The organism is Streptomyces cellostaticus (assembly GCF_023630175.1).
In the GTDB taxonomy this organism is placed as follows: Bacteria; Actinomycetota; Actinomycetes; order Streptomycetales; family Streptomycetaceae; genus Streptomyces; species Streptomyces cellostaticus_A.
The window spans coordinates 1-40,807 of the sequence record NZ_JALLIN010000057.1; the positions used below are offsets into that span (position 1 = coordinate 1).

33 protein-coding genes and 1 pseudogene are annotated in these 40,807 nt (G+C 72.6%); 11 read left to right on the forward strand and 23 right to left on the reverse strand.

From position 1 onward, the window contains the following. Positions 1-575, forward strand: a pseudogene (locus MXD57_RS27875) (hypothetical protein); the annotation flags it as partial. A gap of 782 nt (positions 576-1,357) precedes the next feature. Next, complete coding sequence (ileS, locus tag MXD57_RS27880; protein WP_250404881.1) at positions 1,358-4,501, forward strand: isoleucine--tRNA ligase; 3,144 nt, start codon at positions 1,358-1,360, stop codon at positions 4,499-4,501. A 246-nt stretch (positions 4,502-4,747) separates the two neighbouring features. On the opposite strand, the gene MXD57_RS27885 is transcribed toward ileS, so the two are convergent. The 16 genes from MXD57_RS27885 to rsmH all read right to left on the reverse strand — a co-directional run bounded on the left by MXD57_RS27885 (position 4,748) and on the right by rsmH (position 22,619). Continuing rightward, on the reverse strand, positions 4,748-5,926 hold the full coding sequence (locus tag MXD57_RS27885; protein WP_250404882.1) for a DivIVA domain-containing protein: 1,179 nt from the start codon (positions 5,924-5,926) through the stop codon (positions 4,748-4,750). 55 nt (positions 5,927-5,981) lie between these two features. Further along, positions 5,982-6,269 (reverse strand): YggT family protein, encoded by a 288-nt coding sequence (locus MXD57_RS27890; protein WP_143636437.1) that lies wholly within the window; start codon positions 6,267-6,269, stop codon positions 5,982-5,984. 49 nt (positions 6,270-6,318) lie between these two features. After that, positions 6,319-6,960, reverse strand: coding sequence for a cell division protein SepF (locus tag MXD57_RS27895; protein ID WP_250404885.1), 642 nt, complete (start codon positions 6,958-6,960; stop codon positions 6,319-6,321). 127 nt (positions 6,961-7,087) lie between these two features. Next, complete coding sequence (locus tag MXD57_RS27900) at positions 7,088-7,855, reverse strand: YggS family pyridoxal phosphate enzyme (protein ID WP_250404887.1); 768 nt, start codon at positions 7,853-7,855, stop codon at positions 7,088-7,090. A 6-nt stretch (positions 7,856-7,861) separates the two neighbouring features. Next, complete coding sequence (gene pgeF / locus MXD57_RS27905) at positions 7,862-8,590, reverse strand: peptidoglycan editing factor PgeF (RefSeq protein ID WP_250404888.1); 729 nt, start codon at positions 8,588-8,590, stop codon at positions 7,862-7,864. After that, a complete protein-coding gene (ftsZ, locus tag MXD57_RS27910) occupies positions 8,587-9,804 on the reverse strand; it encodes a cell division protein FtsZ (protein WP_250404890.1) in 1,218 nt (405 codons plus the stop codon). Before ftsZ ends, pgeF begins: the two co-directional genes overlap by 4 nt. A gap of 280 nt (positions 9,805-10,084) precedes the next feature. Further along, on the reverse strand, positions 10,085-10,879 hold the full coding sequence (locus tag MXD57_RS27915; RefSeq protein WP_250404891.1) for a cell division protein FtsQ/DivIB: 795 nt from the start codon (positions 10,877-10,879) through the stop codon (positions 10,085-10,087). A gap of 26 nt (positions 10,880-10,905) precedes the next feature. Then, positions 10,906-11,994, reverse strand: coding sequence for an undecaprenyldiphospho-muramoylpentapeptide beta-N-acetylglucosaminyltransferase (gene murG / locus MXD57_RS27920; RefSeq protein ID WP_250404892.1), 1,089 nt, complete (start codon positions 11,992-11,994; stop codon positions 10,906-10,908). Positions 11,995-12,000: 6 nt separating this feature from the next. After that, positions 12,001-13,362, reverse strand: a complete 1,362-nt coding sequence (gene ftsW, locus MXD57_RS27925; RefSeq protein ID WP_250404893.1) for a putative lipid II flippase FtsW — start codon at positions 13,360-13,362, stop codon at positions 12,001-12,003. Between the two features lie 67 nt (positions 13,363-13,429). Further along, the gene (gene murD / locus MXD57_RS27930; RefSeq protein WP_250404895.1) at positions 13,430-14,863 is read right to left on the reverse strand and encodes a UDP-N-acetylmuramoyl-L-alanine--D-glutamate ligase; all 1,434 of its coding nucleotides are present in this window, start codon (positions 14,861-14,863) and stop codon (positions 13,430-13,432) included. Then, complete coding sequence (mraY, locus tag MXD57_RS27935; RefSeq protein ID WP_250404933.1) at positions 14,845-15,915, reverse strand: phospho-N-acetylmuramoyl-pentapeptide-transferase; 1,071 nt, start codon at positions 15,913-15,915, stop codon at positions 14,845-14,847. Before mraY ends, murD begins: the two co-directional genes overlap by 19 nt. Beyond that, a complete protein-coding gene (locus MXD57_RS27940) occupies positions 15,915-17,321 on the reverse strand; it encodes a UDP-N-acetylmuramoyl-tripeptide--D-alanyl-D-alanine ligase (protein ID WP_250404897.1) in 1,407 nt (468 codons plus the stop codon). The genes mraY and MXD57_RS27940 overlap by 1 nt, the downstream gene beginning before the upstream one ends. 4 nt (positions 17,322-17,325) lie before the next feature. Beyond that, positions 17,326-18,978: a UDP-N-acetylmuramoyl-L-alanyl-D-glutamate--2,6-diaminopimelate ligase gene (locus tag MXD57_RS27945; RefSeq protein WP_250404899.1), complete on the reverse strand. Its 1,653-nt coding sequence runs from the start codon at positions 18,976-18,978 to the stop codon at positions 17,326-17,328. Between the two features lie 30 nt (positions 18,979-19,008). Next, a complete protein-coding gene (locus tag MXD57_RS27950) occupies positions 19,009-21,012 on the reverse strand; it encodes a peptidoglycan D,D-transpeptidase FtsI family protein (protein WP_308290937.1) in 2,004 nt (667 codons plus the stop codon). Positions 21,013-21,017: 5 nt separating this feature from the next. Then, a complete protein-coding gene (locus MXD57_RS27955; protein ID WP_250404901.1) occupies positions 21,018-21,599 on the reverse strand; it encodes a septum formation initiator family protein in 582 nt (193 codons plus the stop codon). Positions 21,600-21,662: 63 nt separating this feature from the next. Beyond that, positions 21,663-22,619: a 16S rRNA (cytosine(1402)-N(4))-methyltransferase RsmH gene (rsmH, locus tag MXD57_RS27960; RefSeq protein ID WP_250404902.1), complete on the reverse strand. Its 957-nt coding sequence runs from the start codon at positions 22,617-22,619 to the stop codon at positions 21,663-21,665. 384 nt (positions 22,620-23,003) lie between these two features. Here rsmH and MXD57_RS27965 point away from each other — a divergent pair, with 384 nt between their 5' ends. From MXD57_RS27965 to MXD57_RS27980, 4 genes are all read left to right on the forward strand, one after another. Then, positions 23,004-23,552 (forward strand): beta-class carbonic anhydrase, encoded by a 549-nt coding sequence (locus tag MXD57_RS27965; protein WP_250404903.1) that lies wholly within the window; start codon positions 23,004-23,006, stop codon positions 23,550-23,552. Positions 23,553-23,817: 265 nt separating this feature from the next. After that, the gene (locus MXD57_RS27970) at positions 23,818-24,858 is read left to right on the forward strand and encodes an AAA family ATPase (protein WP_250404905.1); all 1,041 of its coding nucleotides are present in this window, start codon (positions 23,818-23,820) and stop codon (positions 24,856-24,858) included. Then, the gene (locus MXD57_RS27975; protein WP_250404907.1) at positions 24,858-26,207 is read left to right on the forward strand and encodes a DUF58 domain-containing protein; all 1,350 of its coding nucleotides are present in this window, start codon (positions 24,858-24,860) and stop codon (positions 26,205-26,207) included. The genes MXD57_RS27970 and MXD57_RS27975 overlap by 1 nt, the downstream gene beginning before the upstream one ends. Continuing rightward, positions 26,207-28,594, forward strand: a complete 2,388-nt coding sequence (locus MXD57_RS27980; RefSeq protein WP_250404909.1) for a transglutaminase TgpA family protein — start codon at positions 26,207-26,209, stop codon at positions 28,592-28,594. The genes MXD57_RS27975 and MXD57_RS27980 overlap by 1 nt, the downstream gene beginning before the upstream one ends. A gap of 400 nt (positions 28,595-28,994) precedes the next feature. On the opposite strand, the gene MXD57_RS27985 is transcribed toward MXD57_RS27980, so the two are convergent. The 3 genes from MXD57_RS27985 to MXD57_RS27995 form a co-directional block, all read right to left on the reverse strand. Then, complete coding sequence (locus MXD57_RS27985) at positions 28,995-29,384, reverse strand: DUF3040 domain-containing protein (RefSeq protein WP_250404910.1); 390 nt, start codon at positions 29,382-29,384, stop codon at positions 28,995-28,997. 277 nt (positions 29,385-29,661) lie between these two features. Beyond that, a complete protein-coding gene (locus MXD57_RS27990; RefSeq protein ID WP_250404912.1) occupies positions 29,662-30,432 on the reverse strand; it encodes a methyltransferase in 771 nt (256 codons plus the stop codon). 179 nt (positions 30,433-30,611) lie between these two features. Continuing rightward, entirely contained in the window at positions 30,612-31,172 is a 561-nt protein-coding gene (locus MXD57_RS27995; RefSeq protein ID WP_250404914.1) for an SAV_6107 family HEPN domain-containing protein, read from the reverse strand. 166 nt (positions 31,173-31,338) lie between these two features. Between MXD57_RS27995 and MXD57_RS28000 the strand changes: the two genes are divergently transcribed. The 5 genes from MXD57_RS28000 (at position 31,339) to MXD57_RS28020 (ending at position 37,463) form a co-directional block, all read left to right on the forward strand. Beyond that, positions 31,339-32,229 (forward strand): ATP-binding cassette domain-containing protein, encoded by an 891-nt coding sequence (locus MXD57_RS28000; RefSeq protein ID WP_250404916.1) that lies wholly within the window; start codon positions 31,339-31,341, stop codon positions 32,227-32,229. After that, positions 32,201-34,285 carry a YhgE/Pip domain-containing protein gene (locus tag MXD57_RS28005; protein ID WP_250404918.1) on the forward strand — a complete coding sequence of 695 codons (2,085 nt, stop codon included), beginning with the start codon at positions 32,201-32,203 and terminating at the stop codon, positions 34,283-34,285. The genes MXD57_RS28000 and MXD57_RS28005 overlap by 29 nt, the downstream gene beginning before the upstream one ends. Before the next feature lie 47 nt (positions 34,286-34,332). Continuing rightward, entirely contained in the window at positions 34,333-34,962 is a 630-nt protein-coding gene (locus tag MXD57_RS28010) for a TetR/AcrR family transcriptional regulator (RefSeq protein ID WP_250404919.1), read from the forward strand. A 323-nt stretch (positions 34,963-35,285) separates the two neighbouring features. Further along, positions 35,286-35,897, forward strand: coding sequence for a DUF4126 domain-containing protein (locus MXD57_RS28015; protein WP_250404920.1), 612 nt, complete (start codon positions 35,286-35,288; stop codon positions 35,895-35,897). A gap of 57 nt (positions 35,898-35,954) precedes the next feature. Beyond that, positions 35,955-37,463 carry a phytoene desaturase family protein gene (locus tag MXD57_RS28020; protein ID WP_250404922.1) on the forward strand — a complete coding sequence of 503 codons (1,509 nt, stop codon included), beginning with the start codon at positions 35,955-35,957 and terminating at the stop codon, positions 37,461-37,463. A gap of 13 nt (positions 37,464-37,476) precedes the next feature. On the opposite strand, the gene MXD57_RS28025 is transcribed toward MXD57_RS28020, so the two are convergent. The 4 genes from MXD57_RS28025 to MXD57_RS28040 all read right to left on the reverse strand — a co-directional run bounded on the left by MXD57_RS28025 (position 37,477) and on the right by MXD57_RS28040 (position 40,668). After that, positions 37,477-38,406, reverse strand: a complete 930-nt coding sequence (locus tag MXD57_RS28025; RefSeq protein WP_250404923.1) for an SCO2102 family sporulation regulator — start codon at positions 38,404-38,406, stop codon at positions 37,477-37,479. Between the two features lie 56 nt (positions 38,407-38,462). Beyond that, complete coding sequence (gene metF, locus MXD57_RS28030; RefSeq protein WP_250404926.1) at positions 38,463-39,386, reverse strand: methylenetetrahydrofolate reductase [NAD(P)H]; 924 nt, start codon at positions 39,384-39,386, stop codon at positions 38,463-38,465. A 179-nt stretch (positions 39,387-39,565) separates the two neighbouring features. Next, positions 39,566-40,213 (reverse strand): thiamine phosphate synthase, encoded by a 648-nt coding sequence (thiE, locus tag MXD57_RS28035; RefSeq protein WP_250404928.1) that lies wholly within the window; start codon positions 40,211-40,213, stop codon positions 39,566-39,568. Between the two features lie 89 nt (positions 40,214-40,302). Then, entirely contained in the window at positions 40,303-40,668 is a 366-nt protein-coding gene (locus tag MXD57_RS28040) for an Rv2175c family DNA-binding protein (RefSeq protein ID WP_250404930.1), read from the reverse strand. Positions 40,669-40,807 lie beyond the last annotated feature (139 nt).

Sequence of the window (40,807 nt, forward strand, 5' to 3'; positions counted from 1 at the left end):
CCTCGGCCCCGGCGCCGGCCGCGGGCCCGGTCGCCGCCGCTGACCGGGTCCGCCGCTCGGCGCTCGCGCTCCGGGCGGCCGTCCTCGCACTCGCCTTCTTCGCGCCCGCCTTCTTCGCGCCCGCCTTCCCCACGGCCGCCTTCCCCACGGCCGCCTTGCCGCCGGCGGGACCCTCGGCGGCGCCGGCACGCACACCCGCCGCGGCCCTCCTCCCGACGGCCGCCTCCGGACCGGCCTCCTCCTCGGCGGCCGTCCCCGGGGCGGCCGAACCCTCGGCCGTGGCCGCCGCGGGGGAGGTGCCGTCCCGGGCGGCCCCCGCCCTCGCCGCCGTCCTCCTGGCCGACGTCGTCGCCGCGCCGTGCTCGGCGGCGACGCGCCCGGACGCCGCGCTCCTGTCCACCGCCGTCCCGGCGGACGCCTTCCGCGCCGCCCCACGGGCGGCGGACACCCTGGCCGGGGCCTCCCCGCCCGATGCCCGCCTCCTGGTGGACGCGGCGGGCTTCGCGCGGCCGGCAGGCTCCGGGCCGCCGCCCGGCTCCGTGGACGCGGGCGTCCCGGCGGTCGCCTCCGCGTGATGCCTCTTCGCGCCCGCCGCCGGGGCACGCGCCGTCTTCACCGGCCGCGCCCGCCCGGCCGGGGCGGCGTCCGCCCGCGTGGTCCTGCTGCCGCCGGCTCCCTCGGCCTCGCCGCCGGATGCGGCCGCGCCACTGGAGCGGCCGGACACCGGCTGCTGTACGGCGGTCTTCTTCGCCACCATGGCCGCGGCCCCTTCACATATTGTGATCTTGCTCGCGAATCGTGCTGGGACGATAAATCGACCCGGGTCCCGCGGCAACGGGGCGCACCGCCCGATTCGCCCGCCCGTATCCCCCGAACAGCGGACCTGCAACCGTTGTGCCCAGCTCCCCGCCCGGTAATCCGCGAAGCGGAGCGCGCCGCGGCGCGAGCGCCTCCCCCTCGCCATTCGGGTCATCCCACCGGCTCGCCGCCCCGCCCCCCACGCGCGGGGGAAAACCGGTCGGCCGCTGTCCGCCGGGCGCCGTACACTGGGCGGAGCGAGAAGCATGGATGGGGACGAGTAGCGGCGTACGCAGCGCAGAGCGACCCGGGGACGGTGTGAGCCCGGGGGCGAGCGCGACGTGAAGATCACCCCGGAGCCGCCGGAAGAAAGGCGTGGCAGCCGCCACGGCGATTAGAACCGGCTTCGCGACCCCAATGAGGGGGCTCACCGGCGCGGACGGCGCGGCGGGGGGCCAAGGAGGGTGGTACCGCGGGAGCGCGCCGCACACGGCGTGGACAGGAATGAGCTCTCGTCCCTCCGACGGAAGGCAGCAAGTCCGTTGGAGGATGCTCGCAGATGACAGCGCCGACGTACCGCCAGGTGCCCGCCCAGGTCGACCTGCCCGCGCTTGAGCACGCCGTGCTCGACTTCTGGCGCGAGCAGAAGATCTTCGCCAAGAGCCTGGAGCAGTCCGAGGGACGCCCCGAGTGGGTGTTCTACGAGGGCCCGCCCACCGCGAACGGCATGCCCGGCGCCCACCACATCGAGGCCCGCGTCTTCAAGGACGTCTTCCCGCGCTTCCGCACCATGCGCGGCTACCACGTGGCCCGCAAGGCCGGCTGGGACTGCCACGGCCTCCCGGTGGAGCTGGCCGTGGAGAAGGAGCTCGGCTTCTCCGGCAAGCAGGACATCGAGGCGTACGGCATCGCCGAGTTCAACGCCCGGTGCCGTGAGTCGGTGACCCGGCACACCGACGCCTTCGAGGAGCTCACCACCCGCATGGGTTACTGGGCCGACCTCCAGGACCCGTACCGCACGATGGACCCCGAGTACATCGAGTCCGTCTGGTGGTCGCTGAAGGAGATCTTCGGCAAGGGCCTGCTGGTCCAGGACCACCGGGTCGCCCCCTGGTGCCCGCGCTGCGGCACCGGCCTGTCCGACCACGAGCTGGCGCAGGGCTACGAGACGGTCGTGGACCCGTCCGTGTACGTCCGCTTCCCCCTCACCTCCGGGCCGCTGGCCGGCGAGGCCGCGCTCCTGGTGTGGACGACGACCCCGTGGACCCTGGTGTCCAACACCGCGGTCGCCGCGCACCCCGAGGTCACCTACGTCGTCGCCACCGACGGCCAGGAGAAGATCGTCGTCGCCGAGCCGCTCGTCGCCAAGGCGCTCGGCGAGGGCTGGGAGACCACCGGCCAGTCCTTCACCGGCGCCGAGATGGAGCGCTGGACGTACCGGCGCCCCTTCGAGCTGGTCGAGTTCACCGAGCCCGCGCACTACGTGGTGAACGCCGACTACGTGACCACCGGGGACGGTACGGGCCTGGTCCACCAGTCCCCCGCGTTCGGTGAGGACGACCTGAGGGTCTGCCGCTCCTACGGCCTGCCCGTGGTCAACCCGGTCCGCCCGGACGGCACCTTCGAGGAGGACGTCCCGCTGGTCGGCGGCGTCTTCTTCAAGAAGGCCGACGAGCGGCTCACCGAGGACCTCCAGCAGCGCGGCCTGCTCTTCCGCCACCTGCCGTACGAGCACAGCTACCCGCACTGCTGGCGCTGCCACACCGCGCTGCTGTACTACGCGCAGCCGTCCTGGTACATCCGCACCACCGCGATCAAGGACCGGCTGCTCCAGGAGAACGAGAGGACGAACTGGTTCCCGGACACGGTCAAGCACGGCCGGTACGGTGACTGGCTCAACAACAACATCGACTGGGCGCTGTCCCGCAACCGCTACTGGGGCACCCCGCTGCCCATCTGGCGCTGCGAGGAGGGCCACCTCACCTGCGTCGGCTCGCGCGCGGAGCTGTCCGAGCTGACCGGGACCGACCAGTCGAACCTCGACCCGCACCGGCCGTACATCGACGACGTCACCTTCGGCTGCCGCCACGAGGACTGCGGCCGGACGGCCACGCGTGTGCCGGAGGTCATCGACGCCTGGTACGACTCGGGTTCGATGCCGTTCGCGCAGTGGGGCTACCCATACAAGAACAAGGAACTGTTCGAGGCCCGCTACCCGGCGCAGTTCATCTGCGAGGCCATCGACCAGACCCGCGGCTGGTTCTACACACTGATGGCCGTCGGAACGCTGGTGTTCGACCGGTCGTCGTACGAGAACGTCGTCTGCCTGGGCCACATCCTCGCCGAGGACGGCCGCAAGATGTCCAAGCACCTGGGCAACATCCTGCAGCCGATCCCGCTCATGGACCAGCACGGCGCCGACGCGGTGCGCTGGTTCATGGCGGCCGGCGGCTCTCCGTGGGCGGCCCGTCGCGTCGGCCACGGCACCATCCAGGAGGTGGTCCGCAAGACGCTGCTGACGTACTGGAACACGGTCGCCTTCCAGGCCCTGTACGCCCGCACGTCCGACTGGGCGCCGTCCGCCGCCGACCCGGCACCGGCCGAGCGCCCCCTGCTGGACCGCTGGCTGCTGTCCGAACTGCACGCGCTCACCGACCAGGTGACGCAGTCCCTCGAGGCCTACGACACCCAGCGCGCCGGCAAGCTGCTGTCCGCGTTCGTGGACGACCTGTCGAACTGGTACGTCCGCCGCTCGCGCCGCCGCTTCTGGCAGGGCGACAAGGCGGCGCTGCGCACGCTGCACGAGGTGCTGGAGACGGTCACCAAGCTGATGGCGCCGATCACCCCGTTCATCACCGAACGGGTGTGGCAGGACCTGGTGGTGCCGGTGAGCCCGGGCGCCCCCGAGTCGGTGCACCTGGCGACCTGGCCCGAGGCGGACCTGTCCGCGATCGACCCGGAGCTGTCGAGGCAGATGGTTCTGGTCCGCCGTCTGGTGGAGCTGGGCCGTGCCACGCGCGCCGAGTCCGGTGTGAAGACCCGTCAGCCGCTGTCCCGGGCGCTGATCGCCGCCGCCGGCTTCGAGGCCCTGGCCCCGGAGCTGCACGCGCAGATCACGGAGGAGCTGAACGTCTCCTCGCTGGCGTCCCTCTCCGAGGTCGGCGGTTCGCTGGTCGACACGACGGCCAAGGCCAACTTCCGTGCCCTGGGCAAGCGGTTCGGCAAGCGGGTGCAGGACGTCGCCAAGGCGGTCGCGAACACCGACGCGGCGGCGCTCTCCCTCGCCCTGCGCGCGGGCACGGCCTCGGTGGAGGTCGACGGGGAGACGGTCACCCTGGCCCCCGACGAGGTGATCATCACGGAGACCCCGCGCGAGGGCTGGTCGGTGGCCTCCGACTCCGGTGCCACGGTGGCGCTGGACCTGGAGATCACCGAAGAGCTGCGGCGGGCGGGTCTGGCCCGTGACGCGATCCGGCTGATCCAGGAGGCCCGCAAGAACAGTGGCCTGGACGTCGCCGACCGCATCGCGCTGTGCTGGACCTCCACGGACCCGGCGGTCGTCGCGGCCCTCTCGGAGCACGCCGGCCTGATCGCCGAGGAGGTTCTGGCGCCCGACTTCGCCCAGGGCGAGGCCGACGCCGGCTACGGCGAGCCGTTCACGGACGAGGGGCTGTCCCTCACGTTCCGGCTCCGCAAGGCGTAGGCGCCCGAGCGTACGAAGGCCCGGCCCCCCCGGCATGCGCCGAGCGGGGGGGTCGGGCCTTCGTACACCCTGGCGGGCCGGAAGGGCGGAACGGCGAAAGGGAAGGGCGGGACGCAGGGGCGGGTCCGCTCTCGATACCGACCCACGTGCGTCAACACGCGTAAAAAGGGCGGGCCCCCGGACCGAAGTCCGGGGGCCCGCCCTGAACGCTGCCGACGCCGTTGTCGTACTAGTGTCCGCGGCCCGTCAGTTGTCGTCCTCGTCGATCAGGAACCCGCGCATCGGCGAGGGCGCCTGGCCCATCGAGGACGGACCCTGCGGGCGGACCGGAGCCATGGGCTGGGTCATCGCGGGGGTCATCTGCTGCTGACCGCCGTAGGACGGGGCGGACGGCGCCGGAGCACCGCCCATGCCCTGGTTGCCCCCGTAGGACGGAGCGCTCGCGCCGGCCGGGGCCATGGAGGGCGCCGGGGACGGCGGAAGCGAGGCGGTGGCCGGGGTGCGCGGCGGCGCCAGGGAGTCGTCGGCCTGGGTCTCCAGCTGACGAAGCTGGGACTCGAGGTACGACTTCAGACGCGTGCGGTACTCGCGCTCGAAGCCGCGCAGGTCCTCGACCTTGCGCTCCAGCGTGGCGCGGGCGGACTCCAGGGAGCCCATCGCGACGCGGTGCTTCTCCTGCGCGTCCCGCTCCAGCGCGTCGGCCTTGGCACGGGCGTCGCGCTCCAGACCCTCGGCGCGGCTGCGGGCCTCGCCGACGATCTTGTTGGCCTCGGAACGAGCCTCGGCGATCGCCTGGTCGGCGGTCTGCTGGGCCAGCGAGAGGACACGGGCGGCGCTGTCGCCACCGGGGCCCTGACCGGGGCCGCCCATCGGACCGCCCATGGGGCCGCCCATCGGGCCACCCATCTGCTGCTGCATGGGCGGCTGACCGCCCATGGGGCCCTGACCCATCGGACCCTGGCCCATCGGACCGGGACCCTGCGGGCCGCCCTGACCACCGGGACCGGCGGGCAGCTGCGGGGCACCGCTCGGCAGCTGGGGCGGACCACCCATGGGGCCACCCATCTGCTGCTGCGGCGGGCCCGATATGCCGGCGGGTACCGGCGCGCCGGGACCTCGCATCCCCTGCTGAGGCATGCCGCCCTGCTGGGGCATGCCACCCTGCTGAGGCATGCCACCCTGCTGAGGCATGCCGCCCTGCTGCTGGTCCTGCTCCGGGGGCTTGCGCATGTTCTGCTGGTTCTGAGCAGCGGCACGGGTGGCCGCGGCCAGCTTGGCACGCAGGTCCTCGTTCTCGCGGAGCAGGCGCGTCAGTTCGGCTTCGACCTCATCGAGGAAGGCATCGACCTCGTCCTCGTCATAGCCTTCTCGGAGGCGGACGGTCGTGAACTGCTTGTTCCGCACGTCCTCGGGGGTCAACGGCATCTCTTCACCTCAACGTAGTCATCGGCAGTCGGCAAGACCGTATCGTCCATCCTCATCACACAAATCTTTGTGCGACGGAGATGAGGATCCAGACGATGATCATCAGTACGAAGAAGGACAGGTCGAGCGCCACGCCCCCGAGACGCAGCGGCGGGATGAACCGCCGCAGAAGCTTCAGCGGTGGATCGGTGACAGTGTAGGTGGCCTCAAGCACGACCACCATCGCCTTGCCGGGTTGCCACGAGCGGGCGAACTGGAAGACATAGTCCATGACCAGCCGGAAGATCAGCACGACGAGGAACACCATCAGCGCGATGTAGATCACCTGCGCGAACACGCTCATGGCCTGACTTTCCCTCTCCCCTGTTCCGTGCTTTTCCCGGTGGTACTTCTCAGCTCTGGTTGAAGAACCCGCCCTCTGCGATGCGGGCCTTGTCCTCCGCCGTGACATCGACGTTAGCAGGAGACAACAGGAACACCTTCTGCGTCACCCGCTCGATGCTGCCGTGAAGACCAAACACCAAACCGGCCGCAAAGTCGACAAGTCGCTTCGCGTCTGTGTCATCCATCTCAGTCAGATTCATGATCACCGGAGTGCCCTCACGGAAGTGTTCCCCGATGGTACGGGCTTCGTTGTACGTCCGCGGGTGCAGCGTGGTGATCCGGTAGGGCTCCCGCTCGGACACGACCTTGGGCATGATCACCGGTGCGTTCTTCTCCAGGGAGTGGCGTTCTTGTGTGATGGATGCCACGGGCGCGATACGCGCCGGGCGCCCGGATTCCGCGGCGAGCGAAGCCGAGCGGGCCACCGGCTCGCGCGGCGCGGGCGGTTGCACGATACGCACCTCTTCGTCCCTTTGGGACTGATGTGCGCCGTGTGACTGGTGTGACACCTCATGCCGTCGGTGGTCCCGGTCGAGTTCCGGGTCCAGCTCGGGCTCGAAGTCGTCGTCGGGGTCGAATCCGCGGCCGTCGTACCCATCGTCCTCCACGAGGCCGAGGTAGACCGCCATCTTGCGCATCGCGCCGGCCATTCTCTGAGTCCTCCGCTCTGTGGTGGATCGACTGCGACTGCCAAGTGCCCGCGATCCACGTGGTCTTTGTGCCAGCTTTCGCAGACATTGACCATATTTTCTGCTGTGGTCCGACTTCTTGGCGACGTTACCCGAGCCTGGGGCGGACTCCGAGTACCGCAGTGCCGACGCGCACATGTGTCGCTCCGGCCGCCACGGCCCGCTCGAGGTCCGCACTCATCCCTGCCGACACCATGGTTGCAGCCGGATGGGCCCGGCGCAGGTCGGTCGACAAATCCATGAGCCGGTCGAACGCCGCCCGTTCGCGTCCCGCATACTCCCCGGTGAGCGGTGCGACGGTCATCAGGCCGTCGAGCCGCAGTCCCGGTGACGCGGCCACGAGGCCGGCCAGTTCCTCGATCCCGCCCGGCGCCACTCCGCCGCGCGAACCGGTCTCCCCCGGCCGCCCGTCCGGCGTGTCGCCCGCACCCGTGGAATCCGGGCCGCCCTCGCCCGCGTCCAGCGCGACCTGGATGAGGCATCCGACCTCGCGCCCCGCGCGGGTCGCCTCCTTCGACAGCGCGGCGACGAGCCGACCCCGGTCGATGGACTGCACGAAATCGGCATAACCGACCACGGAACGGACCTTGTTGGTCTGCAACTGGCCGACGAAATGCCATTTCAGCGGCAGGTCCGCGCAGGCGGCCGCCTTCGGCGCCGCGTCCTGGTCCCGGTTCTCGGCGACGTGACGCACACCGAGTTCCGACAGGATGCGCACATCGCTCGCCGGGTAGGTCTTGGTGACCACGATCAGGGTCACCTCCTCCCGCTCACGCCCGGCCGCGGCGCACGCGTCGCTGATCCGCCGCTCCACGTTCGCCAGGTTCGCGGCGAGTTCGGTCTTACGGTCCGTCATGCCCCATCAGTCCAGCCAGACATAGCCCGCGAGCCGCCCGGTGGTGCGGTCGCGGCGGTACGAGTAGTGGTCGCCCGACTCCATGGTGCACACCGGAGAGTGCGCGCGGTCGCGCACCCCGAGCCGCTCGAGCTGGGCGTGCACTCCGGCGCTCACGTCCACCGCCGGAGTGCCCCAGGCGGTTTCGGCGTGCGCCGCCGGCTCGACCGCGGACACCTCGGCGCGCATCGCCTCCGGCACCTCGTAGCACCGGCCGCAGACGGCCGGTCCGGTACGTGCGGTGATCCGCTCGGCCTCGGCACCGAGTTCGGTCATCGCCCGTACGGCGGCCAGAACGACCCCCTTGGCCATTCCCGGGCGGCCGGCGTGGGCGGCGGCCACGATGCCGGCGACCGGGTCGGCCAGCAGCACCGGCACGCAGTCGGCGGTGAGGACAGCGAGCGCGAGCCCCCGGCGCGCGGTGACGAGCGCGTCGACCTCCGGCACGGGCGACTCGCCCCAGGGCGCGTCCACGACGGCCACGTCGGCCCCGTGCACCTGGTTCATCCAGACGACGGCGTCGGGTCCGAAGCCGAGCGACTTCGCCGCCAGCTCCCGGTTGGCCCGGACCGATCCGGGGTCGTCACCGACCGCGCCGCCGAGATTGAGCTCCTCATACGGAGCGGCGCTCACCCCGCCCCACCGGTCGGTGAAGGCGAAGTGCGCGCCGCCCGCGCTCTCGCGCCGTCCTATCACTTCAGGAAGTCCGGGACGTCCAGCTCCTCGGCCGCGCTGTCCGCGTAGGTGCGCGGCGCGGGCGGGACCGACGGGGTCACGGGGAGCTCGGCCACCGGCTCGGGCGCCGGCTCCGGCTCCTCCTTCGGCGTCACGCTGCCGAGCGAGCCGAAGGACGGGCGGCTCTCCGGCTGCCGCGCCGGAGCGGGCTCCTCGCGCCGGGGCGCGGACGCCCCGGAGGCGGAGGTGGAGGCGGAGCCGAGGACGTTGTCCCGGCGCGCCGGCGGCTGACCGCCGTCGAAGCCGGCCGCGATCACGGTGACCCGCACCTCGTCGCCGAGGGCGTCGTCGATGACGGCGCCGAAGATGATGTTGGCCTCCGGGTGGGCGGCCTCGCTGACGAGCTGGGCGGCCTCGTTGATCTCGAACAGACCGAGGTCGGAGCCACCGGAGATGGAGAGCAGCACGCCGCGGGCGCCGTCGATGGACGCCTCCAGCAGCGGCGAGGAGATCGCCATCTCGGCCGCGGCCACCGCGCGGTCGTCGCCGCGGGCCGATCCGATGCCCATCAGGGCGGAACCGGCCTCGGACATGACCGACTTGACGTCGGCGAAGTCCAGGTTGATCAGACCGGGCGTGGTGATGAGGTCGGTGATGCCCTGCACACCGGAGAGCAGGACCTGGTCGGCCGACTTGAAGGCGTCCAGGACCGAGACCTGCCGGTCCGAGATGGACAGCAGCCGGTCGTTGGGGATGACGATGAGGGTGTCGACCTCTTCGCGCAGCTCGGCGATGCCGTCCTCGGCCTGGTTCGCGCGGCGCCGTCCCTCGAAGGTGAACGGGCGCGTGACCACGCCGATGGTGAGGGCGCCGAGCGAGCGCGCGATGTTGGCCACGACGGGCGCGCCGCCGGTTCCGGTGCCGCCGCCCTCACCGGCCGTCACGAAGACCATGTCGGCCCCCTTGAGGACCTCCTCGATCTCCTCGCGGTGGTCCTCGGCGGCCTTGCGGCCGACGGCCGGGTTGGCCCCGGCACCGAGTCCGCGGGTGAGTTCGCGGCCGACGTCGAGCTTCACGTCGGCGTCGCTCATCAACAGCGCCTGTGCGTCGGTGTTGATGGCGATGAACTCGACGCCCTTGAGACCGACCTCGATCATCCGGTTGATGGCATTGACACCACCGCCGCCGACACCGATGACCTTGATGACTGCGAGGTAGTTCTGCGGTGCTGCCACGTCGAAGGCCTCTCGCCTCGAATTACGTTGTCGCCGCCGGGCGGTTTCCCCGCACCGGGACGACGGATGCCGAATGGGACGGTCCGTAACGCCGACCCGAACCCTAACCCTGAAGTTTAGGGTTACCAGTGTGCCTGTTCCCTGAAGTCTTCTGAACAGGACACTAAGTCGACAAGCGGCGCCCGTTCAACGAACACGCCGAACCTCCCGTTTTTCTTTTCACCCTATGTGATCAGCCGTAGCAGTGCCCAACCAGGGGGCTGGCCTGCGCCGATACCCGTCAACTCCCCGATGACGCAGGCGCGGTGGGCACGCTGACGTCGAAGTGCCGGGCTCCGGGAGCTGCTTTCATGAGTGCTGTGAGGGCCCGTGCCTTGGCACGGCCGTTCTCGCCGCTTCCCCAGACGACCGTGCGGCCGCCGCCCAGCTCCACCGAGATGTCGTCGTAGGACCGCACTTGGACGGTCCGGGTGTCCCGCGCCACGGCGGCCGGAAGGGCCGCCGCCACCCCCACCGCCTCGCGCACCAGGCGGTCGGCGCCGAAGCGCCGGAGGCTCGCGGCGGTCGGACCCGACCGGGACACCTTCAGGTCCAGCAGCGGAACGCCCTTCGGCGCCTGCGAAACGGTGGCGAAACGGACGCCGTCGTCGTCGACTTCGACGAAGTTCCCCGCCTTGGGGACGAGCAGCACCGGGGTGCGCTCGGTCACCTTCAGGCCGATTCCGTGAGGCCAGGCGCGAACGACCGAAACGGTGTCGATCCTGCGCAGTTTCCGGCGGAGCCGTGCTTCCACGGCGTCCGTGTCGACGGACGCCAGGGGTGCCCCGAGCGGCACGGAGGCGACCTCCCGCACATCGGCGGGGGTCAGCATCCGGGTGCCGGAGACCGAGACGTGCCGTACCCGCAGCCACGAGGAGCCGTACAACACCCAGGTGGAGCCCGCCCCGAGAAGCACCAGGGCGGCAGCGAGAATGACGATCATACGAAGACGCGCCCGCCCGAGCCGCCGCACGGACGGCGGGCCGGACGACTCCTGCTGGCGTTCACCGCGCTCCGCGGTAGTCGATCCGGCCACCCTCACTACCCCTTCGTCATATGGTCCTATCGGCGTGAGGCGATCGCCTCGTGCACCATGCCGGCGAGCAGTTCGTCGGCGTCCCGGCGCCCGAACTCGCTTGCCGCGCGGGACATCTCGTAGAGCCGGTGCGGGTCCGCCAGCACGGGCAGGACGTGCTGCTGCACCCACTCGGGGGTGAGTTCCGCGTCGTCGACGAGAAGTCCGCCGCCCGCCTTCACCACCGGCTGCGCGTTCAGCCGCTGTTCGCCGTTGCCGATGGGCAGCGGGACGTAGGCGGCCGGGAGTCCGACGGCGGAGAGTTCGGCGACGGTCATCGCGCCCGCGCGGCAGAGCATCAGGTCGGCCGCGGCGTACGCGAGGTCCATCCGGTCCAGGTAACTTACCGGGATGTAGGGCGGCATTCCCGGCATCTGCTGCACCTGCGGCAGTTCGTTCTTCGGGCCGACCGCGTGCAGGATCTGGATGCCGGCCTGCTGCAGCCACGGGGCGACCTGCTGGATCACCTCGTTGAGGCGCCGGGCGCCCTGGGAGCCGCCGGAGACGAGCAGGGTGGGCAGGTTCGGGTCCAGGCCGAAGCGGGCGCGCGCCTCCGGGCGTGCGGCGGCCCGGTCCAGGGTGGCGATGGTGCGGCGCAGCGGGATGCCGATGTAGCGGGCGTCGCGCAGCTTGCTGTCCGGAGTGGAGACGGCGACCCGGGCGGCGTACCGGCTTCCGATCTTGTTGGCCAGGCCCGGGCGGGCGTTGGCCTCGTGGATCACGATGGGCACACCGAGGCGCTTGGCGGCCAGGTAGGCGGGCAGGGCGACGTAACCGCCGAAGCCGACCACGGCGTCCGCCTTGGTGCGTTCGAGAACCTGCTCGGCGGCCTTGATCGTGCCGCGCAGCCGGCCCGGGACGGTGATCAGCTCGGGAGTGGGTTTGCGGGGCAGCGGCACCGCGGGGATCAGCGCCAGCTCGTAGCCGCGCTCCGGGACGAGCCTGGTCTCCAGGCCGCGCTCCGTGCCCAGGGCCGTGATCCCCACGGTCGGGTCCTGCCTGCGCAGGGCGTCCGCGAGGGCGAGCGCGGGCTCGATGTGGCCCGCGGTACCTCCGCCGGCGAGTACGACATGCACCGAAATTCACCGCTCTCCGGACGAACGCGCCGCCGAGGCGCGCCGTCGCATCGTGTTCCATCTGCGAGGCCCCCGCTCGGCACCGGAGCCTCCTGCCCGCTTTCTACCAAAGCGAGATTGCCGCATCGCAAGCGCCGCCCGCGCAGCGGGGTCCTCGCGCGCGAAGGCGATCAGCAACCCGATGGCGAACATGGTCGGCAGCAGGGCGGACCCTCCGTAGGAGAACAGCGGGAGGGGGACGCCGGCGATCGGCAGCAGGCCGAGCACCGCACCGATGTTGATCACCGCCTGGGCGGTGATCCAGGTGGTCACGCCTCCCGCGGCGTACCTCACGAAGGGGTCCTCCGTGCGTCCGGCCACGCGGATACCCGCATAGCCTAGAGCCGCGAACAGGGCGAGCACCGACAGCGTTCCCGCCAGGCCCAGTTCCTCACCGGTGACGGCGAAGATGAAGTCGGTGTGGGCTTCGGGTAGTTGGCCCCATTTCTCCACACTCGCGCCGAGGCCGGAACCGAACAGTCCGCCGGAGGCGAGGGCGTAGATCCCGTGCACGGCCTGCCAGCAGTCGGCCACTCCGGACCGGGGCTCGGTGGCGCCGATGCAGGCCAGCCGGGCCATCCGGTTGGGGCTGGTCCTGATGAGCACGACACCGATCAGGCCGGCGACCGAGAGCACCCCGGCGAACAGCCGGGTCGGTGCCCCCGCGAGCCACAGCAGGCCGAACAGGATCGCTGTGAGAATGATCGCGGTGCCCATGTCGCCGCCGAGCATGATGAGGCCCAGCAGCATGAAGGAGGCCGGCACCAGCGGCACGAGCATGTGCTTCCACTGGGTCAGCAGCTTGCGCTCCTGCTTGCGCGCGATCAGGTCCGCGCCCCACAGCACCAGGGCGAGCTTGCCGAACTCGCTGGGCTGGATCTGGAAGGAACCGCCCAGGGAGATCCAGTTCTGGTTGCCGTTGACCGCCATCCCTATCCCGGGCACCTGCACCAGGACCATCAGGAAGACGGCGCCGGCCAGGATCGGGTAGGCCAGTGCCCGGTGCAGTTTCACCGGCATGCGCGCGGCGAGGAACATCAGCGCGCCGCCGATGGCCGCCGCGAGGAACTGCTTGCGGAAGAAGTACGAGCCCGGCAGCGAGAGCTGCAGCGCGGTGATCTGGGAGGCCGAGTAGACCATCACCAGGCCCAGCACGGTGATCAGCAGGCTGCCGCCGAGGATCAGGTAGTACGCGGTCAGCGGCCGGTCCCAGGCCTTCCGGGCGCGCGTGTAGAGGCGCCGCACGGCGTTCTCGCGCGATGGGCCGGGGGGCACGGGACGCCGGGGCGCCCGCTGTACGGGCGGGCGGCCGGTACGGCTACCGGGCATGGGCGCCTCCACTGAACGTCGACCGTCCCACGCGTCCCTCCCAAGATCCGCCCGGCGGGCGGCCGGGTCAGGCGCCGAGTTCGCGGACCGCCGCCGCGAACGCGTCGCCGCGCTGGTTGTAGTTGGTGAACATGTCCATGGAGGCGCAGGCCGGGGCCAGCAGCACGGTGTCGCCGGGCCGGGCCAGCCGCTTCGCCTCCGTCACCGCCTGGAGCATCGCCCCAGTGTCGGTCCGTTCGAGGTCGACGACGGGTACTTCCGGGGCGTGTCGCGCCAGGGCCTCGCGGATCAGGGCACGATCGGCGCCGATCAGGACCGCCCCGCGCAGCCGCTTGGCCGACCTGGCGACCAGCTCGTCGAAGGTGGCGCCCTTCGCCAGACCGCCCGCGATCCACACGATGGACTCGTAGGACGCCAACGAGGCTTCCGCGGCGTGGGTGTTGGTGGCCTTGGAGTCGTCCACGTACGCCACCGCGTCGATGTCCGCGACGTGCTCGATGCGGTGGGCGTCCGGGCGGAAGGCCCGCAGGCCGTCGCGTACGGCGGTGGCGGGCACGCCGTACGCGCGCGCGAGGGCGGCGGCGGCGAGGGCGTTGGCGATGTTGTGCGGGGCCGGCGGGTGGACGTCGGAGACCTCGGCCAGTTCCTGCGCGTTCTTCTGCCGGTTCTCGACGAAGGCGCGGTCGACCAGGATGCCTTCCACGACGCCGAGTTGGGAGGGGCCGGGCGTGCCGAGGGTGAAGCCGACGGCTCGGCAGCCCTCCTCGACGTCGGCCTCGCGAACCAGGTCCTCGGTGAGCCCGTCGGCCGCGTTGTAGACGCAGGCGACCCGGTTGCCCTCGTAGATACGGCCCTTGTCGGCGGCGTAGGCCGCCATGGAGCCGTGCCAGTCGAGGTGGTCCGGGGCCAGGTTGAGGACGGCCGCGGAGTGGGCGCGCAGCGAGGGCGCCCAGTGGAGCTGGTAGCTGGACAGCTCGACGGCGAGGACGTCGTACTCCTCCTCGCCGAGGACCGCGTCCAGCAGGGAGACGCCGATGTTGCCCACGGCGGCGGTGCGCAGGCCCGCGGCCGCCAGGATGGAGGCGAGCATCTGCACCGTCGTGGTCTTGCCGTTGGTGCCCGTCACGGCGAGCCAGGGCGCCGCGCCGGGCCCCCTGAGGCGCCAGGCCAGCTCCACGTCGCCCCAGACCGGCACTCCGGCCCGGCCGGCGGCGAGGAACAGCGGCTTGTCCGGCTTCCAGCCGGGCGCGGTGACGATCAGCTCGGTGCCTTCCGGCAGGGTGGCGCCGTCGCCGAGGCGCACGGTGACGCCGAGCGCCTCCAGCTCCGCGGCCTGCTCTCTCGCGCGCGCGTCGTCGCCGTCGTTGACGACCGTGACGACCGCGCCGCGCGCGTGCAGCACCTTGGCCGCCGGAACGCCCGAGACACCGAGTCCGGCGACGGTGACGTGCTTGCCCTGGAATTCGGAAGGCACCGAGGAGGTCACTTGTCCGCTGCCCATCCCGCGTAGAAGAGGCCCAGTCCGACGATCACACAGATGCCCTGGATGATCCAGAAGCGGACCACCACCAGGACCTCGGACCAGCCCTTGAGTTCGAAGTGGTGCTGGAGTGGCGCCATCCGGAAGACGCGCTTCCCGGTGAGCCGGAAGGAGCCGACCTGGATGACGACCGACATGGTGATGAGGACGAACAGGCCGCCCATGATGGCCACCAGCAGCTCGGTGCGGGAGAGGATGGCCAGGCCGGTGAGGACACCGCCGAGGGCGAGCGAACCGGTGTCGCCCATGAAGATCTTGGCCGGCGAGGTGTTCCACCACAGGAAGCCCAGGCAGGCGCCCATCAGCGCGGAGGCGACCACCGCGAGGTCCAGCGGGTCGCGCACCTCGTAGCAGGCACCCGGGTTGGTCAGCGTCGTCGCGTTGGCGCAGGACTCCTGGAACTGCCAGACGCCGATGAACGTGTAGGCGCCGAAGACGAGCACGGAGGCGCCGGTGGCGAGGCCGTCCAGACCGTCCGTGAGGTTCACGCCGTTGGACATCGCCAGGATCATGAACAGTGCCCAGACGACGAACAGCACCGGGCCGATGCTCCAGCCGAAGTCGGTGATGAACGACAGCTTCGTGGACGCCGGGGTGTTGCCGCGCGCGTCCGCGAACATCAGCGACAGCACCGCGAAGCCGATGCCGACGATGAGCTGGCCGGCCATCTTGGCCTTGGCCCGCAGGCCCAGGGACCGCCGCTTGACGATCTTGATGTAGTCGTCCAGGAAGCCGACCAGGCCCATGCCGAACATCAGGCCGAGGACCAGCAGTCCGGAGTAGGTGGGGGGGTATCCGGTGATGAGCTTGCTCAGGAAGTACGCGGCGATGGTCGCCAGGATGAAGGCGATACCGCCCATGGTCGGCGTACCGCGCTTGCTGGCGTGCTCGCGCGGGCCGTCGTCACGGATGTACTGGCCGTAGCCCTTCCGGGCGAGGAGCTTGATCAGCAGCGGGGTGCCGACCAGCGTCAGGAAGAGGCCAATGACTCCCGAGAACAGGATCTGCTTCATCATCGGGCGGCAACCTCACCCTCGGCACCGCTCTCGAGCAGCGCCTGGGCGACGCCCTCGAGCCCCACCGAACGGGACGCCTTCACGAGCACGACGTCCCCCGGGCGCAACTCGCTGCGCAACAGGTCGACCGCCGCCTGTGCGTCGGACACGTGCACCGACTCCTCACCCCACGAACCCTCGTTATATGCGCCCAGTTGCAGCCAGGAGGCCTCAATCCCCCCGACAGCGACGAGCTTGCTGACGTTGAGCCGGACGGCGAGCCGTCCGACGGCGTCGTGCTCGGCGAGCGCCTCGTCCCCCAGCTCGGCCATCTTGCCGAGCACCGCCCACGTACGGCGCCCCTTGCCCATGGCCGCGAGCGCCCGGAGGGCGGCCCGCGTGGACTCGGGGTTGGCGTTGTAGGCATCGTTGACGATGGTCACGCCGTCCGGGCGCTCGGTGACCTCCATGCGCCAGCGGGAGAGGGAGCCCGCCTCGGAGAGCGCGGTGGCGATCTCAGCTGCGGACATGCCCAGCTCATGGGCGACGGCGGCCGCGGCGAGCGCGTTCGACACGTGATGCTCACCGTACAGGCGCATGGTCACATCGCTTGCACCGGAGGGTGTGTGAAGCCTGAAGGCGGGCTGTCCGCTGTCCGTGAGTCGCACGTTCTCGGCGCGTACGTCCGCTTCGGCCGACTCTCCGAAAAGGACCACCTTCGCCTTGGTACGGGAGGCCATGGCCCGCACCAGCGGGTCGTCGGCGTTGAGGATCGCCGCGCCGTCCTCCGGAAGCGCCTCCACGAGTTCGCCCTTGGCCCGGGCGATCTGCTCGCGGCCGCCGAACTCGCCGATGTGGGCGGTGCCCACGTTGAGCACCAGTCCGATCCGCGGCGGGGTGAGGCCGGCCAGATAGCGGATGTGCCCGACGCCGCGGGCGCCCATCTCCAGTACGAGGAAACGGGTTTCGGCGGTGGCGCTGAGCGCGGTCAGGGGCAGCCCGATCTCGTTGTTCAGCGAGCCGGGCGTGAACACGGTCGGCGCCTTGCGGCGCAGCACCTGCGCGATGAGGTCCTTGGTGCTGGTCTTGCCGGCGGAGCCGGTCAGCGCCACGAGGGTCGCGCCGAGGCTCCGTACGACGTGGCGGGCGAGGGCGCCGAGGGCGGCCTGGACGTCCTCGACCACGATCGCGGGCACCCCGACGGGCCGGGACGCCAGGACGGCCGCGGCCCCGGCCTCGACGACCGCCCCCGCGTAGTCGTGGCCGTCGGCGCGCTCGCCGACGAAGGCGACGAAGAGGCTGCCCGGCACCACCTCCCGGGAGTCCCGGACGACCGGCCCGGTGACCTGGACGGACGGATCCGGTATGTCGTGCGTCTGCCCGCCGACGACTTCGGCGATCTCGGCGAGGGAGAGGGCGATCACAAGTTCATCCCTGGGTCTTCTGGATAGCTTCGCGAAGCACCTGGCGGTCGTCGAAGGGACGGACCACGCCGGCGATGTCCTGGCCCTGCTCGTGCCCCTTGCCCGCGACCAGCACGGTGTCCCCGGCGTGCGCCCGGGCGACGGTGGCGGCGATCGCGGCGGCCCGGTCCTCGAACAGCAGCACCTCGCCGCGCTCGTAGGAGGGCACGGAGGCCGCGCCCTGGAGCATGGTCGCGAGGATCGCCAGCGGGTCCTCGGAGCGGGGGTTGTCGGAGGTCAGCACGGCCGTGTCGGCGAGCCGGGCCGCGGCGGCGCCCATCGGGCCGCGCTTGGTGCGGTCGCGGTCGCCGCCGCAGCCGAGGACGACGTGCAGACGGCCCTTGGTGACCTTGCGCAGCGCCCTGAGCACCGACTCGACCGCGTCGGTCTTGTGGGCGTAGTCCACGACCGCGAGATAGGGCTGCCCGGCGTCCACGCGCTCCAGGCGGCCGGGCACCCCCGGTACGGCGGCGATGCCGTCGGCGGCGGCCTGCGGGTCGAGGCCGGCCACCGCGAGGGCGACGATGGCGGCGAGGGTGTTCGCCACGTTGAACGGGCCCGGCAGCGGCGACCTGGCCTGGATCCGCTCGCCCTGCGGGCCGAGCACGGTGAACGTCGAGTACATGGGCCCGACCTGGACGTCCTCGGCGCGCCAGTCGGCGTCCGGGTGGCCCTCGGCGGAGAAGGTGACGACCGGGACGGTCGCCTCCCGCGCGAGCCGGCGGCCGTAGTCGTCGTCGGAGTTGACGACGCCGAGCCTGCTGCGCTCCGGCGTGAAGAGCTGCGCCTTGGCCCGGAAGTAGTCCTCCATGTCGGAGTGGAACTCCATGTGCTCCGGGCTGAGGTTGGTGAAGACGGCGATGTCGAAGACGCAGCCGTCGACCCGGCCGAGGACCAGGGCGTGGCTGGAGACCTCCATGGCCACGGCCTCGACCCCGCGTTCGCGCATGACGGCGAACAGGGCCTGCAGATCGGTGGCTTCGGGAGTGGTGCGCTCGGACTTGATGCGCTCCTCGCCGACGCGCATCTCCACGGTGCCGATCAGGCCGGTGGTGCGGGTGGTCTTCAGCCCGCCCTCGACCAGGTAGGCGGTGGTGGTCTTGCCCGAGGTGCCGGTGATGCCGATCTGGAGCAGGTCGCGGCCCGGGTCGCCGTAGATCGTGGTCGCCAGCGCGCCCATTCGCGCGCGCGGGTCGTCGACGACCAGGACCGGCAGGCCGGTCGCGGCGGCGCGTTCGGCGCCCGCCGGGTCGGTCAGCACGGCGGCGGCGCCGAGGCCGGCGGCCTGGGTGACGAAGTCGGCGCCGTGCAGGCGGGCGCCCGGGAGGGCGGCGTACAGGTCACCGGGGCGGACCGCGCGCGAGTCGTGGGTGATGCCCGTGACCTCCGCGGCGCCCTCGGCGGTGGCACCCAGCTGATCGGCCAGTTGCGCGAGGGATGTGGCGCAGACCTGAACCGGTCGCGGCGGTCCCGGATATGTCACGGAAGCGCCCTTCTGGGTGATGGGGGACTGATCAGCGTGTGGCACGGCGGTGAGCGTACCGGGCGCACCGGCTCCGGAGCGAAGCGAGGGCTCCTGGGAGCTCTGGTTCCCGGGGTCGGGAGTGATCGTTGTCACGAGTGGTTCCTGGTCTTTCCGAGGTGCTGATCAGGGCTTGTAGTCGACGGGCAGGTTCGCGGCGTTCGCACCGGTCGGCGGCACCTGCAGCGTCTTCAGGGCGAACTCCATCACCTGCTTGTAGACGGGGCCGCAGATCTGGCCGCCGAAGTAGTTGCCGGAGGTGGCGTTCTGGACGGCGCAGTACACGGTGATCCGCGGTTTGTCCGCCGGAGCGAATCCGGCGAACGACGAGGTGTATCCGCGATACCTGCCGGTGGCCGGATCCACTCGGTTCGCCGTGCCGGTCTTGCCCGCCACCCGGTACCCGGGAATGCGGGCCTTGATGCCCGTGCCCTGTTCGTCGTCCACCACGGACTCCAGCATCTGGGCGACGGACTTGGCGGTCTTCGTGCTGATCACGCGGGTCTTGCCGGGCTGGGGAGCCGGCGTGAAGCGACCGTCGGCGCCCCGGGTGCCGCGCACCAGGGTCGGCTCGACACGGACACCGCCGTTGGCGATCGTCGAGTACACGGAAGCGGCCTGCATGGCGCTCAGGGAGAAGCCCTGGCCGAAAGGAATCGTGTACTGCTGCGAGGTCGACCAGTCGCCGGGCGCGGCGAGGATGCCCTTGGTCTCGCCGGGGAAGCCGAGGCCGGTGGGCCGCCCGATACCGAATCCGCGCAGGTAGGAGTAGAGGACCTTGTTCGCAGCGGCCTGGGACTTGCCGAGCTGGCCGGTGGCGAGGATCGTGCCGATGTTGCTGGACTTGGCGAGCACGCCGTTGAGGGTGAGGTACCAGGTCTTGTGGTCGACGTCGTCCTGGAACAGCCGGTCGCCCCGGTGCAGCCGGTTGGGGACGACGACATGGGTGAGCGGGGTGGCCGCGTTCTCCTCCAGCACGGCCGCCATGGACATCACCTTGGCGGTGGAGCCGGGCTCGAAGGCGTCCTGGACGGCCGCGTTGCCCATGGCCTCCGCGTTGGCCTTCGTCAGGTCGTTCGGGTCGAAGCCGGGCGAGTTGGCCATGGCCAGGATCTGACCGCTGCGGGTGTCCTGGACGATGACGTAGCCGCGGTCCGCCCTGGACTTCTTCACCTGCTCGGAGATGGCGTTCTGGGCGGCCCACTGGATGTCGCGGTCGATGGTGAGTTCGACGTCGCTGCCGGGTACGGCGGGGGTCTCGGTCGAGCCCGCCGTGGGCACCTCACGGCCGCCGGACTGGGCGTAGCGGATCTTGCCGTCCTTGCCGGAGAGCTGCTTGTTCAGCTCCTGCTCGATGCCGCCGCCGCCCCTGCCGTCGGCGTTGACCCAGCCCAGTATCCCGGCGGCGAGGTCGCCGTTGGGGTACACGCGCTGGCTGCTGGGGTCCGCGAAGACGCCGGCGAGCACGTTCGGCGTCCTGCCGTCGGAGCCGGCCTTCTTGGTGAGGGCGGCCTTCAGGTCCTTGATCTGCTTCCAGACCTGCGGGGTCCGGCGCACGGCCAGCCGGGCGTAGCGGGACAGCTTGTTCTTGGGCCGCAGCTTGTGGACGATCGCGTCCTGGTCCTGGCCGAGGATCGGCGCGAGCAGCGCGGCGGCCTGCTCGGGCCCGTCGTCGATCTTCAGCTGCTTGCGGGCGAACATCGTGGGGTCGGCGGTGATGTCGTACGCGTCCTCGCTGATGGCGAGGGCCACGCCGTTGCGGTCGGTGATCCCGCCGCGGTCGGCGGCCAGGGTGTGCACGACGTAGCGGTTCTGCTCGGCCTTGGCGGCGTACGCGTGCGCCTCGACGGCCTGGACCTGGAGCAGCCGTACGACGAAGGCGCTCATCACCAGGGTGAGGGCGAGGCCGACCATGCGCAGCCGGGGCCTGGGCCGGCCGAGCCGCAGCGGCGGCGGGGGCATGGGGCGGGTCCCGCCCGGCCTGCGGGCCGGGCGGGCGCCGGGTCCGGGCTGGCGCCGGACCGAGCTCCGCGCCGGTCGGGGGCCGCCCCGGTCCGGACGGGGCCGGGGAGTCGGGGAAGGCTTCGCGGGGCCGGGCACACGGCGGCGCGGCGGTTCCCTGTCGGACACTTCCGTCACCTGCCGGAGGTCGGTGTGGGGGCGGGCTGGAGGGTGGAGAGCGGCGCCACCGCCGCTGCCGGGGTAGTGGTCGCCGGGGCGGGGGCCGCGGGAGCCGGCGTCGGACTGGAGGTGGGCGCCGGGGCGCCGGGGGTCCGCGCCGGCGAGGAGGGCGGACCGGCGGACGGGGTGGCGGTCTGCGTCCCGGCCGGGCCGTCGAGGGCGACCGGCTCGGGGCTCGCGGCGCCGGGCACGCCCTTGACCCTTCCGCCGGGGTCGAGGAAGGCCGGGTCGCCGCCGGGGACCATCCCGAGGTCGCGGGCGCGGCGCTGGAGGGCGTCGGGGGACGAGTAGCCGTCGATGTCCCGCTGGAGCGCCTGTTCCTCGTCGGTGAGGCTCTTCGTCTGCTTGCGCAGGGCGTCGAGCCGGAAGGAGCCCTCGCTGAGCGCGGAGTTCAGCACCAGCAGCCCGATGAGGCCGCCGCCCAGCAGCAGGACGACGAGCAGGACGAACGGGGCGCGGGCCGCGCGGGCGCGGCCCGCCGGGAGGAGCCCGGCGAGCCGGGCGGCCCGCCCTCTCAGTTCGGGTTTCCTACTCACTGGGCCTCCGGTGGCTCCGGCACGCCGACGGGTGGCTCCGGAAGCCCGGCCGGCCCCTCCCGCTCACTCGGCGTCCTCCCTGATGCGTTCGGCACCGCGCAGCCGGGCCGGGGCGGCCCGGCGGTTCTCGGCGATCTCTTCCTCGGTGGGAAGTTCGGCACCGCGCGTGAGCAGCTTGAGCCGCGGCTGGTAGCGCTCGGGCACGACGGGCAGCCCGGGCGGCGCGGTGGTGGCGGCACCGGCCGCGAACACCTGCTTCACCAGCCGGTCCTCCAGCGAGTGGTACGACAGCACGGCGACGCGCCCGCCGACGGCGACGGCCCCGACCGCCGCCGGGATGGCCCGCTCCAGGACGGACAGCTCGCCGTTGACCTCGATGCGCAGGGCCTGGAAGGTGCGCTTGGCCGGGTTGCCGCCGGTGCGCTTGGCGGCCTGCGGCAGCGCGTCGCGGATCAGCTCGACGAGCCGCGCGCTGGTGCCGAACGGCTCCTTCTCGCGTTCCCGGACGATCGCCGAGACGATCCGCTTGGCCTGCTTCTCCTCGCCGTAGGCGCGCAGGATCCGCACCAGTTCACCCGCCGGGTAGGTGTTGAGCACCTCGGCTGCGCTGATGCCGGTCGTCTGGTCCATGCGCATGTCGAGCGGGGCGTCCTGGGCGTAGGCGAAGCCGCGGTCGGCCTCGTCGAGCTGCATGGAGGACACGCCGAGGTCGAACAGGACGCCCTGCACGCGCGCGATGCCGAGCCGGTCAAGGACCTCGGGAAGCTCGTCGTACACCGCGTGCACCAGGGTGGCCCGGTCCCCGTAGGGCGCCAGCCGCTCACCCGACAGGCGCAGCGCCTCCTTGTCCCGGTCGAGGCCGATCAGCCGCGCCTGGGGGAACCTGCTCAGCAGCGCCTCGCTGTGGCCGCCGAGGCCGAGAGTGCAGTCGACGACCACCGCTCCCGGCCGCTCCAGGGCGGGTGCCAGCAGGTCCAGGCACCGCTGGAGCATCACCGGGACATGTCGACTCTCGCTCAAGGGGGCCTCTCGTTTCCGGCGGGCCGTACGCACCGCCGGGTCCCCGCCCGCTCCGTGAAGGGGAGGCCCGCCGGCGCCGGAAGCGTCGGCCGGCCGGGAGCGGGAGGAGGCCGAGCCGTACGTACGCGCCGCGCACGTGGGGAGACGGTCCGGGTGAGGGCCGGGGTCTCCGGGGGATTCACCAGCAGGGAGAGCCGCGCCTCCCGCTTCGCGTCACTTTAGTCCACCGTGTCGCGCGGTCAATCAACCGGCCTGCGCGTCGCCCGACCGGGCATGAATGCCGTTCGCGCTGCGTGTGGGGTCGCTCACAACAAGCCACAATGGCGTTCTTTGTCCGCTCTGCACAGCAGGACCGGCGCGGGTATGACCAGTACGGTCTTGGGTATGACGACTTCTGCAGCAGCTCAGACCGGGGCCGATGGGACCATAGCGGGTGACGGCACCGTCACCGACCGCCTCTTCGAGGCCAACGAGCGGTACGCCGCCCAGTTCGAAGACCCCGGGATGGACGCCCGGCCCGTCCTGCGCGTCGCGGTCGTGGCCTGCATGGACGCCCGACTCGACCTGCACAAGGCCCTCGGCCTGCAGCTCGGCGACTGTCACACCATCCGCAACGCGGGCGGCGTCGTCACCGACGACGTGATCCGGTCCCTCACCATCAGCCAGCGGGCGCTCGGCACCCGCAGCGTGGTGCTGATCCACCACACCGGGTGCGGCATGGAGGCCATCACCGAGGACTTCCGGCACGACCTGGAGCTGGAGGTCGGCCAGCGTCCCGCGTGGGCGGTGGAGGCGTTCCGGGACGTCGACCAGGACGTCCGGCAGTCGATGCAGCGCGTGCGCACCTCGCCGTTCCTGCTGCACACCGAGGACGTGCGCGGTTTCGTGTTCGACGTCAGGACCGGCCGCCTGCGCGAGATCGACCCCGCCTGACGACGCCGCACCGGCCCGTCACGGGCACCCCCGCGTCACGCGGGGGTGTTCCGTCGCACGTGAACACGGCGGCCGAAAGAGCCGTAGGACGGACAGAGTGCGGGCAGTTGTCCACAGGCGAGTGACACGAATCGGTAACGGCGGCAAGAATGCGGGGTGTGGCGTCGCCCGGAACCTCTTCCGGTGCGGTGTCCGTGTTTTCGGGGTGGGCCGGTTTCGCAGCGCAGAGCGTCGGCCCGAGTAAGAACGGGCCGAGGAGGGCCGGGTGACGACCTTTGACGATCGAGCGAGCCTCACTGATCTGACCGCCACTGTGGAGCGTGTCCGCAGTTCGGTGGAGGGTGTGATCGAGGGCAAGCCCGAGGTCGTACGGCTTTCGCTGACCGTACTGCTCGCCGAGGGACACCTGTTGATCGAGGATGTCCCCGGCGTGGGCAAGACCATGCTGGCCAAGGCACTGGCGCGGTCCATCGACTGCTCGGTGCGGCGCGTGCAGTTCACGCCCGACCTGCTGCCCTCGGACATCACGGGCGTGTCCATCTGGGACCAGCAGCGCCGGGACTTCGAGTTCAAGCCGGGCGCCATCTTCGCGCAGATCGTGATCGGCGACGAGATCAACCGCGCCTCACCGAAGACCCAGTCGGCCCTGCTGGAGTCCATGGAGGAACGGCAGGTCACCATCGACGGGCAGAGCTACGAACTGCCCAGCCCGTTCATGGTGGTGGCCACCCAGAACCCGGTCGAGATGGAGGGCACCTACCCGCTGCCCGAGGCCCAGCGCGACCGCTTCATGGCACGGGTGTCCGTGGGCTACCCCAGCGTCGAGGCCGAGCTGCAGATGCTCGACGTGCACGGCGGGGTGAGCCCGCTGGAGGACCTGCAGCCGGTGGCGCACGCGCACGAGATCGTGAAGCTGATCGAGGCCGTGCGCGGGGTGCACGTCTCCGAGGCGGTGCGCCGCTACGCGGTGGAGCTGGTCGCGGCCACGCGCGCCCACCCCGACCTCAGACTCGGCGCGTCCCCGCGCGCGACCCTGCATCTGCTGCGCGCCGCCAAGGCGTCCGCCGCCCTCGACGGCCGGGACTACGCGCTGCCGGACGACGTGCAGGAGCTGGCCGTCGCGGTCCTCGCCCACCGGCTGCTGCCCACGGCCCAGGCCCAGCTCAACCGGCGTACGGCCGAACAGGTGGTGCTGGAGATCCTGCAGCACACCGCCGTCCCCGCGTCGCCGCAGCGGCACGGCGGCTTCGGCTCGCTGGGCCGGACCCTGCCCGCCTACCCCCAGCAGCCCCCTCGGGGTCTTTGATGAGCGCCGGGGGGACGGGGCGGGTGGAGGCCGACCGCGGCGACGCGGGCGGCGTCCGTACCGCCCTGGCGGGGCTCACCACGCGCGGGCGGTCCTTCCTCGCGGCCGGGATCGCCGCAGCGGTCTGCGCCTACGTCCTGGGGCAGAGCGATCTGCTGCGCGTCGGCCTGCTGCTCGCGGTGCTGCCCCTGCTCTGCGCGGCCGTGCTGTACCGCACCCGCCACCGGGTGACCGGCAGCCGCCGGCTCTCCCCCGCGCGCGTGCCCGCCGCGGGCGAGGCGCGCGTGCACCTGCGGATGGACAACGTCTCCCGGCTGCCCACCGGCCTGCTGATGCTCCAGGACCGGGTGCCCTACGTCCTCGGGCCCCGGCCCCGCTTCGTGCTGGACCGGGTGGAGCCGGGCGGGCGCCGTGAGGTGTCGTACCGGGTCCGTTCGGACCTGCGCGGCCGCTATCCGCTGGGCCCGCTGCAGCTTCGCCTGACCGACCCGTTCGGGATGTGCGAGCTGACGCAGTCCTTCTCGGCGTACGACACGCTGACCGTCATACCGCGCACGGAACCGCTGACACCGGTCCGGTTCAGCGGCTCGGCCAAGGGCTACGGCGACGGACGGCAGCGGTCACTGGCCCTGGCCGGCGAGGACGACGTGATCCCCCGCGGCTACCGGCACGGCGACGACCTGCGCCGGGTGCACTGGCGTTCCACCGCGCGCCACGGCGAGCTGATGGTGCGCCGTGAGGAGCAGCCGCGGCGCTCGCGCTGCACGGTGCTGCTGGACACCCGGGCCGTCGGCTACGAGGGCGCGGGTCCCGACTCGGCCTTCGAGTGGGCCGTCTCCGCCGCCGCGTCGGTCCTGACGCACCTGCTGGAACAGGGCTTCTCGGTCCGGCTGCTGACGGACGGCGGCACCTCGGTGCCCGGCGAGGGAGCCGACGGGCTCGCGGGCAGCGGCCCGGACGCGGCCGGGCTGATGATGGACACCCTCGCGGTGATCGACCACTCCGGCGACACCGGCCTGTCCCGGGCGTACGACGCGCTGCGCGGCGGGAACGAGGGGCTGCTGGTGGCGTTCCTGGGCGACCTGGACGAGGGGCAGGCCGCGGTGGTCGCCAGGATGCGCCAGCGCAGCGGCGGGGCGCTGGCCTTCGTGCTGGACCCGGACGCGTGGACGCGGGGGACGGCCGGTGGGCCCGCGCCCGGCAGCCGGCGCGGGGAGCGGCTGCGCCTGCTGCGCGAGGCGGGCTGGACGGCGCTGGACGTACCGCGCGGAGCGGCGCTGAACGAGCTGTGGCGGCAGGCGGACCGGGAGCGCTCGGGCCTGACCGGCGTCGCCGGGGAGGCACCGTGATGAGCGGGCAGGCCCGGCTGGCCCTGTGCGCGGCCGCGGCCACGCTGATGACGGCGTGCGCGCTGCTGCCCCTGGTCGACCAGCCGACGTGGCTGTTCACGACGATTCTGCTGGTCGGGGTGCAGACCGGGGTGGGCGCGGCGGCCCGGCGGGTGCCGCTGGCCCGGCCGCTGACCGTGGCGGCGCAGGCCCTGGTCACGCTGATGCTGCTGACCCTGGTCTTCGCCCGGCGGCAGGCGGTCGGCGGGCTGGTTCCCGGCCCGGACGCGCTCCGGTACTACGGCGACCTGCTCCAGCAGGGCTCGGACGACGTCAGCCGGTACGCCATACCGGCTCCCCTCACCGGCGGCATCGGGCTGATGCTGATCGGCGGGGTCCTGGTGATCGGTCTGCTGGTCGACACCGTGGCGGTGACCTTCCGCAGCGCGGCGCCCGCCGGGCTGCCCCTGCTCGCGCTGTACTCGGTGGCGGCCGGGCTGTCCGACAGCGGCACCGACTGGCTGTTCTTCCTGGTCGCGGCGGCCGGCTATCTGATGCTGCTGCTGGCCGAGAGCCGGGACCGGCTGGCCCGGTGGGGCCGCGTCTTCGGCACCTCCCGCGACCCCGGCGGTCCGCAGGACGGGGCGGTGGCCCCGTTGCGTGCCGGGCGCCGGCTCGGCGCGGTGGCGCTCGGTGTCGCCGTGCTGGTGCCGGCCATTCCCCTGTTCTCGATCCAGGGCGGGCTGCTGGACGCCGCGGGGACGGGCGTCGGCACGGGCAACGGCAGGGGCGGCACGATCTCCGCGGTCAACCCGCTGGTGTCGCTGCGCGACAGCCTGAACGTGGAGAACGACCGCCAGGTGCTGTCGCTGCGGACCACGGCCGGCGACCTGTCGGACATGTACCTGCGGATCGTGTCGCTGGACGACTTCGACGGCACGACCTGGAAGCCGTCGCAGCGGCACGTCGTCGCGCTGCCGGACGTCCTCCCGCCCCCCGCCGGACTGGACCCGGACGTCGAGCGCCGCACGGTGCGCACCAGGATCACCGCGGCGGACTGGTACGCCCAGGACTGGCTGCCGATGCCGTACCCGCCGAGCAGGGTGAGCGTCAGCGGCAACTGGCGGTACGAGCCCGTCGGCATGACCCTCGTCGGCGACCACGGCCAGGACACGCGCGGCGAGGTGTACGAGGTACGCAGCCTCGACGTGCAGCCGACCGCCGCGGAGCTGGCCGCCGCCCCGCGGGCGCCCGCGGCACTGCGGCGCGAGTACACCAAGGTGCCGGCCCGGCTGCCGGAGGCGGTGGCCAGGACCGCCGAGGAGGTCACCGCGGGCTCCTCCAGCCGCTACGACGCGGCGGTGAGGCTCCAGGACTGGTTCGCGGTGAACGGCGGCTTCCGGTACGACACCGAGGTGGAGGTCGGCCAGGGCCCGGACGCGATAGCGAACTTCCTGCGCAAGAAGCAGGGCTTCTGCGTCCACTTCTCCTTCGCGATGGCCGCGATGGCCCGCACGCTGGGCATCCCGGCCCGGGTCGCGGTGGGCTTCGCCCCCGGCACCCCGCAGGCGGACGGCTCGGTCTCGGTGTCCCTGAAGGACGCGCACGCCTGGCCCGAGCTGTACTTCGAGGGTGTGGGCTGGACCCGCTTCGAGCCGACCCCGACCCGGGGCACGGTGCCCTCGTACACCCAGTCGAACACGCCGGGCACGTCGGAGCCGGACGAGGCCGTGCCCTCGCGCGGGGCGTCCGAGGCGCCCTCGGCGGCCGCGTCACCGAGCGAGAGCTGCTCGGCGCAGTTGCGCCGGCTCGACGCGTGCGACAGCCCGGCCGCCGCGGTCGCCCGTCCGGGCGGCGGCGGCAGCGGCTGGGACCTGCTGTGGCCCGGGCTGGCCGGGCTCGGTGTGCTCGCCGTGCTCGCGGTGCCGTTCCTGCCCCTGCTGTGGCGGACCCGGCTGCGGGCCGTCCGGCTGGGCGGACACGCGCGGACGGCGGAGGGCGCCGCCACCCACGCGCTGCCGGCCTGGCAGGAGCTGACGGACAGCGCCTGGGACATCGGCATCCTCCCGGACGAGTCGCTGACCCCGCGCAACGCGGCGGCCAGGTTCGTGCGGCTGGGCCGCCTCGACGCGGACACCGCGGCAGCGGTGAAGCGGGTGGCGGACGCGGTGGAGCAGGTGCTGTACGCGCCCCGGCCGCGACCGGTGGCCGGCATCGCGGACGATGTGCGGCGGGTGGTCGGCGCCCTGCACGGAGGCGTACGCCGGCGGACGAGGCTGCGGGCGCGGTTCGCGCCGCGTTCGGCGGCGCGGGTGCTGTGGGCGGCGTCGGACCGGTGGGCGGCGTTCCGCGATCGCGTGGCCGCGGCCCGGCCGTCGTGGCGCCGGCCCTCGGGCCGGCGGGGCTGAGGCCGCGTGCCCGGCCCGGCCGCCCGCCGGGCCGGGCACGCGTGAGGGGTGACCACCGGGCTGGTGGTCACCCCTCACGGATGTCGGTGGTCACCCCTCACGGATGTCCGTGCCGTTCGCGCCGTGCGGACCCGCGCGGGTCCGCGCGGTCGAGGCGACGGACGCCGAGGCCCGGGCGCCCGGGGCCTCGCGTTCGGATCGGGCCGGATCCGAACGTGAGCGGTCTCCGGTGCCGTGCGTCGCGAGGCCCGGGTGGGCGTCACGACGGAGCCATGGCAACCGGCGACGGCGCGCTCGGGCCCGGCGTGGCCCCCAGGAGCCCGGCACGATCCGAACAGGAGTCCCTGGTGACCCTGCTGCTCGTCAGAGGCTCTAGTGGCCCTGCTGCTCGTCAGAGGCTCTAGTGGCCCTGCTGCTCGTCGCGGCGGCGCTGCCAGCGCTGTTCGATCCGGTCCATCACGGAGCGCTTCTGCCGTGCCTGGCGGCGTGGGGCGCCGCCGGCGGGCTGCTCGCCCGGCTTGGGGGCCTTGCGCCATCCGGTGACGGCGAGCACGGCGCAGCCCAGCATCACCAGGAAGCCCACCACGCTGACCCAGATCTCTTTCGCGACCATTCCGGCCATGAGGAGCGCGATACCCACGAGGAAGCCCACGACCGCCTGGTAGACCCGCCGCCGGGTGTACGTCCGCAGCCCACTTCCCTCAAGCGCCGACGCGAACTTGGGATCTTCGGCGTACAGCGCTCGCTCCATCTGCTCGAGCATGCGCTGCTCGTGCTCCGAGAGCGGCACGGAGTCCTCCTCATCGTGCGGTCGCGGGGGCGACCCGGGGGGTCCCTTCAGGATAGGCAGGGAATCGCCCCCGTGAAACCCGCCCCTCTACGCCAATTGGCCAACCGGAAGTCCATCCTGGCCGTCCCGGCTCGCTGAGGCTTCCATTCCCCGGCGGCCGACCCGTCATGCCGGACGACGTACCTCGATCATACGGCGCAAACCGCTCGATCGGGTGTCTTGTGGCGTACTCCATCCGCCGCCGGGCCACTGATCAGCGGCGGGGCACCGGGAGCCCTCAGGCCTCGCCGGCCGCCCGCGTCTCACCGAGCACATGGAGCTGGGTGGCGACCGAGTGGAACGCGGGCAGCTCGGCCGCCGCCGCCTCGAGCTTCAGCAGGGCGTCCAGGGCTCCCGGCTCGGTGTCCACCAGGACGCCGGGCACGAGGTCGGCGAAGACCCGTACGCCGTGCACGGCGCCGACCCGCAGACCCGCGCCCTCCACCAGCGCGGTGAGCTGCTCGGCGGTGAAGCGGCGCGGCACCGGGTCCCCGGCGCCCCAGCGGCCCTCGGGGTCCTGCAGGGCCTGCTTGGCCTCCTTGAAGTGGCCGGCCAGGGCCCGGGCGAGCACGGCACCGCCGAGGCCGGCGGCGAGCAGGCTGAGGACGCCCTCGGAGCGCAGCGCGGCCACCGCGTTGCGCACGCCCTCGGCCGGGTCGTCCACGTACTCCAGCACGCCGTGGCACAGCACCACGTCGTGGCCGGCGCGCTCGACCACGTCGAACAGGCCGTGGGCGTCGCCCTGGACCCCGCCGACCCGGTCGGCGACACCGGCCTCGGCCGCCCGGCGCTCGAGGGCGAACAGCGCGTTGGGGCTGGGGTCGACGACGGTGACCCGGTGGCCGAGGGCGGCGAGGGGCACGGCGAAGTTGCCGCTGCCGCCCCCGGTGTCGAGAACGTCCAGCGACTCCCGCCCCGTGGCCTTGATCCGGCGGTCGAGGGCGTCCTGGAGGACCTCCCACACCACGGCGGTACGGAGGGAGGAACGGGGGCGCATCGGGTCCGGCACGGCAGTTGACTCCTCGGCGCGGCACCGCCTGTTGCCCGGCGGCGCGAACGGGGTGCCTCCCCGGCCCGGATGCGGGGGGAAGGAAGGCTTCAGGCGTGTCCACCCTATTGCCTCCGCCGCCGTACCCGGTCATCGCGGCGGGCTGGGCCGTGTCCGTCTCGCAGGACGGACGGCCGAGGTCAGCCCGCGTCCGGGAGGTCGTCGCGGCCGGGTGGGCCCGACGGCTCCCCCGGGTCGTGGCGGGGCTGGGGCAGGACGGGCTGGAGCACCAGCATCCGCTCGACGATGCGGACGAACATCGCCACGTCGCGTATCAGGTCGTCGGCGTCCCGCCGGCCGGCCGCGCCCCGGATGCCCGCCTCGGCGCGGGCGCGGCGGGCGGCGCCGGAGGCGAACAGCGCACTCCACTCGGTCAGTTCGGGGGCCGTTTCGGGCAGCACCTCCCAGGCGCTGCGGATGCGGGCCCGGCGGCGTGGGGAGGTCTCGGGCCGGCCCCGGGCCGCGAGTACCGCGGCGGCGGTGCGCAGGGCGGCGAGGTGCGCGGTCGCGTAGCGCTCGTTGGGTGTCTCCAGGCGGTCGGCCTCCTCGAGTCCGGCGCGGGCCTGGGCGAGCAGGTCGAGGACGGCGGACGGGGCCGTGGCCCGGCGGAGCACGGGGTGCACGTCGCTCGCCGGGCCGGTCAGTGAGGGGGCAGGGCCGGTGGCGCGGCGCCGCTGGGCGGCTGCGGACGGTTTGGCCATGACGAACCTCCTGTCGTCTGGTGACGGCACGGATGCCGTATGTGCCCATCGTGAGGTATGGCACTGACAATCCCTTCTGACCTGCCGCTTTGCCTCGATCAGGGGTTCGGGAGTACTTTTGCACTGACCAGTCAGTTCAAAAACATGCCAGGCAAGGGGGAGGCTTGTGGACGGCGCGCATCTCACCGCCGAGGGCCTCGGACTCAAGGGGCCACGCGGGTGGGCCTTCCGGGACGTCACGCTCGACGCGGACCCCGGCTCGCTCATCGCGATCGAGGGACCGTCCGGCTCCGGCCGCACGTGCCTGCTGCTCGCGCTCACCGGACGGATGAAGCCCAATGAGGGATCGGCCGCGGTGGCCGGGTTCAGACTCCCCCGGCACATGGCCGCCGTGCGCCGGGTCGCCGCCGTGGCCAACGTGGCCGGTGTCACCGATCTGGAGCCGGCTCTGACCGTGGGGGAGCACCTGCGCGAACGGGCCCTGCTGCAGCACCGGTTCGGCGACTCCCTGCGGGACGTGCTGCGGCCCCGCCGGGACCGCGCCCACGACGCCCGGCTGCGCGTCGACGCGGCCCTGGCCGCCGCCGGACTCGATCCGGAGACGCTCCCCAAGGGTTCCCGGACTGCCGTCCGGGACCTGGAGCGGCCGGAGGAACTGCGGCTGTCGCTGGCGCTGGCCCTGCTCGGCCGGCCGCGGCTGATCGGCGTGGACGACGTCGACATGAAGCTCTCGGACACGGAGCGCGAGGAGATCTGGGACCTCCTGCGGTCCCTCACCCGCGCGGGCACGACGGTGGTGGCCGTGTGCCGCACCGCCCCCGCGGACTGCCTCACCGTGGCCACCGGCCCGGCCGGGCGGGCCGACGGCGGCAGCGGTTCCGGGCCGGGCGACGACACCACCCCGGTGACCGCCGACGAAGACGGCCCGGAACCGGACGGCGGCACCCCGGCGACCGACGACGGCCCCGAACCGGCCGACGGCACCACCCCGGCGACCGACGACGACACCGACCGGAAGGAGGCGGCGGATGCGCACGCCCAGGCTGGCCGCGCTTGAGCTGAGGCGTTTCGGACGGGGGAAGCTGCCGCGCGCCGCCCTGGTCGCGCTGCTCGTGCTGCCCCTGCTGTACGGCGCCCTGTACCTGTGGTCCTTCTGGGACCCCTACGGCCGCCTGGACCGTATCCCGGTGGCCCTGGTGAACGACGACAAGGGCGCCACGGCCGACGGGAAGAAGGTCACCGCCGGCGACGACATCGTGGCCGGGCTGCGCGACAGCCGGACCTTCGACTGGCACGAGGTGAGCGACGACGAGGCCCGCCGGGGCGTCGAGGACGGCACCTACTACCTGTCGCTGACCATGCCGGCCGACTTCAGCAGCCGGATCGCGTCCAGCGCCGGAGACTCCCCCGAGACCGGCGCGCTCCGGGTGCGCACCAACGACGCGAACAACTACATCGTCGGCCAGATCTCCAAGACCGTCTTCAACGAGGTCCGCTCGGCCGCGTCCAGCAACGCCTCCCGGGGCTTCCTGGACCGGATCTTCATCTCCTTCTCCGACATCCACGGCAAGACCGTGACGGCCGCCAGGAACGCCGACCGCCTCAAGGGCGGCATCGGCAAGGCGGAGAAGGGCTCCAGGGACCTGGCGGCGGGCCTGAAGGATGCCAAGAGCGGCAGCGGCAAGCTGGTCAAGGGGCTGAAGAAGCTCGACTCGGGCGCGGGCAGGCTGGAGGACGGTTCCCAGAAGGTCGCGGACGGCACCCAGACCCTCGCGGACAACGTCAACGGTGTCTACAAGCAGGCCGGTCCGTTCCTGAAGGACAACGAGAAGACCATCGGGGACACCGCCCGGCTGGTCGCCGACTCGGCCATGACCGTCCGGCACAACCTCGAGACCATGGTGGAGCGGGCGCCGGGCGCCGCCAGGGCAGCGCACGCCTCCTCGGCCCTGCTCGACGCGTTCTACGAGGCGCACTGCGAGAAGGCGGTGATCCCCGACCCGGTCTGCCCTGACCTGAAGAAGGCCAGGCAGGCGGCGGCCGACGTGGCCACCGTCGCCGACGACCTCAACACCCTGATCGCCGACCAGGACGGCGACCTGAAGACCATGCGGGAAAACCTCGCCACGCTCCAGAAGCAGGCCCAGGCCCTCTCCGCGCGCGCCCCGCACCTCTACGAGGACGTCGACGACGCCGTCAAGAGGATCAACGAGCTGAACGACGCCGCGGCCGAGGTCGCCGCCGGCGCCAAGAAGCTGCACGCCGGAATCGGCACCACGGGCACCGGGGCGGTGAAGCTCGACCAGGGCATCGGCACCGCCGAGTCGGGCGCCCGAACCCTCAGCGGCGGCATGTACAGGCTGGTCGACGGCTCCGGCAAGCTGGCCGGCGGGCTGCACGACGGCGCGAAGAAGATCCCCGACTACGACGAGCAGGACCGCGACCAGCGCACCGGCGTGATGGCCGACCCCGTCCAGCTCGCCTCCCACGACCTGCACAAGGCGCCCAACTACGGCACCGGATTCGCCCCTTACTTCATCCCGCTGTCCCTGTGGGTCGGCGCGATGGTGGCGTACATGCTGATCCCGCCGCTCAACCGGCGTGCCCTGGCGGCCGGTTCACCGGCCTGGCGGATCGCGCTGGCCGGCTGGCTCCCCGTCGTCGCGGTGGGCGTGCTGCAGACGGCGGCGCTGATGGCGGTGCTGCACTGGGCCATCGGGCTGCAGATGGCGAGGGCGGCCGGCACGGTCGGGTTCCTGTTCCTGGTGGCGGCGTGCTTCGCGGCGATCGTGCAGTGGCTGAACGCCCGCTTCGGCGCGGCGGGCCGGATCCTGGTGCTGGCGCTGCTGATGCTCCAGCTCACCTCGGCGGGCGGCACCTACCCCGTGCAGACCAGCCCGGGCTTCTTCAACGCCGCCCACCCGTTCCTGCCGATGAGCTACATCGTGGAGGCCCTGCGCCGGCTGATCACGGGCGGCGGGCTCGGCCCGGTCTGGCAGGCGTGCGGCGTGCTGACCCTGTTCACCGCGGGCGCCGTCGCGCTGACCGCCCTCGCGGCCCGGCGCCGCCAGGTGTGGACACTGGACCGGCTGCACCCGGAACTGAGCCTGTGATCCCCGGGGCGTCCCCCCGGACGCGGGTACCTGTGACAATCGGGGCCATGGAAAGCAGCAGCGCCACCGCCGGCGGCAGCACGCGCCGCGAGGCCACCCGGCAGAAGCTCTACGAGGCCGCCGTCACGCTCATCGCCGAGCAGGGCTTCTCCGCCACCACCGTGGACGAGATCGCCGAGCGGGCCGGCGTCGCGAAGGGCACCGTCTACTACAACTTCGCGAGCAAGTCGGTCCTCTTCGAGGAGCTGCTGCGGCACGGCGTGGGCCTGCTCACCGCCTCCCTCCGGGAGGCGGCCGAGCGGACCGCGGCGGAGGGCGGCGGCAAGGTGGACGCCCTGGACGCGATGGTCCGCGCGGGCCTGGTCTTCATCGACCGCTACCCGGCCTTCACCCAGCTCTACGTGGCCGAACTGTGGCGCACCAACCGCGCCTGGCAGTCCACCCTGATGGTGGTCCGGCAGGAGGCCGTCGCCGTCGTGGAGGGTGTGCTGCGCGAGGGCGTGGCGACCGGGGAGTTCAGCGACGAGATCGACGTCCAGCTCACCGCGGCCGCACTGGTGGGCATGGTGCTGGTGGCCGCCCTGGACTGGAAGTCGTTCCAGCCGGAGCGCTCCCTGGACGACGTCCACTCGGCCCTGTCCCGGCTGCTCCAGGGACGGGTGAGCGGGCAGGGCTGAGAGCGCGGCGGAACACGGGGAAGGCGCCGGCCCCCTTGCCGGGCCGGCGCCTTCCCACTCCCCCGTGCCCCCGTTCTTCCCGTGCTCCCCCGTGTCCCGCTTCCGCCGACGGATCGGCGGAAGGAACGGCCAGGGCGCGGGCGCCGTTCCGCCGCCCCGTGCCGGCGGTGCCGGTCCGCGCCCCCTGCCGTGCCTCCACTCTCCCGTGCCGCACGGTCGCGGCCCATCCGTGTCCGTACTCATCCGGGCGTCTGAGTACGGATACTCAGTGCCGTGTGCGGATGCCCGGGACGGCGGCCCGCCGGATGACTACCATCCCTTGCGTGTCCGTACTCCCTCTGGTCTTCACCAGCGGCTGGGCCAGCGGCATCAACGCCTACGCGGTGGTGCTGCTGCTCGGCCTGTTCGGCATGACGGGGGTGGGCGACGACGTCCCGCAGACGTTGCAGCGGCCCGAGGTGCTGATCGTGGCCGGTGTGCTGTTCGCGTGCGAGGCGGTCGCCGACAAGATCCCGTACGTCGACTCGGTGTGGGACACCGCGCACACCGTCGTGCGGCCGCTCGCGGGCGCCTGGATCGGGGCGCTGCTCGCCGGGCAGAGCGGATCGCTGCCGGACGTGGCGGCCGGGCTGCTCGGCGGTTCGACGGCGCTGGCCAGTCACGGTGTGAAGGCCGGTACCCGGATGGCGGTCAACACCTCGCCGGAGCCGCTCAGCAACTTCGTGCTGAGCATCGCCGAGGACCTGGGGGTCGCCGGCGTCGTGGCGTTCGCGATGTTCCATCCCGGGGCGGCCGCGATCATCGCGGCGGTGCTGCTGGCCGGCGGGCTGCTCGTGCTGGTGTTCCTCGTCTCCCGCATCCGGCGCTTCCTGCGGAGCCGGGCGCAGCGGCGGGAGCGGGGCCGGGCGGACCGGGTCCCCTGGCCGCCCGGCTGATCCGCTCCGGACCGCCCGTCGGCCGGCCCCTCGGTGCCGGTGGATAGAGTCACGGTCATGGCACGGATTGCGGTGATCGGCGCCGGGATGGGCGCGATGGCGGCCGCCGCCCGGCTGGCCGTCGCGGGCCACCGGGTGGCGGTGTACGAGCGTACGGAGACGTACGGCGGAGCGGTGCGCCGCTTCGAGCGGGACGGGTTCGCCTTCGACACCGGGCCGGGGCTGCTGCCGCTGCCGGCCGTGTACCGCGATCTGTTCGTCAAGACCGGCAAGGAGGCGCTGGAGGACGTCGTCGACCTGGTGCAGGTCGACCCGTCGGCGCGGCACGTCTTCGCCGACGGCACCGAGGTGGCCCTGCCGAACGCCTCCCGTGCGGGGGTGGTCGCGGCCCTGGACGAGGCGCTGGGCGCCGGCGCCGGGCAGCGCTGGGGGGATTTCCTGGTGCGGGCCCGGGAGGCGTGGGACCGCACCCGCCGGCCGCTGCTCGAGGAGCCGCTGTGGCCGAACTGGCAGGTGCTGGCCGAGCGCGACCCCTATCCGTCGGTGCCGCACAAGCGGCTGCTGCGCACCCGGCGGGCGGGCACCCTGGCCGAGATCGGCGCCTGGGAGCTGCGCGACGCGCGTCTGGCGGCCCTCCTGGAGAGCCATGTGCTCGGATACGGTCTCGATCCCCGGGCCGTTCCGGCGAGCGCGGCCGTGCTGCCGTACATGGAGCACGCCTTCGGCACCTGGTACGTGCGCGGCGGCATGCGGGAGCTGGCGCGCGCGGTGTACGAGCGGTGCCTGCGGCGCAGGGTGGAGTTCTGCTTCGGCACCGAGGTCACCGGCATTCCGGAGAAGGGCGGCCGGGCGGCGGGAGTGGAGTTCGCCGACGGGTCGGTGGCCGAGGCGGACCACGTGGTCGCGGACGTGGCTCCGGCACGGCTGCGGGCGCTGACGGAGCATCCGCTGGACGCGGACGGGGACGTGCGGGCCGACGATCCGGTCCTGCCCCGGCCCGCGCGGTTCACCGCCCTGCTGGCCCTGCGGGGCGGGCGCGAGGCCGGCGCCGTCCACCGCACGGTCGTCCACGCGCCGGACGCCGGGACGGAGCTGGACTTCCCGGCCGCGCCCGGTGGCGACCGGCCGGTGTGTCCCTCGGTGACCGTACTGCGCCCGGACGACCCCGCGCTCGTGCCGGACGGCGCGCACGAGTCCGTGGTGGTGTCCGCCGTGGTGCCGGCCGAGGCTGCCTGGGAGGACGGGGGCACGGTCCGGTGCTGCACGGACTTCCTGGTCGAGGCCGCGGGGCGCGCGGTGCCCGGGCTGCGGGAGCGCCTGCTGTGGCACGAGGTGCGCACCCCCGTGCACACGGAGGGGGAGACGGGCAGCGGGGCCGTGCCCGCGCCCGCACTCGCCGCGGGCCGGGGCCGCTACCTGCACCCGGCGAACACCACGCGCCTGCCCGGGCTGTACCGGGTGGGCGGCTGGTCCCATCCCGGCGGCGGACTGCCGCACGCGGGGATGTCGGGGGCGCTGGTGGCCGGGCTGATCGTGGAGGGGCCCGGGTTCCGCGGCTCCCAGTGACCGGGGCGGGCCGTCAGAAGCGGTACTGCTCGTCGTACCCGGCTCCGGGCTGCTGCCGTCCGTCGCCCTGGTACGGGTACGGCTGCTCCTGCGGGAGTTCGCCGCCGTAGCTGTCGTCGCTGCGCTGCTGCGGGACCCACACCCCGCCGGCCGGTGTCTCGCCGTAGCCGCCGGTGGCGTACGGGTCCTGGCCGTAACCCTGCTGACCGTAACCCTGCTGGCCGTACTGCTGCTGGCCGTAGCCCGAGTCGTAGCCGGTGCCGCCGTAGCCCTGGCTGCCGACGTAGGGGTCGGAGTAGTTGGCGTAGCCCTGCTGGCCGGCGCTGTCGTAGCCGTAGTCCTGCTGGCCGTAGCCCGAGTAGTCGTAGGCGTAGTTCTGCTCGGCGCCCTGGGTCTGGGCCGCCGCCGCGTAGGCGGTGTCGCCGTAGACGCCGTAGGAGCCGGTGTCGTCCGGGAGCGGCTCGGGCTCGTAGACGGTGGTGGTCTCGGCTGCGGACGGCTCGGCGGAGCGCATCGGGGTGAAGACGTCGTCGCGGTCGTAGTCGTCGGCGTGCGCGAAGCGCTCGTGGTCGTGCCCGGCGTCGTCGGCGCCGTCGCCCGCCTCCGGATCGGAGCCGCCCAGCACCGGGTCCTGGTGCCCGGCCCGGCCGCGGCGTCGCTTGGTGACGCCGCCGTCCGCCTCGTCCTCGGGCCGCTTGACCGCCCAGCCGGCGGCGAAGCCGCGGCGGAAGGACAGCGTGACGTAGGTCTGGCCGAGCGCGAACGCGATCGCGCCCACGCCGATGACGACGACCGAAGGCATCAGCACGCCGACAACGACGCCGAGGAAGCCGGCGAAGGCGAGCAGCCGCCAGCGCAGCCGCGCCTTGTACTGCAGCAGTACCTCACCGAGCAACCACAGTGCGACGACGCCGAACGCGATGTAGAGGACCGTCCAGCCCATGTACGCCCCTCTCCCAGTGGCCGCTACGCAGTGTGTCGTATCGCGGTGCGGCCGGTCTAGGCCTGCGGGGGGTGGTGCAGGCCCAGGTTCTCGTAGATTTCCAGGGTCGCCGTGGAGTTGTTGAGCGTGATGAAGTGCAGTCCGGGCACTCCCTCGGCCAGCAGCCGTGCGCAGAACTCCGTGGCGAACTCGATACCGATGGAGCGTACCGCCGCCGGATCGTCCTTCGCTGTGAGGATGCGCTCTTTCAGGGCGTCCGGGAACAGCGCGGTGCTGAGCTTGGGCACCCGCTCCAGCATCCTCACGCTGGTGACCGGCAGGATCTCGGGGATCACGGGCGTGTCGCAGCCCGCCGCCTCGACCCGGTCGCGCAGCCGCAGGTACGACTCCGGCTGGAAGAACATCTGTGTGATGGCGTAGTCGGCGCCCGCGCGGCACTTGTCGACGAAGTGCCGGACATCGGTGTCCCAGTCGGCGGAGCGCGGATGCATCTCGGGGAACGCGGCGACGCCCACGCAGAAGTCGCCCGACTCCTTGATGAGCCGCACGAGTTCGGCCGCGTAGGCGAGGCCCTGGGGGTGCGGGACCCACTCGCCCATCGGGTCGCCGGGCGGGTCGCCCCGCACGGCGAGCATGTTGCGGATGCCGGCGTCCGCGTACTGCCCGATGATGTTGCGCAGCTCGGCGACGGAGTGGTCGACCGCGGTGAGGTGGGCGACCGGGGTGAGCGTCGTGTCGACGACGATCTGCTGGGTCTCGCGGACCGTGGTCGTGCGGGTGGTGCCGCCGGCGCCGTAGGTGACGGACACGAAGTCCGGTGCCACCGCCTCGACCCGCCGCAGCGCGTTCCACAGGTTCCGCTCGCCCTGGGGCGTCTTCGGCGCGTAGAACTCGAACGAGTACGTCGTCTTGCCGGCGGCGAGGATGTCACGCACGGTGCGTGCGCGATCAGTCCTGGTCGATGCGGTTCCGAGGGCCATACCCGCAGGTTAGTCAGGGGTGGGCGGTACCCCAACCGGACGCCGGTCATTTGCCCGAATTGCCGCTTTCCCGTCCACCCTTTGGACAGAATTCCGGACAGAGCCCGCCCGGAGGGCAGCCCTCCGCGGCGCCGCCGGCCCGGCACGAGGGGCCCTGGCCGTGCGGTCCGGGCACGGCACTAGGGCTGCCGCAGCCGCTCGGCGAACCGCGCCGCGGCGTCACCCGGGTCGTCGGCCTCGGTGATCGCGCGGACCACGACCACCCGGCGGGCGCCCGCGTCCAGCACCTGCTCCAGGTTGCCGTGGTCGATGCCGCCGATGGCGAACCAGGGGCGGTCGGTGCCCAGGGCCGCGGTGTACCGCACCAGACCGAGGCCGGGGGCGGGCCGGCCGGGCTTGGTCGGGGTGGGCCAGCACGGGCCGGTGCAGAAGTAGTCCACGCCCCGCTGGACGGCGGCGGCCGCGGCCTCGGACTCGGTGTGCGTGGAGCGGCCGATCAGCAGGTCGCCGCCGAGGACGGCGCGGGCGGCGGGCACCGGGAGGTCGCCCTGGCCCAGATGGAGCACGTCGGCGCGGGCGGCGTGGGCGACGTCGGCCCGGTCGTTGACCGCGAGCAGCTTGCCGTGCCGGGCGCAGGCGTCGGCGAGGACCTGGAGGTGCTCCAGTTCCTCGGCGGCCTCCAGGCCCTTGTCGCGGAGCTGCACGATGTCGACACCGCCGGCCAGGACCGCGTCCAGGAACCCGGCGAGGTCGCCCTGCCGCCTGCGGGCGTCCGTGCAGAGGTACAGGCGGGCGTCGGCGAGTCGGTCGCGGGCGGTGTCGGACATGCGTGGGTCCCCCCGGGTCGGTGTCCATGGGCGTGCGGGCGGGTGGCGTACGGGCCGCGGCCGGTACGCCACCACGCGGTGCGGGTCGTTCAGAAGGCGAGCGCCTGGGCGCGCCGCTTCACCTCCGTGCCGCGATTCTCGCTCAGGGCCTGCGCGGGGGTGCCGGGCAGGGTCGGGTCGGGGGTGAAGAGCCACTCGATCATCTCTTCGACCGTGAAGCCGTCGTCCCGCAGGAGCGTCAGGGTCCCGGACAGGCCCTTGACGACCTTGTCCCCGTCGATGAAGGCGGCGGGGACGTGCAGCGCCCGGTTCTCCCCCCGGCGTACGGCGATGAGCTGTCCCTCCTTGACAAGCTGCCGCACGCGCGTCACCTCGACGTCGAGGTGCTCGGCGATGTCGGGGAGGGTGAGCCAGCCGGGGACGAGTGCATCGATCTTTGCGTCAATCTCGGTCACGGGATCTAGCCTGCCATCCGACACCGACAGTCGGAAGCCAGGCCGGTCCGCGTGGGGTGCACGCCGCTGGGACCCGTCCGGCGGGTCCGGTCCCTGGTGCCGCGGCGGGCGGGGGGGGCGGGGCGGGGCGCCCCCCCCC

What these genes read in the sequence shown, in the direction of transcription:
- MXD57_RS27885 (WP_250404882.1), bottom strand. Translation starts at nt 5,926, where the DNA reads ATGCCGTTGACCCCCGAGGACGTGCGGAACAAGCAGTTCACGACCGTC.
- metF (WP_250404926.1), bottom strand. Translation starts at nt 39,386, where the DNA reads ATGGCCCTCGGAACCGCATCGACCAGGACTGATCGCGCACGCACCGTG.
- MXD57_RS27895 (WP_250404885.1), bottom strand. Translation starts at nt 6,960, where the DNA reads ATGGCCGGCGCGATGCGCAAGATGGCGGTCTACCTCGGCCTCGTGGAG.
- MXD57_RS27995 (WP_250404914.1), bottom strand. Translation starts at nt 31,172, where the DNA reads ATGGCCAAACCGTCCGCAGCCGCCCAGCGGCGCCGCGCCACCGGCCCT.
- ileS (WP_250404881.1), top strand. Translation starts at nt 1,358, where the DNA reads ATGACAGCGCCGACGTACCGCCAGGTGCCCGCCCAGGTCGACCTGCCC.
- MXD57_RS28010 (WP_250404919.1), top strand. Translation starts at nt 34,333, where the DNA reads ATGGAAAGCAGCAGCGCCACCGCCGGCGGCAGCACGCGCCGCGAGGCC.
- thiE (WP_250404928.1), bottom strand. Translation starts at nt 40,213, where the DNA reads ATGTCCGACACCGCCCGCGACCGACTCGCCGACGCCCGCCTGTACCTC.
- murD (WP_250404895.1), bottom strand. Translation starts at nt 14,863, where the DNA reads ATGGGCAGCGGACAAGTGACCTCCTCGGTGCCTTCCGAATTCCAGGGC.
- MXD57_RS27980 (WP_250404909.1), top strand. Translation starts at nt 26,207, where the DNA reads ATGAGCGGGCAGGCCCGGCTGGCCCTGTGCGCGGCCGCGGCCACGCTG.
- mraY (WP_250404933.1), bottom strand. Translation starts at nt 15,915, where the DNA reads ATGAAGCAGATCCTGTTCTCGGGAGTCATTGGCCTCTTCCTGACGCTG.
- MXD57_RS27965 (WP_250404903.1), top strand. Translation starts at nt 23,004, where the DNA reads ATGACGACTTCTGCAGCAGCTCAGACCGGGGCCGATGGGACCATAGCG.
- MXD57_RS28020 (WP_250404922.1), top strand. Translation starts at nt 35,955, where the DNA reads ATGGCACGGATTGCGGTGATCGGCGCCGGGATGGGCGCGATGGCGGCC.
- MXD57_RS28005 (WP_250404918.1), top strand. Translation starts at nt 32,201, where the DNA reads ATGCGCACGCCCAGGCTGGCCGCGCTTGAGCTGAGGCGTTTCGGACGG.
- ftsW (WP_250404893.1), bottom strand. Translation starts at nt 13,362, where the DNA reads ATGCCCGGTAGCCGTACCGGCCGCCCGCCCGTACAGCGGGCGCCCCGG.
- MXD57_RS27890 (WP_143636437.1), bottom strand. Translation starts at nt 6,269, where the DNA reads ATGAGCGTGTTCGCGCAGGTGATCTACATCGCGCTGATGGTGTTCCTC.
- MXD57_RS27900 (WP_250404887.1), bottom strand. Translation starts at nt 7,855, where the DNA reads ATGACGGACCGTAAGACCGAACTCGCCGCGAACCTGGCGAACGTGGAG.
- MXD57_RS28025 (WP_250404923.1), bottom strand. Translation starts at nt 38,406, where the DNA reads ATGGGCTGGACGGTCCTCTACATCGCGTTCGGCGTCGTCGCACTGTGG.
- MXD57_RS27975 (WP_250404907.1), top strand. Translation starts at nt 24,858, where the DNA reads ATGAGCGCCGGGGGGACGGGGCGGGTGGAGGCCGACCGCGGCGACGCG.